At 70.3% G+C, this 55,277-nt stretch carries 52 protein-coding genes and 3 pseudogenes (1 of these 55 only partly in view); 31 read left to right on the top strand and 24 right to left on the bottom strand.

All coding sequences use genetic code 11. The annotated features are described in order from the left end of the window. Positions 1-874 carry the 3' portion of an MFS transporter gene (locus ACFVQ0_RS11125; protein WP_390086693.1) on the top strand. 644 nt of this gene lie to the left of the window's left edge, so the window shows 874 of its 1,518 coding nt (coding positions 645-1,518); the start codon falls outside the window, past its left edge; its stop codon occupies positions 872-874. 11 nt (positions 875-885) lie between these two features. Beyond that, positions 886-1,515, top strand: coding sequence for a TetR/AcrR family transcriptional regulator (locus tag ACFVQ0_RS11120; RefSeq protein ID WP_390086691.1), 630 nt, complete (start codon positions 886-888; stop codon positions 1,513-1,515). Between the two features lie 48 nt (positions 1,516-1,563). Here the strand turns inward: ACFVQ0_RS11120 and ACFVQ0_RS11115 are convergent, their stop codons facing one another. Then, on the bottom strand, positions 1,564-3,579 hold the full coding sequence (locus ACFVQ0_RS11115) for a thioredoxin domain-containing protein (protein ID WP_390086689.1): 2,016 nt from the start codon (positions 3,577-3,579) through the stop codon (positions 1,564-1,566). Positions 3,580-3,657: 78 nt separating this feature from the next. Between ACFVQ0_RS11115 and ACFVQ0_RS11110 the strand changes: the two are divergent. From ACFVQ0_RS11110 to ACFVQ0_RS11060, 11 genes and pseudogenes are all read left to right on the top strand, one after another. Continuing rightward, positions 3,658-4,210: pseudogene (locus ACFVQ0_RS11110) on the top strand (Uma2 family endonuclease). Between the two features lie 678 nt (positions 4,211-4,888). Further along, the gene (locus ACFVQ0_RS11105; protein ID WP_390086688.1) at positions 4,889-6,721 is read left to right on the top strand and encodes a DUF262 domain-containing protein; all 1,833 of its coding nucleotides are present in this window, start codon (positions 4,889-4,891) and stop codon (positions 6,719-6,721) included. A gap of 317 nt (positions 6,722-7,038) precedes the next feature. Then, a pseudogene (locus ACFVQ0_RS11100) lies at positions 7,039-7,125 on the top strand (Uma2 family endonuclease); the annotation flags it as partial. Between the two features lie 503 nt (positions 7,126-7,628). Next, positions 7,629-8,353, top strand: a pseudogene (locus ACFVQ0_RS11095) (IS110 family transposase); the annotation flags it as partial. A gap of 28 nt (positions 8,354-8,381) precedes the next feature. Then, positions 8,382-8,633, top strand: coding sequence for a hypothetical protein (locus tag ACFVQ0_RS11090; protein ID WP_390087832.1), 252 nt, complete (start codon positions 8,382-8,384; stop codon positions 8,631-8,633). Positions 8,634-8,885: 252 nt separating this feature from the next. Continuing rightward, positions 8,886-9,629, top strand: coding sequence for an NUDIX domain-containing protein (locus tag ACFVQ0_RS11085; protein ID WP_390086686.1), 744 nt, complete (start codon positions 8,886-8,888; stop codon positions 9,627-9,629). Continuing rightward, positions 9,630-10,811, top strand: a complete 1,182-nt coding sequence (locus ACFVQ0_RS11080) for a purine phosphorylase (protein WP_390086685.1) — start codon at positions 9,630-9,632, stop codon at positions 10,809-10,811. Then, positions 10,808-12,793 (top strand): hypothetical protein, encoded by a 1,986-nt coding sequence (locus ACFVQ0_RS11075; protein ID WP_390086683.1) that lies wholly within the window; start codon positions 10,808-10,810, stop codon positions 12,791-12,793. The genes ACFVQ0_RS11080 and ACFVQ0_RS11075 overlap by 4 nt, the downstream gene beginning before the upstream one ends. Positions 12,794-12,813: 20 nt before the next feature. Continuing rightward, positions 12,814-13,353, top strand: a complete 540-nt coding sequence (locus ACFVQ0_RS11070) for a hypothetical protein (RefSeq protein WP_390086681.1) — start codon at positions 12,814-12,816, stop codon at positions 13,351-13,353. A gap of 269 nt (positions 13,354-13,622) precedes the next feature. Continuing rightward, positions 13,623-14,951 (top strand): hypothetical protein, encoded by a 1,329-nt coding sequence (locus ACFVQ0_RS11065; protein WP_390086679.1) that lies wholly within the window; start codon positions 13,623-13,625, stop codon positions 14,949-14,951. 229 nt (positions 14,952-15,180) lie between these two features. After that, positions 15,181-18,420: a tetratricopeptide repeat protein gene (locus tag ACFVQ0_RS11060; protein ID WP_390086677.1), complete on the top strand. Its 3,240-nt coding sequence runs from the start codon at positions 15,181-15,183 to the stop codon at positions 18,418-18,420. A gap of 54 nt (positions 18,421-18,474) precedes the next feature. On the opposite strand, the gene ACFVQ0_RS11055 is transcribed toward ACFVQ0_RS11060, so the two are convergent. Next, positions 18,475-18,708, bottom strand: coding sequence for a hypothetical protein (locus tag ACFVQ0_RS11055; protein ID WP_311303546.1), 234 nt, complete (start codon positions 18,706-18,708; stop codon positions 18,475-18,477). Position 18,709: 1 nt separating this feature from the next. Continuing rightward, complete coding sequence (gene mca, locus ACFVQ0_RS11050; protein ID WP_311303547.1) at positions 18,710-19,591, bottom strand: mycothiol conjugate amidase Mca; 882 nt, start codon at positions 19,589-19,591, stop codon at positions 18,710-18,712. A 150-nt stretch (positions 19,592-19,741) separates the two neighbouring features. Between mca and ACFVQ0_RS11045 the strand changes: the two genes are divergently transcribed. Together ACFVQ0_RS11045 and greA are read left to right on the top strand one after the other, a co-directional pair. After that, complete coding sequence (locus ACFVQ0_RS11045) at positions 19,742-20,158, top strand: DUF4307 domain-containing protein (protein ID WP_390086674.1); 417 nt, start codon at positions 19,742-19,744, stop codon at positions 20,156-20,158. Positions 20,159-20,341: 183 nt separating this feature from the next. After that, positions 20,342-20,839: a transcription elongation factor GreA gene (greA, locus tag ACFVQ0_RS11040; protein ID WP_024488974.1), complete on the top strand. Its 498-nt coding sequence runs from the start codon at positions 20,342-20,344 to the stop codon at positions 20,837-20,839. Between the two features lie 95 nt (positions 20,840-20,934). On the opposite strand, the gene ACFVQ0_RS11035 is transcribed toward greA, so the two are convergent. The 3 genes from ACFVQ0_RS11035 to ilvA form a co-directional block, all read right to left on the bottom strand. Next, a complete protein-coding gene (locus ACFVQ0_RS11035; protein ID WP_390086672.1) occupies positions 20,935-21,804 on the bottom strand; it encodes an ABC transporter permease in 870 nt (289 codons plus the stop codon). After that, positions 21,801-22,817 (bottom strand): ATP-binding cassette domain-containing protein, encoded by a 1,017-nt coding sequence (locus tag ACFVQ0_RS11030; RefSeq protein WP_390086670.1) that lies wholly within the window; start codon positions 22,815-22,817, stop codon positions 21,801-21,803. Before ACFVQ0_RS11030 ends, ACFVQ0_RS11035 begins: the two co-directional genes overlap by 4 nt. Positions 22,818-22,999: 182 nt before the next feature. Beyond that, positions 23,000-24,229: a threonine ammonia-lyase gene (ilvA, locus tag ACFVQ0_RS11025; RefSeq protein ID WP_390086668.1), complete on the bottom strand. Its 1,230-nt coding sequence runs from the start codon at positions 24,227-24,229 to the stop codon at positions 23,000-23,002. A 156-nt stretch (positions 24,230-24,385) separates the two neighbouring features. On the opposite strand from ilvA, the gene ACFVQ0_RS11020 reads away from it, so the two are divergent. The 4 genes from ACFVQ0_RS11020 to ACFVQ0_RS11005 all read left to right on the top strand — a co-directional run bounded on the left by ACFVQ0_RS11020 (position 24,386) and on the right by ACFVQ0_RS11005 (position 26,076). After that, positions 24,386-24,916: a MarR family winged helix-turn-helix transcriptional regulator gene (locus ACFVQ0_RS11020; RefSeq protein WP_390086666.1), complete on the top strand. Its 531-nt coding sequence runs from the start codon at positions 24,386-24,388 to the stop codon at positions 24,914-24,916. A gap of 81 nt (positions 24,917-24,997) precedes the next feature. Beyond that, positions 24,998-25,474 carry a sigma factor-like helix-turn-helix DNA-binding protein gene (locus ACFVQ0_RS11015; RefSeq protein ID WP_390086664.1) on the top strand — a complete coding sequence of 159 codons (477 nt, stop codon included), beginning with the start codon at positions 24,998-25,000 and terminating at the stop codon, positions 25,472-25,474. Next, the gene (locus ACFVQ0_RS11010) at positions 25,471-25,722 is read left to right on the top strand and encodes a hypothetical protein (protein WP_390086662.1); all 252 of its coding nucleotides are present in this window, start codon (positions 25,471-25,473) and stop codon (positions 25,720-25,722) included. Before ACFVQ0_RS11015 ends, ACFVQ0_RS11010 begins: the two co-directional genes overlap by 4 nt. Before the next feature lie 162 nt (positions 25,723-25,884). Continuing rightward, positions 25,885-26,076: a DUF1059 domain-containing protein gene (locus tag ACFVQ0_RS11005; RefSeq protein WP_327338728.1), complete on the top strand. Its 192-nt coding sequence runs from the start codon at positions 25,885-25,887 to the stop codon at positions 26,074-26,076. A gap of 108 nt (positions 26,077-26,184) precedes the next feature. Here ACFVQ0_RS11005 and ACFVQ0_RS11000 read toward each other — a convergent pair whose 3' ends face one another. Further along, positions 26,185-27,330, bottom strand: a complete 1,146-nt coding sequence (locus ACFVQ0_RS11000) for a cystathionine gamma-synthase (protein WP_390086660.1) — start codon at positions 27,328-27,330, stop codon at positions 26,185-26,187. 68 nt (positions 27,331-27,398) lie between these two features. Here ACFVQ0_RS11000 and ACFVQ0_RS10995 point away from each other — a divergent pair, with 68 nt between their 5' ends. The 3 genes from ACFVQ0_RS10995 (at position 27,399) to msrA (ending at position 29,473) form a co-directional block, all read left to right on the top strand. Then, positions 27,399-28,502, top strand: a complete 1,104-nt coding sequence (locus ACFVQ0_RS10995) for a hypothetical protein (RefSeq protein ID WP_390086658.1) — start codon at positions 27,399-27,401, stop codon at positions 28,500-28,502. Between the two features lie 87 nt (positions 28,503-28,589). Beyond that, entirely contained in the window at positions 28,590-28,712 is a 123-nt protein-coding gene (locus ACFVQ0_RS10990; protein WP_274535152.1) for a hypothetical protein, read from the top strand. A gap of 95 nt (positions 28,713-28,807) precedes the next feature. Continuing rightward, positions 28,808-29,473 (top strand): peptide-methionine (S)-S-oxide reductase MsrA, encoded by a 666-nt coding sequence (msrA, locus tag ACFVQ0_RS10985; protein ID WP_390086656.1) that lies wholly within the window; start codon positions 28,808-28,810, stop codon positions 29,471-29,473. A gap of 257 nt (positions 29,474-29,730) precedes the next feature. Here the strand turns inward: msrA and ACFVQ0_RS10980 are convergent, their stop codons facing one another. Both ACFVQ0_RS10980 and ACFVQ0_RS10975 read right to left on the bottom strand, forming a co-directional pair. Beyond that, the gene (locus ACFVQ0_RS10980; protein ID WP_390086654.1) at positions 29,731-30,300 is read right to left on the bottom strand and encodes a GNAT family N-acetyltransferase; all 570 of its coding nucleotides are present in this window, start codon (positions 30,298-30,300) and stop codon (positions 29,731-29,733) included. Between the two features lie 254 nt (positions 30,301-30,554). Continuing rightward, positions 30,555-31,133 (bottom strand): GNAT family N-acetyltransferase, encoded by a 579-nt coding sequence (locus ACFVQ0_RS10975; RefSeq protein WP_390086652.1) that lies wholly within the window; start codon positions 31,131-31,133, stop codon positions 30,555-30,557. A 193-nt stretch (positions 31,134-31,326) separates the two neighbouring features. Here ACFVQ0_RS10975 and ACFVQ0_RS10970 point away from each other — a divergent pair, with 193 nt between their 5' ends. Further along, positions 31,327-31,689: a YrdB family protein gene (locus tag ACFVQ0_RS10970; protein ID WP_390086650.1), complete on the top strand. Its 363-nt coding sequence runs from the start codon at positions 31,327-31,329 to the stop codon at positions 31,687-31,689. A gap of 164 nt (positions 31,690-31,853) precedes the next feature. Here ACFVQ0_RS10970 and ACFVQ0_RS10965 read toward each other — a convergent pair whose 3' ends face one another. From ACFVQ0_RS10965 to ACFVQ0_RS10955, 3 genes are all read right to left on the bottom strand, one after another. Then, positions 31,854-31,994 (bottom strand): hypothetical protein, encoded by a 141-nt coding sequence (locus tag ACFVQ0_RS10965; RefSeq protein ID WP_390086648.1) that lies wholly within the window; start codon positions 31,992-31,994, stop codon positions 31,854-31,856. 548 nt (positions 31,995-32,542) lie between these two features. Next, positions 32,543-33,922 (bottom strand): NADP-specific glutamate dehydrogenase, encoded by a 1,380-nt coding sequence (gdhA, locus tag ACFVQ0_RS10960; RefSeq protein WP_390086646.1) that lies wholly within the window; start codon positions 33,920-33,922, stop codon positions 32,543-32,545. A gap of 356 nt (positions 33,923-34,278) precedes the next feature. After that, entirely contained in the window at positions 34,279-34,626 is a 348-nt protein-coding gene (locus tag ACFVQ0_RS10955) for a DUF1330 domain-containing protein (protein WP_390086644.1), read from the bottom strand. A gap of 139 nt (positions 34,627-34,765) precedes the next feature. Here ACFVQ0_RS10955 and ACFVQ0_RS10950 point away from each other — a divergent pair, with 139 nt between their 5' ends. Beyond that, positions 34,766-35,353 carry an RDD family protein gene (locus tag ACFVQ0_RS10950; RefSeq protein ID WP_390086643.1) on the top strand — a complete coding sequence of 196 codons (588 nt, stop codon included), beginning with the start codon at positions 34,766-34,768 and terminating at the stop codon, positions 35,351-35,353. Between the two features lie 73 nt (positions 35,354-35,426). On the opposite strand, the gene ACFVQ0_RS10945 is transcribed toward ACFVQ0_RS10950, so the two are convergent. The 4 genes from ACFVQ0_RS10945 to ACFVQ0_RS10930 all read right to left on the bottom strand — a co-directional run bounded on the left by ACFVQ0_RS10945 (position 35,427) and on the right by ACFVQ0_RS10930 (position 39,763). Next, entirely contained in the window at positions 35,427-36,110 is a 684-nt protein-coding gene (locus ACFVQ0_RS10945) for an ABC transporter ATP-binding protein (protein WP_390086641.1), read from the bottom strand. Positions 36,111-36,143: 33 nt separating this feature from the next. Beyond that, positions 36,144-37,607 carry an ABC transporter permease gene (locus tag ACFVQ0_RS10940; RefSeq protein ID WP_390086640.1) on the bottom strand — a complete coding sequence of 488 codons (1,464 nt, stop codon included), beginning with the start codon at positions 37,605-37,607 and terminating at the stop codon, positions 36,144-36,146. A gap of 158 nt (positions 37,608-37,765) precedes the next feature. Further along, a complete protein-coding gene (locus ACFVQ0_RS10935; protein ID WP_390086638.1) occupies positions 37,766-39,031 on the bottom strand; it encodes an Ig-like domain-containing protein in 1,266 nt (421 codons plus the stop codon). Positions 39,032-39,328: 297 nt separating this feature from the next. Continuing rightward, on the bottom strand, positions 39,329-39,763 hold the full coding sequence (locus ACFVQ0_RS10930) for a hypothetical protein (protein WP_390086636.1): 435 nt from the start codon (positions 39,761-39,763) through the stop codon (positions 39,329-39,331). Positions 39,764-39,882: 119 nt separating this feature from the next. Between ACFVQ0_RS10930 and ACFVQ0_RS10925 the strand changes: the two genes are divergently transcribed. Next, entirely contained in the window at positions 39,883-40,182 is a 300-nt protein-coding gene (locus ACFVQ0_RS10925) for an LPXTG cell wall anchor domain-containing protein (RefSeq protein ID WP_390086635.1), read from the top strand. A 36-nt stretch (positions 40,183-40,218) separates the two neighbouring features. Here the strand turns inward: ACFVQ0_RS10925 and hutH are convergent, their stop codons facing one another. The 5 genes from hutH to ACFVQ0_RS10900 form a co-directional block, all read right to left on the bottom strand. Beyond that, positions 40,219-41,769: a histidine ammonia-lyase gene (gene hutH / locus ACFVQ0_RS10920; RefSeq protein ID WP_390086633.1), complete on the bottom strand. Its 1,551-nt coding sequence runs from the start codon at positions 41,767-41,769 to the stop codon at positions 40,219-40,221. A 58-nt stretch (positions 41,770-41,827) separates the two neighbouring features. After that, on the bottom strand, positions 41,828-42,985 hold the full coding sequence (locus tag ACFVQ0_RS10915) for a diguanylate cyclase domain-containing protein (RefSeq protein WP_390087762.1): 1,158 nt from the start codon (positions 42,983-42,985) through the stop codon (positions 41,828-41,830). 129 nt (positions 42,986-43,114) lie between these two features. Next, the gene (locus ACFVQ0_RS10910) at positions 43,115-43,927 is read right to left on the bottom strand and encodes an enoyl-CoA hydratase/isomerase family protein (RefSeq protein ID WP_390086631.1); all 813 of its coding nucleotides are present in this window, start codon (positions 43,925-43,927) and stop codon (positions 43,115-43,117) included. A gap of 67 nt (positions 43,928-43,994) precedes the next feature. After that, on the bottom strand, positions 43,995-45,179 hold the full coding sequence (locus tag ACFVQ0_RS10905; protein ID WP_390086629.1) for an adenylate/guanylate cyclase domain-containing protein: 1,185 nt from the start codon (positions 45,177-45,179) through the stop codon (positions 43,995-43,997). Between the two features lie 132 nt (positions 45,180-45,311). Continuing rightward, complete coding sequence (locus ACFVQ0_RS10900; RefSeq protein WP_390086627.1) at positions 45,312-46,175, bottom strand: biotin--[acetyl-CoA-carboxylase] ligase; 864 nt, start codon at positions 46,173-46,175, stop codon at positions 45,312-45,314. Positions 46,176-46,308: 133 nt separating this feature from the next. On the opposite strand from ACFVQ0_RS10900, the gene ACFVQ0_RS10895 reads away from it, so the two are divergent. From ACFVQ0_RS10895 to ACFVQ0_RS10880, 4 genes are all read left to right on the top strand, one after another. Next, positions 46,309-47,892, top strand: a complete 1,584-nt coding sequence (locus ACFVQ0_RS10895; protein ID WP_390086625.1) for an acyl-CoA carboxylase subunit beta — start codon at positions 46,309-46,311, stop codon at positions 47,890-47,892. A 14-nt stretch (positions 47,893-47,906) separates the two neighbouring features. Further along, the gene (locus ACFVQ0_RS10890) at positions 47,907-48,113 is read left to right on the top strand and encodes an acyl-CoA carboxylase epsilon subunit (protein ID WP_123461254.1); all 207 of its coding nucleotides are present in this window, start codon (positions 47,907-47,909) and stop codon (positions 48,111-48,113) included. 74 nt (positions 48,114-48,187) lie between these two features. Beyond that, positions 48,188-48,316, top strand: coding sequence for a morphogenic membrane protein MmpB (mmpB, locus tag ACFVQ0_RS10885; RefSeq protein WP_260255621.1), 129 nt, complete (start codon positions 48,188-48,190; stop codon positions 48,314-48,316). 50 nt (positions 48,317-48,366) lie between these two features. Then, a complete protein-coding gene (locus tag ACFVQ0_RS10880) occupies positions 48,367-48,984 on the top strand; it encodes a Maf family protein (protein ID WP_390086623.1) in 618 nt (205 codons plus the stop codon). A 47-nt stretch (positions 48,985-49,031) separates the two neighbouring features. Here the strand turns inward: ACFVQ0_RS10880 and ACFVQ0_RS10875 are convergent, their stop codons facing one another. Beyond that, entirely contained in the window at positions 49,032-49,466 is a 435-nt protein-coding gene (locus tag ACFVQ0_RS10875) for a hypothetical protein (protein WP_390086621.1), read from the bottom strand. 413 nt (positions 49,467-49,879) lie between these two features. On the opposite strand from ACFVQ0_RS10875, the gene ACFVQ0_RS10870 reads away from it, so the two are divergent. Next, entirely contained in the window at positions 49,880-51,634 is a 1,755-nt protein-coding gene (locus ACFVQ0_RS10870; protein WP_390086620.1) for an acetyl/propionyl/methylcrotonyl-CoA carboxylase subunit alpha, read from the top strand. 157 nt (positions 51,635-51,791) lie between these two features. Next, complete coding sequence (locus ACFVQ0_RS10865; protein ID WP_390086618.1) at positions 51,792-52,391, top strand: TetR/AcrR family transcriptional regulator; 600 nt, start codon at positions 51,792-51,794, stop codon at positions 52,389-52,391. 91 nt (positions 52,392-52,482) lie between these two features. On the opposite strand, the gene ACFVQ0_RS10860 is transcribed toward ACFVQ0_RS10865, so the two are convergent. Both ACFVQ0_RS10860 and ACFVQ0_RS10855 read right to left on the bottom strand, forming a co-directional pair. After that, a complete protein-coding gene (locus ACFVQ0_RS10860; protein WP_390086616.1) occupies positions 52,483-53,448 on the bottom strand; it encodes a DeoR/GlpR family DNA-binding transcription regulator in 966 nt (321 codons plus the stop codon). A gap of 197 nt (positions 53,449-53,645) precedes the next feature. Continuing rightward, the gene (locus ACFVQ0_RS10855; RefSeq protein ID WP_390086614.1) at positions 53,646-55,085 is read right to left on the bottom strand and encodes an NAD(P)H-quinone dehydrogenase; all 1,440 of its coding nucleotides are present in this window, start codon (positions 55,083-55,085) and stop codon (positions 53,646-53,648) included. Positions 55,086-55,277: the final 192 nt, after the last annotated feature.

The raw sequence follows: 55,277 nt of genomic DNA, 5'->3' as shown, positions 1-55,277 counted from the left end.
GCCGGGCCGCGGCTGGGGCGACCCGCTGGTCCTGGCGGTGCTGGGCGCGGGCGTGCTCCTGATCGCCGCGCTCGTCCTGCGTGAGCGCAAGGTCAGCCGCCCGATGCTCGACATGACCCTGCTGCGGCAGCGGACGTTCCTGCTCAGCACGCTCGCCGCGACACTCGTCATGTTCGTACTGGCCGGGCTGATGTTCATCCTGCCCGGCTACCTCCAGGCCGTACTGGGCAACGACGCCTTCGGCACGGGCGTACGGATGCTGCCGATGATGGGCGGGCTGATCGTCGCCACGCGGGCGGGGGGCCCGGTCAACGCACGCTTCGGGGCCCGCGCCACCATGTCGGCCGGACTCGTCGTGCTCGCCTTCGCCGCGTTCCTCGGCAGCCGTACGACGGTCGACAGCGGCTACGGATTCACCGCGCTCTGGCTGTCCGTCGCAGGCGTCGGCTTCGGCTTCGCCGTCGTGCCCGCCATGGACGCCGCGATGGGCGCCCTGCCCCCGGACCGGGCGGGCAGCGGCTCCGGACTGCTGATGACCGTGCGCCAGACGGGCAGCGCGCTCGGGATCGCCCTGCTGGGCAGCCTGCTCGCCGGCGCCTACAGCGGGCGGCTCGACACCGCGGGGCTGCCGGCCGCCGCGGCGGACACGGCCGGGGACTCGGTCGTCGCCGCCCACGCCGTCGCGGCGAAGCTCGGGGTGCGGCGGCTCGCGGACTCCGCCGACGCCGCCTATCTGCACGGCATGAGCCTGGTGATGCTCGTCATCGGCGCCACCGCACTGGTCAGCGCGCTGCTGGTCGGCGCCTTCCTGACCTCACAGAAGCCGAGGCAGGAGGAGCCGGCCGACGTGGCCGCCACCCCCGTCGATGCCTGACAATGGCGACCATGGCCGCCACCTCTCACACCCCTGACACCTCATCCGGCGCGCAGCCCCCGCTGGGGCTGCGCGAGCGCAAGAAGCTCAGGACCCGGGTCGCCATCCGGAAGGCGACCTACCGGCTGATCGCCGAGCAGGGGTACGACGCGACGACCATCGAGCAGATCGCGGAGGCGGCGGAGGTGTCGCCGAGCACGGTCTTCCGGTACTTCGCGACCAAGGAGGACATCGTCCTCACCGACGAGTACGACCCGATCATGGAAGCGACGCTGCGGAACCGTCCGGCCGACGAACCACCCCTGGTCTCCGTGCGGTTGATGATGGTCGAGACGCTGACGTCGTTCATCGCCACGGAGAACGAGGAACTGCACCAGCGCACCCGGCTGATGGTGGAGGTCCCCGCCATCCGGGCGCGGATGACGGAGACCATGTCGGACACGGCGAAGGTCCTGGCCCAGGCGCTCGCCGACCGCACCGGCCGGAGCGCCGACGACCTGAAGATCCGGATCTTCGTCGCGGCGGTGCTGGGCGCCCTGCGCGAGGTGACGCTGTACTGGGGCGAACACGGACAGCAGGGCGACCTGATCGCCCTGATCAACGAGGCGCTGGACACCCTGGAGGGCGGCCTGCTGCTGTGACCGCCGGCAGGGCGCGGCACCGCAGCTGACGCCGCGCGCCCGCCAGGGTTACGGAGCAGCGTTCAGGGCGCGGGCCAGCGCCTCCGGATCCGTGGTCGGCGCCTCGCACACGAAGTGCCTGCACACGTACGCGGTCGGCGCGCCGTCCACCATCGGCCGGTCCGCCAGCAACGGGAACTCCGATCCGGACGTCTCCCCCGCCGCGACCACCGCGCCGGGCGCCCGGCCCAGCAGCGCCCTACGGTGCAGCTCACCGCCGACCGGCCCGGCGACGGCCACCTCGCGCGGCCCGTCGAGCAGCGCCTCCGCCACCGCGAGCCCCCAGCCGACGAACCTCGGCGCTTTCGGCCCCAGCGCCTTCACCACGCCCAACGCCTCCTCCGCGGCGGCGCGGTGGGGTTCGGAGCCGGTGTGGGCGGCGTACGAGAGCAGCGCACCGGCCGCCGCCGTCCAGCCGGCCGGGGTGGCGCTGTCGGTGGGGTCCTGCGGGCGGCGGATCAGCCGCTCGGCGTCGTCGGCGGTGTCGTACAGCTGACCGCCCTCGCCGGTGAAGTGCTCCAGCACGATGTCCAGCAGGAAGCCCGCGAACTCCAGCCAGACGCCCTCACCGGTGACGGCCGCCAGCGCGAGGAAGCCCTCCGCGACATCGCCGTAGTCCTCCAGCACGCCCGCGTGCTCCCCGGCGCGCCCGTCCTTGGACGTCCGGACCAGCCGGGCGACCGGCCCCATGTGCAGCCGCACCAGCAGGTCCGCCGCCTCGGTGGCGCGCTCGACGAGATCGGGGCGGTCGAAGTACGCGCCCGCCTCCGCGAGCGCCGCGACGGCCAGCCCGTTCCACGCGGCGACCACCTTGTCGTCCCGTCCCGGCCGGGCGCGCCGCTCACGTGCGGCGAGCAGCCTGGCCCGTACGCCGGCGGCCCGTGCCTCGTCCACCGGGCCGGTGAGGGGCAGCTGGAGCACGGAGGCCCCCTCCTCGAAGGTGCCTTCCTCCGTCACCCCGAAGTACTCCGCGGCGAAGGCGGCATCGTCCTCCCCGAGCACCTCCCTCAACTGCGCCGGCGTCCAGACGTAGTACGCGCCCTCGACGTGCTTCCCGTCCGCGTCCTCGCTGTCCGCGTCGAGCGCGGAGGCGAAGCCCCCCTCGGCGGTACGCAGCTCGCGCACCATGAAGTCGGCGGTCTCCAGCGCCACCCGGCGGGCCGACTCGGAGCCGGTCGAGCGCCACAGATGGGCGTACACCCGGCAGAGCAGCGCGTTGTCGTAGAGCATCTTCTCGAAGTGCGGGACGACCCACTCCCGGTCCACCGAATACCGGGCGAAGCCGCCGCCGAGCTGGTCGTACATCCCGCCCCTGGCCATCGCCCCGCAGGTGTCGGACGCCATCTGGAGCGCACCGTCCGCACCGGTACGGGCGTGGTGGCGCAGCAGGAACTCGATCACCATCGAGGGCGGGAACTTGGGCGCGCCGCCGAAGCCGCGGTTCTTCTCGTCGTAGTCCCGGGTCAGCCCGAGCAGCGCCTGCGCCAGCTCCGCCTCGGCCGGAAGGCCCTCCCCGCCGTGGGCGAGCGTGCGCTGCGACAGATCACGGACGATGCGCCCGGCCACCTCCCCGACCTCGTCACGCCGGTCCGTCCAGGCCGCGACGACACCTTCGAGCACCTGCCGGAAGGACGGCAGCCCGTGCCGGGACTCGGGCGGGAAGTATGTCCCGAAGTAGAAGGGCTCCGCGTCGGCCGTGAGAAACACGGTCATCGGCCAGCCACCCTGCCCGGTCGCCGCCTGCACGGCCTCCATATAGACGGCATCCACATCCGGACGCTCCTCGCGGTCGACCTTGACCGGCACGAAGTGCTCGTTCAGGTACGCCGCGACCGCTTCGTCCTCGAACGACTCATGCGCCATCACATGGCACCAGTGGCACGCGGAGTACCCGACCGACAGCAGGACGGGCACATCCCGCCGCCGGGCCTCCTCGAACGCCTCCGGCCCCCAGGGCCACCAGTCGACCGGGTTGTCAGCATGCTGCAGCAGATAAGGCGAGGTCACACCAGCCAGCCGGTTCATGCGATTCAGCCTCTCACAATGCCCAACCCCGTTGGCGAGGCCCGCCGCCCGCATCCGAATCGGGTACCCCGGCGTCACATCACGCGCCCGTCGGCTGGGTCCAGCAGTGCCGGGGCCGCTGAAGCTCCTGGAAACAGGGCGGAGCCGTACGACTCCTGGTCCGAGGAGCAGTGCGTCGGCATCGAGGTCGTGGACGGGATAGTCGTCGTGAGTCCGAGCGCCTCCAAGCGGCACACCCGGCCGGCCCTGATCCTGGCCAATGCTCTGAACGCAGTCGCGGGGCTAACTGGAACGCCGACACGGGCTTCGACGTCCGCCTGCAGGACGTTCCGCTCACGAACCGCCGCCCGGACGTCACCGTCTACCGGGCGGAGACCATCAACCTCACGCCTACCCGCCCCGAACGCGTGCTTCTGGTCGTCCAGGTCGTCTCGCCCGGTCCGGAGACCACCGACCGAATCGTGAAGGCGGACCAGTACGCCAAGGCCGGCATCCCTTCTACTGGCGCGTCGAACAGGCCGCCACCGGCGCCCCGATCTCCTACACCTGCGTTCTCGATCCTGTCGCTTGGCCCTACAGGGAGGACGAGGTGTTCACCGGCACAGTGAGAGCCACCGCGCCTTCACTGTGATGGTTGGCCTTAGGTCCTGCAAAGCAGAAGTAGTGGGGCTCGTCTGCCAACGATGCTTCGCCACACGACTGAGGCACTGGGCGCAGTCGGCGAGCCTATGCCGGATAAATGGCCAAATTGAAACCGGACCCTCGATTCCAGGATCGCCTCATGTGCACCACTTCTCCATGAGTCAACAAGTCGAGGTGACGAGGCGCTTTTAACACCCAGGCGTCGACTGTCGAGTCAGTAAGTCGTCAACCTGTATCGGAACCCCGCACAGAGTCCCACGTAGTCGACAATCATGGGTCCAGCCAGTGCACCAGCGCTAACAGGCCAAGAGGTCCACAAGGTTGGATGCGTACTGACGAGATATCGCGACTAGGTGTCGTGCCGGTCAGCCGGTTCGCACCGACGTCGTTCCTTGTAGGCGTCTTCCGTGTCGAGCGACCACGGAAGTCCCGACATGAAGCCAGCCAACGTGTGATTGATCTGCTGCTCTCCAGGCGGGCGCTTCGGACGGAGGCCAGGCTCCATCACGTGCCGAATCGTTGAGGAGTTGCACGTGAGTGACGACGCCGAGCGGGCCCCATCCATCGAGTTCGGAAAATGTGGCGGCAGCGCGTTCGCTCGCCTTGTAGGGTCCGTTCCACCCAGGATCACCTGGACACCTGAGGCACACGCACAGGAGAAACTGCGATGTCGATCCCCCTGTCAGACCTGTCCGTTCGCAGCGAGAGCGTCCAGAAGCTCTACACGGACTACCTGGCGGACCGGTTCTCCGTGAACCGACGCTACCAACGGAAACTCGTCTGGACCGTCGAGGAGAAGTGCGACCTCGTGGACTCGATACTGAGCGACCTCCCGATCCCACTCATCCTGGTCGCAGAGATATCGGGAGAGGGCGGCACGAGCTACGAGCTGATCGACGGGATGCAGCGCCTGAATGCCATTTTCTCGTTCATCGAGAACGAATTCGACATCAATGGACAGTTCTTTGACCTGCAGGCGCTGGCCGACACCAAGAGTCAGCTCGACGATGGCAAGGTTGTACAACAGAAGCCAATCCTTCCTCGCGACCAGTCCCGCAAGATAGCCAATTACCTCCTGCCGATGTCGGTCTTCAAGGCATCGGACCCTGAGCAGGTGGACAAAGTTTTCCGCCGCATCAACTCAGGCGGCCGTCGACTCTCTGGACAGGAACTCCGCCAGGTCGGTTCCACGGCAAAAATCGCGCAGCTGGTACGTGTCATCGCAAGCGAGATCAGAGGAGATTCGAGCAGCAGCGATATTGTCCCACTGCGTACCATGCCGAAGCTCAGCATCAACAATCGACACTTGTCGTACGGTGTGGACGTCGACAACATCTTCTGGGTGCAGCAGGCGGTTCTGCGGCGCATCGACGTCCGCGGTTCACTCGATGAACAACTGATTCTGGACATTCTCGTTGACTGCCTTATCGATCCTCTCGTCTCTTCGGGCACCTACACACGGGACGCTGTCTATGGCTCGGCCGATGCCAACGACAGCGCCCCTGCCATTTTGGAGAGGCGGCTGTCCGAACGTATCGACATCTACGGAGAGTCCATTGTCCGGGACGACTTCTCCCTGGTGTACGAGGAGCTCCGCGCAGTCTTGGACGTTGCCGACGAAAAGTTCGTGAAACACGTCGTGGGCAGGAGAACCGGAAATCGTTACCCGCGTTACTTCCAAGCAGTATTCCTGGCATTCTGGGAACTGATCATCAGGGATGGCCTGCGCGTCGCTGCACGCGCGGATGCTGCACTCAGGCTCCGTGATATCGGAACCCCTCGCGGTTCGCTGAACATTCCGGGAGGAGGCGGCGACTGGACGGCGGAAGACAAGCGGAGGAACATCGATGTGGTGAAGGGGGCGGTTCGGGATGCCTTCGAGCCCGACCCAGGCTCCCGCCAGGACGCCGCACAGTTCGGCCTCGCGTCGCACTTGGAGAGAATTCTTCAGAACTCGGTCACGGAGCAGTCGCTCTTCGAATTGAAGCAAGGACTGCTGACTCTGGACCAGGAGCGGAAATTCGATGAGGGATCGTGGGAAAAGATCCTCCGTAGCATCACCGCAATCGCCAACACTGGCCCCGACAACACCGGTTATCTCGTCATAGGAGTGGCCGACAGCGAGAAGGACGTGCGTCGAATTCACCAACTGGATGGTATCGAACCGGTGAAGTCACGCAGCAGCCGGTTCGATGTCGTAGGTATAGGACGAGAAGCCGCGGTGCGAGGCGAGAGCCTCAAGAAATATTTCGACTGGGTGTCCGACAAGCTGGCAGGCTCCGGTCTAGCACCTGACTTGCGGAAGAGAGTCGCCGCTGGGATCAGCCTCGTCGATTACCACGACCGGGCCGTGATCCTCATCAAAATCACCCCCTCACCCGAGCCCTCCTTCTACAAGAAGGTCATGTATGAGCGGACGGGATCCGGGGTGCAAGAGGTAGAGCAGTCCGATTACATGCGGCTCTTCCAGCGATTTACCCATGCCCCGCGCATTAGATAGCCCGATGCGGGGGATACCGAGGCACGAAAGTCCCGGATCCGACAACGCCCGCTACACCTCCGAACAACATGCCCCAGGTCAAGCTGTGTTTGACCTGGGGCACCCCGCTCTCAAACTTGCGAGTTGGCGGCCGGAGCCTACATGTGGTGGAGTCAGTCTCCCTCCAGATGCAGAAACTCGTGAATGAAACACACCGAGGCATGCGCGGTCTTCGATCACAGCGACGGATTCACCTGGCACCACGTGGCGGGGTTGAAAACACGTCTGATCCGTCGATCCGGGACACCGCAGCGCCGGGATCATTGAAGCTGACGGCGCATCGGCTGGCCCGGATTCCGGCCGACGCCCTGGACATCGCCGCGGGCCCGGACTGGAAGGCCGGCACGGACTTCGACGTCCGCCTGCCTGCCACAACGCCCGTTACTGCCGTTACTGACCGGCAGTAACGGCAGTAACCGTTTCCACTCGGCACCTGTCAGATCGCCCCGCTCCACGTCCACATCAACGGCCCGGACGCGGAACTCACATGATCGGCCGGACAAGTCCTAGCCGTGTCCAGTCAGGAACTGATCAAGTTCGCATCGACAGAAGATCGCACCAACCGGGGCAGCTACCGACGAAGCTGACCTAGATCTCAAGATCCGGTCGCAGTTCATCGACGCGAGCCCCCCGTTACCTTTTTCGTGGCTCCGCAATGGGGCTACCGGCCTTCGGGTCCGGTATGACTTCCCCCCTTGTTGTTGATGATCCGGGGGGTGGTGTCACCGGGCCCGGAGGCATCGACGGACCGCTGATGAGGGGCTTGAGCACCGGCTTCACCCGAGCCGGAAGAGCTCTCCGTAACGTGGATGTGGCAGCTCGGTGCCCAGGCAAGGCCGGACGAGAACGTGAGCGGAGGGGCCTGCACGTGATCGATACCAGCAGCATCGACGTCTTCCTCGGCCTGGACGTCGGCAAGGGCGAACACCACGCCACCGCCGTCACCCCGGCCGGGAAGAAGGCGTTCGACAAGCGGCTGCCCAACACCGAGCCCAAGCTCCGCGGGCTGTTCGCGAAACTCCAGGCCAAGCATGGAACGGTGCTGGTCGTGGTCGACCAGCCAGCCTCGATCGGTGCCCTGCCGCTGACGGTCGCGCGGGACATGGGCTGCTCGGTCGTCTACCTTCCCGGCCTGACGATGCGGCGGATCGCCGACCTCTATCCTGGCGAGGCCAAGACAGACGCGAGGGAGGCGTTCATCATCGCCGACGCCGCCCGCGCGATGCCACACACCTTGCGCTCGGTCGACCTCGAAGACGAGACGATCGCCGAGCTGGAGATGATCGTCGGCTTCGACGACGACCTGGCCGGCGAAGCCACCAGGGTCGCCAACCGGCTCCACGGCCTGCTGACCCAGATCCATCCGTCGCTGGAACGGGTACTGGGCCGCGGCTGCAGCACCCGGCCGTCCTCACGCTGCTGGAACGGTTCGGATCACCCGCCCAGATACACAAAGCCGGACGCCGACGGCTGATCACGCTGCTGCGGCCGAAGGCACCCAGGATGGCCGAGCGCCTGGTCGAGGAGATCCTCGCAGCCCTGAACGAGCAGACCGTCATCGTTCCGGGGACCGAGGCGGCAGCGCTGATCGTCATTCCGAGCACTTGGCACTCATCCGTCGATGGCTCCGGGCGAAACCGTCAACAATACCGTCGGCATCAAGGTCGTCAGGGGCCCCTTCCAGGGACGGACCAAGATCGTCGATCTTGACCAGGCAGGACTGCCACCTGCCGGCTTCCGAGCTCGGCCCGGCCGAACGCCAGGCCCCTGGAACCCCGCCGCCAAGGACGTCTACATCGCGGTTCGAACCCCCGACGCCTCTGCGGGCTGGATCTACGAGTACGCAGGGATCGAGACAGCGGCGGACGGCTGACGCACGCTCCGCGACCACCAGGGGCACCCCAACAGCTTGACCAAAGAGATAGGGCACCCCCCGCTTCGCCATAGACGCCACTAGCGCACCAGTCGCGGGCTGGATTCCCGGTACGGCGGGCAGGTACGAGCCGACATGTTCGACCCCACCAGCTGAACATCCATGCGCACCACGACCACGGGATCGAGCAGTGCATCGATCCCAGCCCCTACTTCTTGTGCGAGTGACAGTAACTGAAGTACCTTACAGAACATGTCCCATGACGCATGGTCACCGCCATTTGTCCTGCTGACGGTCGATCTCGTGATCCTCACGCTGCGGGAGAGCCGCCTGCACGTCCTCCTGGTGGAGCGGGGAGAAGACCCTTTCCGGGGCATGCCCGCCCTGCCCGGAGGATTCCTGAACCACGACGGCGAGGAGATTCTGGATGCCGCTCACCGCGAACTGAGCGAGGAGACGGCACTGGCATCCAGCTGGGTACACCTTGAACAGCTGGGCGTTTACGGAGACTCGGGCCGCGATCCCCGGGGCCGAGTCGTCTCGGTCGCGCACCTGGCTATCGCACCAGGGCTGCCCGACCCGGTCGCGGGAACGGATGCCACCGATGCCGCATGGGTTCCCGCAGAAGCCGTGCTGTCCGGGGAGACAGAACTCGCCTTCGATCACCGTCGCATCGCAACGGACGGCATCGAACATGCCCGTACCAAGCTTGAGTTCTCGTCGCTGGCCACGGCGTTCTGCGGGGAGGCATTCACCATCGCAGAGCTACAACAGGTGTACGAGGCCGTCTGGGGCACCGAACTCGACACTCGCAACTTCTACCGGAAGGTCCAAGCCGCGAAGGGATTCATCATCCCCGTCGGCGCAGACCGCAGGAGTACAGGCGGACGGCCCGCGCGGCTGTACCGGGCCGGTCCGAAGACCGTGCTGTTCCCGCCGCTGATCCGGCCGGTGCCGTCCACTTCGGAAAAGAACACGAGAGGGGAAGAGGAATAGATGTCGAAAGGCCCAGTGGTGATTCTCACCGCCCTCAATCTTGAGTATCAGGCCGTGCGCCAGAAGCTGGCGAGTCCGCAGATGCACCGCCATGAGCGTGGCACACGGTTCGAAGTGGGAACCGTTCAGGGGACTACGCACCGTGTGGCGCTCGGTCTGACAAGCAAGGGGAACCATTCCGCCGCAGTGATCGCCGAACGCGCGATTCAGGAGTTCTCGCCGGTGGCCGTGCTGTTCGTCGGGGTCGCCGGCGCCTTATGGGACGCCACCGGACTGGGTGACGTGGTAGTGGCGTCACACGTGTACGCCTACCACGGTGGGACCAGCGAGGACGAGGGACTCAAAGCCCGCCCACGGGTGTGGGAAGCGCCGCACGGCATCAGCCAGCTCGCCGCGCACCTGGCCCGCTTGAACGACTGGTCGGACTCTGCCTCCGGCCACGGGGACGCGCCACAGGTGCGCTTCGGGGCGATCGCCGCCGGCGAGGTCGTCCAGAACTCAAGGATCTCGGCGGAGGCGAAGTGGATCCGCCAGCACTACAACGACGCCCTCGCCATCGAGATGGAGGCGGCCGGCGTGGCACAAGCCGGCCATCTCAACGGGGCACCTGTGGCCATCATCCGGGGAATCAGCGACCGGGCGGACGGCACGAAGAACAGCGCGGACGACCGCAGCCGGCAGCCTCAGGCCGCCGCCAACGCGGCGGCGTTCGCCATCCGGCTGGCGGTGGAGCTGGCAGCGGAACAGGAGGAGACCGCCGTGCACGAGGTAAGCGCCATGCCCCAGGACGACAGGCTCCGTTCGTCCGACACGGTCGGCCGACCTGTCAGCAACACCGCCCACAACAGCACTGTCGGCATCATGGCCGGATCGGTCACGGGCAGCAGCGTTCACCTGAACACGGCTCCGCAGGAGTCCGGCCCGGTGAACCTGATCGCGGCGCTCAAGGGCTTCCGTGAGAATTTAGGGCGACACCACGCTGAAGGCGCCCTCGACAAGGAGACATACCGCGAGGCCCTGGCCGACCTGGACTCCGCCCTCCGGTCAGCCGAGGGAAACACCCGTGATACGTCGATGCGGGCAGCCATGACGCTCAGGAGGCTGCGCGGACTGGTCACGGAATGCCCTGCGCTGCTGGCCGAGCTGGTCCCCTTGATTGCCGCAGCCGGTGACCGAGCATGAGCGACGGCAACGGTGCCACGTACAGCTCGGCCGCATACGACTCCAACGTCGGGATCCAGGCGGGTACCGTACACAACTCCAACGTCTATTTCGTCCACCCGGATGCTTCGCCGCAGGAGAAGTACAGGGTGGGGGTGCGGCTTCTGGAAGACGGAATTCCCAGCCGCGCCCGCGAAATGCTCACCGATGCGATCGCTCACGGCTACCACAACGCGGAGGTTCGGTTCCACTGGGTGCTCGCCATGCTCAGCGCACGCACCTACCACGACCTCAGCGCCGAAGAGGTACAGCGGCTGCACCACGCCTCCGGGCTCGTGCGGGCGTACGCCGAGGACAAGTGGAAGGAAGCCCTGCGCGTCACTTTCGACCTGCTGGCGGCGCTCGGCGCCGCGAGCGGAGGCACCGGACCTGTACTGAAACAGCTGCACGACCTGCCGTCCCGCCAGCATGATGCGATCCTCCGCCACCTCGACCTCATGCTCACCGGCGGGCTGAAGGACGACCTGTGGGCGGAGACCCTCGACCGGGCCGCAGCGGGGCGCTTCGGCAACGACCGGGCCGGACGGGTCTGGGCCTACTTCGAACCCTCCCCCATCGGGGCGCGGGCCGTGCTCCCCCGCCTGAGCACTGATGCCGCTGCCGCAGCCCGGGAGGCTCTCCCGCTCCGGGTGGTCTTGTTCGTAGTCAGCAGTGCGGTCCTCGGAGCCCTGGCATGGATCGCGAATCCAGCCCAGGCAGTCTTCGAGTCACTTGTGGCACTCGGCGCGGGCCGTACCGCGGCCCGCTACGGCGTCCAGTGGTGGGGCCGGGAATCCCGACCGGACCACACCGCCGGGGCCGACACCCCACAGCCGCACAGTTCCGCACCCTCCGAGGACGGGTTCACCAAGCGCGTCCACCATAGGTTCGATCATTACTTCAGCGTCCGCACACCCCATGGGTTCACCCCGGACGTCTGGCTCGCACACACCGCTGAGTTCCGCAGCGGCCTCGCCGCCGAGATCTCCGACCTCTACCGGGAGAGCCGGGTCAGTGTGGATCAAGTCAACTGGTTGATCCGGCACCTCGCCGAAGAGGCCCGAAACCGCTACAACAACGGCACCCTGTTCGATCGGCACCAGGAGCGGACACCGGCCAGGACGAAGATCCTGACCGTGGCAGCCCTCACCGCCCTCGGCGCCGCGGCTCTGTCAGGGTTCGGCACGGCGGTCTCGGGCGGCGCCCAGCCTCGGCCGCTGTGGGCGTTCCTGGCCTTGCTCGGTGCGATCTGGTCGGGGCACGCGGCCGCTCGGCTGTGGCTGGAGTTCCGGCGTGAGCGACACCGAGTGGCCCAGGAGGCTCGCGAGTACCAGAGAGAGCTTGCCGTACGGCAAAAGGCTCACCAGCGCTGGAAGACACTCCTGGACGAGACCCGCCCCAGCGAGCTGGAAATGGAGACCTGGCTCACCTGCGACAAGACTTATTTCGTGGACGAGGCACTGCGGCACCACCGGCTCACCTGGAGAGACTTGATCACGCACACCATCCTGGTCACCCCGGCGCGCCCCTACAAGCGCGCCCGAGTCCGGGGCGGTACCTGGCGGTACTCGCAGTACGCCATCCGACTGTTCCTGTTCACCCGGGACGGCATCCGCGAGATCAGCTACGAGCTCAAGTTCGCCGACTCGACGCGCAAGAACGAAGAGCGGAGCAATTACCGGTTCGACGCACTGTCCTCGGTGCAGGTGACGGAGAACGCCGACGTCGGCTACGACTTGGAGCTCGTCCTCACCAACGGACCAGCCCGGAAGATCCGTGTCAAGGATGCCGATGCCCACCAACTCGCACCGGACGAGGACGCCCGGGAGATTTCCGAGATCAGTCTCAGCGCGACTGGGCTCACCCATACCTTCCGCCTCCTCGAAGGGATCGCGGCGGACGGGAAGGACTGGATCGAACGGCACAACCCCGACAACCTGACGCCCTTCCAGGTCGCCGGCTGATCCTGAAATCGAGCAGAGGGATGGCTGTGACTTCCATGGACGATGTCACCGAGAGCAAAGTCCTGCTGGCCGAGTACGACCGCCTCAAGGAGGAACAGAAGACCCGCATAGGGTTCCGCGACAACCTGCTCTACTTCACGCTTGCCGCAGTCACCGCGGTCGTGGCGGTCACCGTCCACAGCGGACAGTCCCGAATGCTGCTCTCCGCCCCCGCCATCTGCCTGATCCTGGGCTGGACCTACCTGGTCAATGACGAGAAGATCTCCGCGATCGGCTGCTATGTACGCGAACGGCTGGGACCGCGCCTGGGGGAACTCACCTCCGCCCACGGCGCAGTGTTCGGCTGGGAGATCTACCACCGCAACGTTGCGGGCCGCACCGTGCGCAAGCGGTTTCAGACCGCAGTAGACATGTTCACGTACCTGGTGCTGCCTATGGTCTGCACGACCGCGTTCTGGTGCTCTCCCGTCGTTCAGCCTCTGCTCGTGCTCGCTTCTCTCGCGCAGACACTCGCCTTGGCCGTCCTGGGCTGGCAATTCCTGCGCCGTACGGAGCGTTAGCACCGGGCCCCTCGCCACGCACCCGCACGACACCTCCGGCCGCGGGGTGCGGGCTGGGCTCCGCGGCGCGGTCACAGCGTCCGGCCCCCGGCAATTCGCCCGGGTCAGGGGTCCAGGTCCACCCGCCCGCCAGTTCGTCTTCCGGGGGTGCGATCCGAATGCGGCCTCGCCCCCGTACAACCCCCCGGCCATGCCGAAGGTCTCCTGAGCGAACACGCGTTCCCGCGTTGTTGCGGTTTCCGCATCTGTCACTTCACTCAGAGGTTTCCATGGCCCATGCTTCTCCCCGCCGTCGCGCTCTCTTCCAGACCGCCGGTGCTGTCGGCACCGTCGCCCTGCTGGCGCTGGGTGCCGCGCCCGCGGGTGCCGCGGGCTCGGACGCCCCCGGTCTCTCGCTGGGCAGGATCGGCCCGATCGACGGGGTGAGGCCGGGCAGCGAGCTCAGCCTGCCGGGTTCCTTCACCAATACGGGCAGCGCGGCGCTCGACAAGGTCTGGATGGCCTGGTCCGTGACCCATGGCCTCGGCTTTTCCCGGACGCCCTCCAACTGCTCGACCCAGAACCTCGGTGGCGCCGACGAAATGCCTCAGTCCTTCGTCATGGTCTGCGAGTTCGACGGGCCGGTGAACCCGGGTGTCGTCTACGCGCCCGAGGGGCTGAAGCTGAAAGTGCAGGACAGCGCCCTCAACGACGAGCTGGCCGTGAGAGTCAGCGACAGCCGCATCGAGACCGGTACGGGTGAGGAGGGCCCGCCGGATCAGGGCACCGGGCCCGCGGTGAAGCTGGTGGAACGGCCCGACGAGACCCCGGCCGCCCCGGGCTCCACCGGGCCCGCCTGGAGCAAGACTGACGTGACCGCCAAGAGCACGGCCGACTTCCAGGTGACGGGGGCCCGGCTGAAGGGCAAGGTCGGCGACACGGTGCCGTTGACCGTGAAGTTCACCAACGCCGGGCCCGGTTGGGTGGCAGGGGAGCCCTACTCCTCCGTGACCCACGTCCTCATCAAGATGCCCGCCGGCACGACGGTCACCCAGGCCTCCTGCAAGAGCCTGGGGCAGGGGACGTACGACTGCGGCACCTACAACTCGTGGGTCTACGCGGACAGCGAGACCACCTACAAATTCAAGCTGAAGATCGACAAGGCGGTGGCAGGGGCCAAGGGCTCGGTGGCGCTCGAAAAGAAGTCCCGGCCCTTCGATCCGGTCAAGTCGAACGACACGGCGGACATCCTGCTCGATGTCGACGGCGCCGACGCGACCGGCGGCGGCAGCTCGACGTCCGGCTCGGGCGGTTCGGACGGCTCGGGGACAGCCGGAGCCGGTGGTTCCGGTTCGACGTCCGGCTCGGGTGATGCGGGCGGCACGGGTGGTTCGGGTGGTTCGGGGACCGACGCGTCCGGCAGTTCCGGGTCGGCGTCCGGATCCGGGGCCTCCGCCACGGCTGGCGGCTCCGATTCGGGCTCGTCCTCCACGGGCGGTGGCCTGGCGGCGACCGGCTCCGGGTCCACCCTGCCGCTCGCGGCCGCGGCCGCCGGTGCCGTGGTCCTCGGGGCGGGCGGCGTCCTGGTGGCACGGCGTCGCGCCGGCCGGCAGCGGTAACGACGGCCGATCCGGCGGGGCGGGCGCGAGCCCGTCCCGCCGCACACCGCACGGTCCCGCACGGTCCCGCCCGGGCCTCGTTCGGGCCGCAGGGCCCACCGGCCGGCGGAACAGAAACAGCGCCGCAGTCTCGCGGACGCCCTGTCGCGCACCGGCCCCAAGCAGGAGACTGGTCCTCCACGCGGCCGGATTCGGGTCCGGCCGAGGGCAGGAACCGAGGGGGACACACATGCGGGACAGCCATCGCGCGGAAGCCGAACGGCTGTTGGTACGGGCCGTGGAGGAGGAGGTGCGGCGCACCGGCGGGCGGGCGGATTCCGGCGTGCTGATGACGCGGGCACGGAGCGCCCTGGACTCCATGGCGTCGGGTGCGGCGGAGGAGTACGCCGCGTACGTCCAGGCCCTCGACGCCGCGGCGGCCGGAAAGCAGAAGTTCGACAAGGCGTCGCTCGGAACGCCGTTGCTGGTCACGGGAGTTGCCGCGACGGCCGCGTTCGGAGCGGATCTGGTGCTCGGTACGGCGTCGGGGCTGGCGCTGGGCGCGGGGGCCGTCGTCGCGGTCGCGGGCGCCACCGCGACCGTCGCCAAGGTCACCGCCTCGCACTGGCCGGCCGCCTCCCGCCGGGCCGGGGCGCTCGGACAGCCGGGCGGCACCGAGCAGTTGAGGTTGCAGTGGCTGACGGCGCTGGAGGTACGCGGCATCCGGCCGTTCCTCGACCAGCAGCGGATGCTGACCGCCTCGTCCCGGACCCCGGCGAAGAAGGCCGCCACCGCGCAGGCCCGCACCGCGCCGACCCTGCGCGGCGGGGACCGCAGCGCGGCGGCCCGCATGCGCGCGATCCTCGACCAGTCGTTCAGCCATCTCCCCTCCACCGAGCGCCAGTTCGCCGGGCGGCGGGCCGAACTCTCCCGGATCGGCCAGTGGGTGCACGCGGCCCGCGCGTCCACCGAGACGAAGCCCACCGTGGTCGTCCTGCACGGTCCGCCGGGCGCCGGGCGCACCACGCTCGCCGTGCGGGCGGCCCACGATCTGAAGGACCAGTTCCGGGGCGCGTGCGTGGTGGACCTGCGCGGCGGCGCGGACGGCGAGCCGCCGCTGCCGACCCGTGACGCGCTGCTCCACCTGCTGAACCGGCTGGGCGCGCCGCGCGAGCAGCTGCTGTTCCGGGACGGGGGTTCGGCCGGCCGCTCCGCCGGGTCCTCCGCCGAGCAGCAGGTGCGCCGGCTCAGCGAGTTGTACCACCAGCATCTGACCGGGACGCCGGTGACGATCGTCCTGGACGACGCGAGTGACGTGGAGCAGGTCCGCACGCTGATCCCGGAGCGTTCCGACAGCCTGGTCCTGGTCACCGCCCGCGAGCCGCTCGAACTGCCCGGGTCCCTCCAGGCGTGGGTGCACCAGCTGGAGGTCGGGGCGCTGGACCCGGCGGGCGCGGAGGAGCTGCTGCGCGAGGCGTCCCAGGAGGAGGACCAGGGGCTCTACGACTACCCGTCGAGCGAGGCGATCACCGAACTGTGCGGCGGGCTGCCGCTGGCGCTGCGGATCGCGGGCTCCTCGCTCGGGGAACGCACTCCGAGCGCCCTGGCCGCGGATCTCGGCGCGTACGGCCCGGTGACCCCGGTCGAGCGGGCGCTGTGGCTGCGGTACACCGACCAGTCGGAGCAGGCGCGGCGGCTGCTGCGGCGGCTCGCGCTGGCCGGGAGGGCCAGCCTGGGCGCCGCGGCGGCCGCCGCGCTGCTGTCGGCGGAGGAGCGGGAGGCCGAGCGGCTGCTGACCGCCCTGGCCCGGGCCGGCCTGCTGGACCACGTACGCGGTTCGCGCTACCGGCTGCACGACCTCGTACGGGGCTTCGCCCTGGCCCGGCTGCTCGACGAGGAGGAGCCGGCCGAGCGCACCGCCGCGCAGGAACGGCTGATCGTGAACTACGCGGAGCTGGCCGGTGCGGTGATCCGGATGGTGGACGGCAAGATGTCCACCAGGGCCGGGCAGTTCGGCTCGCACGGCTTCACCTCGCTGGACGCGGCGCTGCGCTGGCTGGACGAGGAGTCGAGCTTCATCACCTCCGCGCTGCGGCACGCGGAGGGTGTCGACCAGGCGGCGGTGCTCGATCTGCTGGGCGCGTTGTGCGACTACTGCCTGCTGCGCGGCGACCTCTACCGCCTCGGCGAGATCAGCGAGCTGACGCAGGCCGTCGACCAGGGGTTGCTGGAGCGCTCCGTGCAGTGGCGTACCGGTATCGCGGCCCGTCAGCTGGGCGAGCTGGACAAGGCGCGCACCACGCTGTCCTCCGTCGTCGGCCTGTACCGCGAGGCGCAGAACGACTCGGGTACGGCGCTGGCGCTCTGTTCGCTCGGCATCACCCTGCACCACCAGGGCAATCTGACCGAGGCGTCGGCCCGGCTGCGGGAGGCGCTGGAGCTCCAGACCTCCGAGGACCAGGCCGCCGACCGGGCCTGGTCGATGCACGCGCTGGCCGCGGTGGAGCGGGACCGGGCGCACCCGGCCGAGGCGCTGGCGCTCCTGGACACGGCGCTGGTCCTGCACCGCGAGGGCGAGTCGCTGCACGGGGAGGCGTGGACGCAGTTCCAGCTGGGTCAGGTGCGGCTGCGGATGGGCGATGTGGAGCGGGCCGAGCTCGCGCTGCGTACGGCCCTGGATCTGTACGGGCGCACCCGCGACGAGCGCGGCGAGGCCTGGGCGCTGACCCAGCTGGCCCGCGCCCGGCTGCTGGACGGCGATCCGGTCCCCGCGGTCGAGCAGCTGAACGCCGCGCTGTCCCGGCACCGCGACAACGAGGACGCCCGGGGCGAGGCGTGGACGCTCTACTACCTGGGCCAGGCCCTGGAGGAGACCGGCGAGACCGATCAGGCGGTACGGCAGCTGGAGCGGTCGCGCACGATGTTCTCCCGGATGCGGGACGTGTACGGGCTGGCGTGCGCCCGGCACCACTCGGGCCGGGTCACCCGCGACCAGCGGGCCGCGCAGACGGGCAACCTGCGCAACTCCGGGTTCGCCCGGCAGCTCCTGGTGGACGCGCGGGCCGACTTCCGGCGGATCGGGGTCGCCCACGGGGAGGCGTGGACGTGTCTGGAGCTGGCCCTGATCGACGCGGGCAACCAGCGCGCGCCGCAGGCGCTGGACCTGTGCGGCGAGGCGGCCGAGCTGTTCGACTCGTACGGCGACGCGCGCGGCGCCGACTGGGCCCGCTTCCTGCGCTGCACGCTGCTGCCGTACGCCTCACCGGGCGGCATCGAGGTGGGCACGGTGGTGGCCCAGCAGGAGCTGTCCGACCTGATCGCGGCCGGTCACCCGACCAGGGACGGCAAGCTGGAGGACTGCGCGGAGGCGTTCCGGGTGGTCCTGAACCGCGGGGTGGACCTGGAGGACGGCTGGCAGGCCTGGCGCCTGGGCCTGACTCCGACCCGGCACGCCCGAGAGATCATGGGTGTGCCGGCCCCGACGCCCTGAGTCCTTTGGGGCGGAGCGGTCACCGGCCTCCGGTACCGCCCCGCCCCCGCCCCACTACTTCCGCTTCGCGGAACCGGCCGCAGCAGACGCCTTCGGCGTCGCCGGCACCTCCGGAGCCTCCTCGAAGTCGACCTTCCCCATGTGCCGGTTCATGGACTTCATCAACGCCCACACTCCCACCGCGAGCGCGGCGAAGACGATGAAGCCGAGGACCCCGGGGGTCACCTTGTTCTTGTCCAGTTCCTCGGCGAGCGGGACGAGGTGCGGCAGTGCCTGAGTCGCGTACATATCAGGCATTGTCGCGGATGCCCGCGAAGAGGTCGCTCTCGGGGAGGGAGGTATCGACGAGAGACTTCGCCAGCTCGTACTCCTCGGTCGGCCAGACCTCCTGCTGGATGTCCATCGGGACCCGGAACCAGCCGCCGTCCGGATCGATCTGCGTCGCGTGCGCGATCAGCGCCTTGTCGCGGATCTCGAAGAAGTCCGCGCACGGAACATGCGTGGTCAGCGTGCGTTCGGCGCGCTCGAACTCCTTCCAGCGCTTCAGCCAGTCCGCGTACGGGGACTCCAGGCCGCGGGCCAGCAGCGCCTCGTGCAGGGCCACCGTGCGCGGCTTGTTGAAGCCCTGGTTGTAGTAGAGCTTCTGCGGCGCCCAGACCGGTCCGAACTCCGCCTCGGGGAACTTCTCTGCGTCCGCCGCGCCCTCGAAGGCGATCATCGAGACCGTGTGGGTCATGATGTGGTCGGGGTGCGGGTAGCCCCCGTTCTCGTCGTACGTGGTGATGACCTGCGGCCGGAACGCGCGGATCTTGGCGACGAGGCGTCCGGCTGCGACGGTCTCGTCCTCCAGCGCGAAGCAGCCCTCGGGCAGCGGCGGCAGCGGGTCGCCCTCGGGCAGTCCGGAGTCGACGAAGCCGAGCCACTCCTGCTTGACGCCCAGGATCTCGCGCGCTTCGTCCATCTCCTTCCTGCGCACCTCGTGGATGTTCTCCTCGATGTACGCGTCGCCCTGGAGTTTCGGGTTGAGGATGGAGCCGCGCTCACCGCCCGTGCAGGTCACTACCAGCACGTCCACCCCCTCGGACACGTACTTGGCCATGGTGGCCGCGCCCTTGCTCGACTCGTCGTCGGGGTGGGCGTGCACGGCCATCAGTCGAAGCTGCTCAGTCAAGACTCGTTCCTCAGTGATCGGTCGCCATCAGGTTGCCGTCCCGCAGGGACGTCGGTGTGGGGTGGCGGTCGGGTGGCGGGTGGAGGCTTCTATAGTGACCGAACCGGGGGGCGGAAAATTCCTTCGATCCCCGGCACGGGAGGAACGATCATGACTGCGGTGCGCGAGGCGCCCCCCGAGAACCGCTACGGCCGCTCCGCGGACCAGCGTGCGGACCGCAAACTCAAGATCATCGGCTCGGTGCTGGGCGTCGCCCTGCTCGGTGTGGTCGGCTGGATCGGCTACGACTACGTCGCGGGCCAGGGGATCAGCGCCGAGGTGATCAAGTTCAAGGTCGTCTCCGACGACCGGGTCGAGGTGCATCTGGAGGTCCGCAAGGACCGGGATGCCAAGGGCTACTGCACGATCCGCTCGCAGCGCGAGGACGGCACCGACGTGGCCCGCAAGGACTTCCGTTTCGACGAGAGGACCGACCGGATCGACCGGGTCCTCTCGCTGCGTACGACGTCCAGGGCGACCAGCGCCGAGCTGCTGGGCTGCACGGACGACAACGGGGCGTCGCGTTGACCGGCGCACGCACGTCCTGACCCGCTCTTGACGCCGCTGACCTGCGGTTCGACAGGATCGGTCGGTAACCTTCTCCCCCTTTTCCCGGTGAATTGTTAGGCTCGTGGTTTCGCCCACCCGTGGAAGCGCATGCTTCGGGGTAGGGCGATGCTTTGTATTCCCAGTACCGACGAGGAGCACCCTGTGACCCAGACCAGCGAAAACGTCACCTGGCTCACGCAGGAGGCGTACAACCAGCTCAAGGCCGAGCTGGAGTACCTGTCTGGTCCCGCGCGCACGGAGATCGCCGTAAAGATCGCGGCGGCCCGTGAGGAGGGGGACCTGCGTGAGAACGGCGGGTACCACGCGGCCAAGGAGGAGCAGGGCAAGATGGAGCTCCGGGTGCGCCAGCTGACCCAGCTCCTGGAACACGCGAAGGTCGGCGAGGCGCCGGCCGACGACGGTGTGGTCGAGCCCGGCATGGTCGTGACGATCGCTTTCGACGGCGATGACGACGACACGACGACCTTCCTCCTGGCCTCCCGTGAGTACGCGAGCGCGGACATCGAGACGTACTCCCCGCAGTCCCCGCTCGGGGTGGGCGTGAACGGCAAGAAGATGGGCGAGACCGCGGACTACGAGCTGCCGAACGGCAAGACCGCGACGGTGAAGATCCTTTCGGCGAAGCCGTACTCCGGCTGATCCGCACAGCTCGGCAGAGCAAGCGGGAAAGCAGCGAGCAGTAAGCAGAGAGCCCCGGCCGGAAGCGGCCGGGGCTCTCTGCTCGTCCTGGGCGGTCAGACGGCGACCGAGCGGTACTTGCGCACGGCCAGCGTCCGGAAGACCAGGATGATCAGCACGGACCAGATGAGCGATGCCCAGATGGGGTGTTCCATCGGCCAGGCGCCCGTGACGGACTTCGGCACGCCCTCGATCGTGTTGCCGAACAGCTCGCGGGCCGCGGCCACCGTGGCACTGAACGGGTTCCACTCCGCGACGTACTGCAGGAACCTCGGCATGCCGTTGACCGGCACGAACGCGTTCGAGATGAAGGTCAGCGGGAACAGCCAGATCAGCCCGCCGGAGGTGGCCGCCTCCGGGGTGCGGACGGAGAGGCCGATCAGCGCGCCGATCCAGGTGAACGCGTAGCCGAGCAGCAGGAGCAGACCGAAGCCCGCGAGCACCTCGGCGATGTTCTCGTGGGTGCGCCAGCCGACGAGCAGGGCGACGGCCGCGAGTACCGCGAGCGTGATGGCCGTCTGCACCAGGTCGGCCAGTGTGCGCCCGGTCAGCACCGCGCCCCGCGCCATGGGCAGCGACCTGAACCGGTCGATGAGCCCCTTGTGCATATCGTCCGCGATGCCCGCGCCGGCGCCCGCGGTGGCGAAGGTGACGGTCTGCGCGAAGATGCCGGCCATCAGGAATTCCTTGTAGGCGCTCGCGCTGACGCCCGCGCCCGGAATGGCGATGGAGCCGCCGAAGACGTACGTGAAGAGCACCACGAACATGACCGGCTGGATGATCCCGAAAAGGATCATCTCCGGGATCCGGGTCATGCGGATGAGGTTCCGCTGGGCGATGACCAGGGAGTCCCGTACGGACTGGCCGATGCCACCGCTGGACCGGGGTGCGCGGGCGGTGCCCGCCGTGTCGCTGAGCGCGCTCACTTGGCTGCCTCCGATCCGGCGGCCGCGGGCTGTCCGTCCGCCCCGTCCGCGCCGTCGCCCTCGCTCTTCTGCTGTTCGGCCGCGTGGCCGGTGAGGGAGATGAACACGTCGTCCAGGGTGGGACGGCGCAGACCGATGTCGTCGATCTCCACGCCCCGGCTGTCGAGGTCGCGGATGATCTCGGCGAGGAGCTTGGCCCCGCCGTCGACCGGGACGGTCAGCTTGCGCATGTGCGGGACGACGGCGACCTCGCCCTTGCCCAGGGAGCCCAGGACGGACCGGGCAGGCTCGATCTGGTCCGGCTGGTGCACGACGACCTCGACGCGCTCGCCGCCGGTGCGGGCCTTGAGCTGGTCGGAGGTGCCGCGGGCGATGACGAGGCCGTGGTCGATCACGCAGATGTCGTGGGCGAGGCGGTCGGCCTCCTCCAGGTACTGGGTGGTCAGCAGCAGCGTCGTACCGCCCGCCACCAGCTCCTCGATGACCTCCCAGAGCTGCTGCCGGTTGCGCGGGTCGAGGCCGGTGGTCGGCTCGTCCATGAACATGACCGGCGGGGAGACGACGAGCGCCGCCGCCAGGTCGAGCCGGCGGCGCATACCGCCGGAGTACGTCTTGGCGGGCCGGTCCGCCGCGTCGGCCAGGTGGAACCGCTCCAGCAGCTCCCCCGCCCGGACCTTCGCGTCGCGCCGGCTCATCTGGTAGAGCTGGCCGACCATCTGGAGGTTCTCGCGGCCGGTCAGGTATTCGTCGACGGCGGCGAACTGGCCGGAGAGCCCGATCGAGCGCCGTACCTCGTTGGGCCTCTTCAGGACGTCGATGCCCGCGACGAAAGCAGTGCCGCTGTCGGGCCTGAGCAGCGTCGTCAGGACGCGCACGGCGGTCGTCTTACCGGCGCCGTTGGGGCCGAGCAGCCCGAGGACGGTGCCTTCGGGCACGTCGAGATCGACACCGCCGAGTGCGGTGACGTCACCGAAGGTCTTGACCAGACCTTCGGCGTATATCGCGCCTGGCATATGGAGTTCCCCCAGTGGGTTTGGGTGGCTTCCTCACAGATCCTAGATTTGCCCGTCTCCCCCCGCCCGGCGAACAGCGAAGACGAACGCATGTACGCCGACGGGGTGGGCGATGGCACAGTAACGCGATACATCGCGACACACAAGATTCCGTTCACGGAGCAACGGAGTGCCGGAGCGGCTCAGTTGAGGACCAGGTACCCCGCCTCGCGCAGCGCCGCCGCGACCTCCACGCAGTGCTCCGGACCCTTCGTCTCCAGATGGAGTTCCACCTCGGCCTCGGTGAGGCCGAGCCGGGGGTCGGTACGTACGTGGCTCACGTCCAGCACGTTGGCATCGGCCACCGAGAGCACCGCGAGCATCGTCGCCAGCGCGCCGGGCCGGTCCGTCAGCCGCAGCCGCAGGCTCAGATAGCGGCCGGCCGCCGACATGCCGTGGGTCAGGATGCGCTGCATCAGCAGCGGGTCCACGTTGCCGCCGGACAGCAGCGCCACCACCGGTCCGCGGAACGACTTCGGGTCGCTCAGCAGGGCGGCCACCGGGCTCGCCCCGGCCGGCTCCACGACCAGCTTGGCCCGCTCCAGGCAGAGCAGCAGCGCACTGGACAGCTCGTCCTCCGAGACCGTACGGATCTCGTCGACCAGGTCCCTGATCAGCGGGAACGGGACATCGCCCGGCCGGCCCACCTTCATGCCGTCCGCCATCGTCTGGAGCGAGCCGACCGACACCGGGTGACCGGCGGCCAGCGAGGGCGGGTAGGCGGCGGCGCCCGCCGCCTGCACCCCGACGATCCGCACGTCGGGCCGGACCGCCTTCACCGCCACCGCGATCCCGGCCGCGAGCCCGCCGCCGCCGATCCCGACGACGATCGTGCGCACCTCCGGGCACTGCTCCAGGATCTCCAGGCCGACCGTGCCCTGACCGGCGATGATGTCCGGGTGGTCGAAGGGGTGGATGAAGACCGCCCCGGTCTCCTGCGCGTACTCCTGCGCCGCGGCCAGCGTCTCGTCGACGACATGGCCGTGCAGCCGCACCCGGGCCCCGTACTCGCGGGTCGCGGCGACCTTCGGCAGGGGCGCCCCGACCGGCATGAAGACCGTCGAGCGCACGCCGAGCAGCGCGGACGCGAGCGCGACACCCTGCGCGTGGTTCCCGGCGCTCGCGGCCACCACACCCGCCGCCCGCTCCACCGGGGAGAGTCCGGCGATCCGTACGTACGCACCCCGCAGTTTGAAGGAGCCGGTCCGCTGGAGGTTCTCGCACTTGAACTGGACGGGAGCGCCCACCAGCTCGGTCAGATGGCGGCTGCCCTCCATGGCGGTGACCCTGGATACACCGGAGAGCATCTTCTGCGCCCCCTTGATGTCATCGAGGATCAGCGGGGGAAACCGATGGGTCGGCGGGAAGTTCATACCGCAAGTCTTGCAGCTGGAAGGGGTGGCGACCGCCGCGAGGGATGCCGTCCTGCGACGATGTCCGCAGGTTTGTGCAGCGCTGGTACGCGTTGCCCCGGGGCCGCGTACTCTGTCCCCCACCCATCCGACACCGCACGAAGAGAGCCCCCGGCCATGCCCCCTCAGGACATGACGACTGCCGCGTCTCCTTCCGGGGGCGCAGCCCCGGAGAACCAGGGTCCCGACCACCTTCTCGACGCCCTCCAGCACCAGGTCGCGGTCTTCGCCCGCCGTGCGGAGCAGACCCGCCTCGGCGGTGTCGGCCAGGTGCGCAATTCCATGGACCGGGCCGCGTATCTGCTGCTCAACCGGCTGGACCGGGAAGGCCCGATGGGCGTGAAGGCGCTGGCCGCGGGGATGGGGATCGACTCCTCGACCGTGACCCGGCAGGTCGCGCCGCTCGTGGACACCGGCCTGGTCAAGCGGACCTCGCACCCGGAGGACGGCCGGGCCGTCGTGCTCCAGCTCTCCCCGCGCGGCCAGGCCCGCCTCGACGAGGTACGGGCCTCGCGGCGCGAGCTGATGTCCCAGGTGACGGACGACTGGGACGCGGAGGAGCGGGACACGTTCTGCGCGCTGCTCACCCGTTTCAACGCGGCGCTGGCCGCCCGGCAGAGCGCGAACCAGCCGCCCGCCGCGGACTGAGGACCGTACTCGGGCCCCCGGACCCAGGACCTCGGGCCCTCAGGCCTTGACCGGGGGCCCTCGGCGCGCTCGGATGACAGGGTGCGAGAGCGCCAGGCGGGCCGACAGCGGCGCCGCGCCCAGGAGTTCGAGGCCTTCGTGGCGGGCGCGGCCGGCCGGCTGCTGCACGCCGCCACCCTGCTCACCGCGGAACCCGCCCGGCCGCCGGGTGCCAACGAGCGCGCGCGGCGGCTGCTGACGGCCGCGCTGGCCCGTACGTACGCGGACTGGGACCGGCTGCACGGCGAGGACCCGTACAACCGCACCCGGGAGGATCTGGCCGCCCGGTTCGCGCGGGAGGCCTGGCGCCATCACCGGCCGCGCGGCGGGCTGTTGGCCGGGCTGACCCCGCAGGAACGGCTCGTGCTGGTGCTGCGGCTGTACGAAGGGGTCCCAGAGGAACAGACCGCGGCGCTGCTCGGGCTGCCCGTTGACCGGATCCGCGCGATCTGCAACCGCTCGGTGGCCACGATGCGCGGCACCCGCGGCCCCTCCGTCCGGCGGGAGGCCGCGTCATGAGCGGTACCGGCCGCAAGGAGGACGAGGTCCGGCGGATGCTGGAGGGGCCGCATCCGCAGGTCCCCGCCGATCTGGCGGAACGCGCGGCGGAGCTCGGCGGCCGGGTGCTGCGCAGGCGGCGGTCCCTGCGTCTGCTGGGGCTGCTGGCGCTGATCGCCGCGGTGGCGGTGTTCGCGGTGTGGGCGGTGACGGTCCAGCCCTGGCAGCCGCCGCCGGCCGAGACGACACCACCGCTGGTCGGGTGGTGACGGCCGCACCCCGCCGTCCGTTACGCGACAGCCGTCGTGCGACAGCCGTCCTGCGACAGCCGTCGGGGGTGAGGCCGCGAGCACAGGCCGTACCGGGCCGGGCGGATCTATCCTGGAGGCAAGCGTCACGCACCGGTCCGGTAACCGGCCGAGGAGGCTGTCATGACGAGGAAGGTCGCTGACTGCCGCAAGTATCCGAGCGAGTCGAACTGCTCGCTGACGATCTCCGGCGAGGAAGACGAAGTCGTGCGGGCCGCAGCCGAGCACGCGGCCTCCGTCCATCAGCACACCGACAGCCCGGAGCTTCGGGAACAGCTCCGGGGCATGCTGGAGGACGAGAAGACCGCCGTCTGAGATGTCCGGCCCTGCGGGACGGAACCGGTGGCCCGGTTCCGTCCCGCTGTCACGCGCCCGGCACGCCGCCGGGGTGCGCGCGCCCCCCGGGGTCCGGCCGGAAGGGCTCTAACCGAGGGCCTGCGTCAGGTCGGCCAGCAGGTCGTCGCCGTTCTCGATGCCGACGGAGAGCCTGACCAGGTCGGCGGGGACCTCCAGCGGCGATCCGGCCGCGGAGGCGTGCGTCATCCGGCCCGGGTGCTCAAGGAGCGACTCGACGCCGCCGAGGGACTCACCGAGTGTGAAGAGCTTCGCCCGGTTGCAGACCTCGACGGCCGCCTGCTCGCCGCCCGCGACGCGGAAGGACACCATGCCGCCGAACGCCTTCATCTGCTTGGCGGCGATCTCGTGCCCCTGGTGCTCGGGCAGTCCCGGATACAGGACGTGGCTGACCTTGGGGTGCCGGGTCAGCAGCTCCGCGACCTTGGTGGCGTTCTCGGTGTGCCGGTCCATCCGGACGGCGAGGGTCTTGATGCCGCGCAGCACCAGCCAGGCGTCGAACGGCCCGGCCACCGCGCCCATCGCGTTCTGGTGGTACGCCAACTCCTCCGACAGCTCGGGGTCGTTGACGATCAGCGCGCCGCCGACCACGTCCGAGTGGCCGCCCATGTACTTGGTGGTGGAGTGCACCACCACGTCGGCGCCCAGGGCGAGCGGCTGCTGGAGGTAGGGGCTGGCGAAGGTGTTGTCGACGACCAGCCGCACACCCGCGGAGCGGGCGATACCGGCGACGGCCGCGATGTCGGTGATGCCGAGCAGCGGGTTGGAGGGCGTCTCCACCCAGATCGCCTTGGTGCGCGGCTGGATCGCGGCCCGTACCGCCGCCACGTCGGAGGTGTCCGCGACCGAGAACTCCACGCCCCAGCGCGAGGCGACCTTCGCGAACAGCCGGAACGTGCCGCCGTAGGCGTCGTTCGGGATGACCACGTGGTCGCCGGGCGTCAGCAGCGTACGGAGCAGGCAGTCCTCGGCGGCGAGACCGGACGCGAAGGCGAGCCCTCGGCGGCCGCCCTCCAGGGCCGCGAGGTTCTCCTCCAGTGCGGTGCGCGTCGGGTTGGCGCTGCGGCTGTACTCGTAGCCGCCGCGCAGCCCGCCCACGCCGTCCTGCTTGTACGTGGACACCTGGTAAATGGGCGGAACAACAGCGCCGGTGAGGGGATCGGCGGTGTTCCCCGCGTGGATCGCGAGAGTTTCGAAGCTGTGCTGGTCGCTCATGGGGCCCGAGCGTAGTTCGTCCCGAGGGCGCTCACGGAGCACCTGGGCCGTCCGGGGACAATGGGTGTATGGAGATTCTCTGGTTCCTGCTCGCGCTGTGCCTGCTCGCCGCCGTCGCCGGACCGTACGTGCTGCGGCGCCGCGGCGGTATCCGGCAGGTGGCGCCCGGTTCGCCGGACGCCGCCGACCCGGACACCTACGGCTTCGCGCGTCAGGAGGAGCTGGACATCCGGATGCCGGGACCCGACCAGGACCTCCTGGACGTCCTCGACGTCGTCCAGGGCACCCAGGAGTGGCGGGCCGCCTCGCAGCTGCTGTCCGGGACGCCGAAGGAGGGCGAGGTGCGGTGGCAGCGGGTGCAGGCGTTCGCCGGTGCAGCCTCGCTGGAGCTGGCGCAGCGGCCGGGGGTCGGCGGGGCGTGGCTGCGCAAGTGGCGGGCCGAGTCCCCGAAGGACGCGGGCGGCGCGGCGGTGCACGCGGAGTTCCTGGTCCAGCAGGCCTGGCGTTCGTCCACCGTGGGTACGGACGACTTCCGGATCATCCTGGAGGAGGCCCGTACGGTCGTCGGCGAGGCGGCCCTGCTGGCTCCTGGCGACCCGGTGCCGTACCTGGTGGAGCTGGCGGCGGCGCGTGGGCTCGGCTACTCCCACGAGGAGTTCGACCAGCTCTGGGCGAAGATCATCGACCGGGCGCCCGCGCACATGGGCGCGCACATCGCGGCGCTGCACTTCTGGTGCGAGAAGTGGCACGGCTCCCGCGAGGAGGCCGACCGCTTCGCCACCGCGGCGGCCGCCCGCGCCCCGCAGGGTTCGCTGCTGGCCGCGCTCCCGCTCTTCGCGCTGTACGAGCACCTGCCCGAGGTCAACATGGTGCGGAGCTTCTATCAGAGCCAGTCGGTGACCAAGGCGGTCGAGGGCGCCCTGTTCGCGGTGCACGCGGCCCGCCCGGACGACCCGATGCTGGCCCACGTCCGCCACCTCCTGGTGCTGTTCCTGGTCCGGATGGAGCGCTGGTCGGAGGCGATGAACCAGTTCGTCCACATCGACGGGCACGTGGGCGCGCTGCCGTGGTCGGAGAGCTCGGACCCGGCCGCCGAGTACACCGTGTACCGGGCGCTGGCGGTGGCCGGCTACGAGGCGAACGGCGGCAGCCCGGCGACGCTGCCGAGGTAGAGCGCCCGGCACTGGCGGTGTGCGACGGTAGGCACCGACACGGCGACCGACCGACTGACCGACTGACTGATGGGACCGGTACACCTCATGGCCCGACTGATACCCCTGATCCTGATCGGCCTCGGCCTCTACTTCTGGTTCAAGGCCCGCAAGCGGACCGCCGCGTACGTCGAGGACACCGAGTCCGACAACGGCACGCCCCGCCGCTGACCGGGCGGCGGAACCTTCCTCGGAACCGGCGGCGGAATCCACGGCGGTCCCGGTGCGTTGTACCGACAGCACGCCGACCCATGAGGAGCCCCCGCATGTTCCTGCACCGCCGTACCCCGCAGCTCCCCACTCCCCAGGAGGCGCTGCGCGGCCGCCCCACCCCCGAATTCACCGTCCCGTCCCGCCACACGGTCCTGGGCAACCCCCTGCTGGGGCCGTACCCGGACGGCCTGGAGGTCGCGGACTTCGCGATGGGCTGTTTCTGGGGCGCCGAGCGCAAGTTCTGGCAGACGGACGGCGTCTGGACGACGCTCGTCGGCTACCAGGGCGGCTACACGGAGAACCCCGCGTACGAGGAGGTCTGCTCCGGCCTGACCGGCCACACGGAGGCCGTCCGCGTCGTGTACGACCCGCGCGTCGTCACGTACGAGCAGCTCCTGAAGGTCTTCTGGGAGTCCCACGACCCCACCCAGGGCTTCCGCCAGGGCAACGACGTGGGCACCCAGTACCGCTCCGCCGTCTACACCCACTCCCCCGCCCAGGCAGCGACCGTGGCGGCGTCCCGCGAGGCGTACCAGAAGGTCCTCACCGGCTCCGGCCACGGCGAGATCACCACGGAGATCCTGCCCGCGGAGGGCCGCCCCTTCTGGCCTGCGGAGGCCGCGCACCAGCAGTACCTGGACAAGAACCCGGCGGGCTACTGCGGAATCGGCGGGACGGGCGTCTCGTGCCCGATCGGGGTGGCCCCGGCCGGGGAGTGACGCGCCTCCCGGAACCGGGTGCGTGAACCGAGCCCCGGCCGAGACGGGCCGGGGCTCGTCGCTCTCATCCGTGCCGGTATCACCGAGGAAGGCACCTTCCTCGGTGATACCGGTCAAAAACGCGTGCCAGGCGTGGTCACCAAGCACGATCACAGGGCCGAGGACGTTCTTGCGGTCCCGCACGGGAACAGTTCCGCCCCCACGTTGCCCGACAGAGCGGCACGGGAACCGGTTCAAGCGCAGACGCGCGGTCAGCCTTACCGGCGGAAGTCCAGCATGTAGAGAACCTTGTCGTATCGGTGTTCGCCGACGGCGACGAAGCCGGGCAGACGGCCGTATTCGGTGAACCCCAGCGACCGGTAGAGGCGCAGGGCACGGGTGTTGTCCCCACGGGCATCCAGGGTGAGGACCTCGATACCCGTCTCCCGGGCGTCAGCGATCAAGGCAGCGGTCAGGGCCCGGCCGACACCGCGACCGTGGGCAGCGGCATCCACCGCGATCTTCTCCAGATCGGCGTGTGGCCGATGGGTCGGCCGGGCGTAGCGGAGCCAGTACCCCAACCCGACAAGCCGACGGTCGAGGTAAGCGACGCGCAGGGCCGCATCTCCGGTCTGCACCGCGGAGACGACTTGGCCGAGGAGTTCCGCCACCTCATCCAGCGAGGGTGGTTCGACCCAGCCCAGCGCAGCACCTCCACCGACCAGGTCCGACAGGATCTGGTGGGCCGACTCCGTAAACCCGGCCTCCAGCTCCGGATCGGAAGCCAGCCCCATGGCGTCAAGGATGGCGGGCTCAGGAGTCACACCGCTGGTCGTGGCCGGTTTCATGACCGGCAGCCTACGGCCCGGCCGAGACCCCTCTCGCTCCAGCCTCGGCTAGGGCCAAGCCGTTACCCACGCTCCTGGGCTCGGTAGAACGAAGACCGCTCGGCCGCCGTGTGGTTCCGGATCGTCTGGTGCCATGGCACGTTGAAGACTCGCCATCCCGCGCCAGCAGTCATCCGCAGTTCGTCCGCTGAGACGCTGGCGGGTTCCTGGGTGGGGTGTGTCGCTTCACGCGGGTGGATGGAACACGTCCCTGGTCAGCGGGTCGGACCCGGCTCGGGCGGCGGCTGCCAGTCGCGCCTGATCAGCCCGTAGACCCACGAGTCGGAGACCTCACCGTTGACGACGCAGTCCTCCCGCAACGTCCCTTCCCGTACGAAGCCGAGCTTCTCCAGCACACGGGCGGAAGCCACGTTGCGGGTATCGGCCTCGGCCTGGACGCGATTGAGGTCCAGGGTGTCGAATGCCCACCGCAGCAGGGCGTGGGCGGCCTCGGTCGCGTAGCCGTGGCCCCACGCCGCGTCGTCGAAGCAGTAGCCGAGCGACGCGCTGCGGTACTCGGGGTTCCAGTTGTTCAGGCTGCACCAGCCGATGAACGACCCGTCGGCGACACGGTCCACGGCCAGGCGCGCTCCGGTGCCTTCCCGTGCCATCTGCCGGCAAGCCGTGATGAACTTCTCGGCTCGCGCGCGTTCGCTCCATGGCGGCGCGTCCCAGTAGCGCAGCACGTAGGCGTTGCTCTGGAGCGCGAAGAGGCCGGGCGCGTCCGCGTCCTCGAAGGGGCGCAGCCGAAGGCGGGCGGTGTGCAGCGAGGGAGCGGGCAGCGGCGGGCTCATGGTTCCTCCCCTGGTCGGTGGCCGGTCCATCAGACTTCCGATGCGGGTCGCTCGCAACGGGGTTTCCCAACGGGCCACTTGCACCGTCGGCGGGGCTCCGGCCGGGACCGGTACCCTCGCTGCGACTTGAACGGCGAGTGCGACGGGGGAAACGATGAGCGGGGACCGGACGGACCAACCGGCGATACCTTCCTTGAGCGGACGGCCCTGGTGGGCCGCGAACGAGGTCCTGGCGTTCTTGCTGGAGCTGTTCGCGGTGGTCTGCCTGTGCTGGTGGGGTTTCACCGCCGGGGACGGCCTGGCCGTGCACCTGCTGCTGGGGATCGGGCTGCCGGCGGCCGGTATCGCCCTGTGGGGCACGTTCGCCGCGCCTCGCGCCCGGATCCGGCTGCCGCTGGCGGGTGTGCTCGTGGTGAAGGCCGTGGTGCTCGGGGGCGGTGCCTTCGGGCTGTACCGGGTGGGGCATCCGGACGCCGCGGTGGTCCTGGCCGTCGTGATGGTGGCGAACACGGGGCTCGCGGAGACGTTCCGGCGGCGGCCCGCACCGGTCGAGTAGGCCGGCTGCGAGGGGCGCGGTTGCGGAGGTCGTGGTCTCAGCCGCCGGGGCGGGTGGGGCCGGACCAGTTCAGACAGAAGCGACAACCGGCGCGACCTCCACCAGCCGTCCCGCCCCGCCCCGAACCTGACCCGGAAACGGACACCACCTCACGGACCGACCCCTCAGGCTGCTCGGTCGTAGGCGACGTTGGTGTCGGGCAGGGGTGTCCCGGGGTCGTCGTCGAGGGTCTGGGCGGGCCGCTGGAGGTGACTCTTCTGCCTGATGCGCAGGGCGGCCCAGGCGATGAGCGATATCCCGGTCACGACCCAGAGGGCGGGCCACGCATAGGGCCACCACGCGGCTGTGGGGTGGAAAAACGCTTCGGCAGCGGTGCCTGCCATCGCGGCGGCGTGGGCCCAGCACAGGGACCGCCCGGCCCATCGGGTGGCCCGGTCGATCCTACGGAATCCCGGTCTCGCCCCCGGTGCGTGTCCGCTCATCTCTCCCCCAGCGATGCGCCGATCATTTGCCTGATCTTGAGCGCGCGCCGGTTGGTTGGCGAGTCCTGGATGGTTCAGCAGGCGTTTTCCGGCCACATCCATTTAGACGATCAAACAGTTGCCGCATGGAAAATGATGGCCTGCTGCGCTCATTTTCGGGCATACCGACTGGCAAGAACGGCCAGTTATGGTCGTTCCGCGTCTGCCGTACGGAGAAGTCGCCTACATGAAGTGAAGATCCCGTGACGACGTGCCGGGTTCGGCCGCCGGTGAAGGCCGGCTCCGACAGCTTCGGGCAGGCCGTCGCGGCGTACGAGAGCACGGGTGGGGGGCCGCCGGATCGAGCGCGACCCCCCACCGCACAGGAACGGTCAGATCAGGCCCTGCGCCAGCATCGCGTCCGCGACCAGTTCGAAGCCGGCGATGTTGGCGCCGACCACGTAGTTGCCGGGGCAGCCGTAGCGCTCCGCCGTGGTGTAGCAGGAGTCGTGGATGTGACGCATGATCTCCGCGAGGCGCTCCTCCGTGTGGGCGAAGGTCCAGGAGTCGCGCGAGGCGTTCTGCTGCATCTCCAGGGCGCTGGTGGCGACGCCGCCCGCGTTGGCCGCCTTGCCGGGGGCGAAGGCCACGCCCGCCTCCTGGAGGACGCGGACGGCCTCGGGGGTGGTGGGCATGTTGGCGCCCTCCGCGACGGCCTTCACGCCGTTGCGTACGAGGGTCAGCGCGTCGGCCTCGTGGAGTTCGTTCTGCGTGGCGCAGGGCAGGGCAACGTCGCAGGGGACGTTCCAGACACCGGTGCCCTCGACGTACTTCACGTGCGCGCCGCGCCGCTCGGCGTACTCGGAGATGCGGCCCCGGCCCTGCTCCTTGATCTCCTTGAGCAGGTCGAGGTCGATGCCCTTGTCGTCCACGACGTAGCCGCCGGAGTCCGAGCAGGTGACCACGGTCGCGCCGAGCTGCTGGGCCTTCTCGATCGCGTAGATCGCGACGTTGCCCGAGCCGGAGACGGCGATGCGCTGGCCGTCGAGGGACTCGCCCCGGCTGCGGAGCATCTCGGCGGTGAACATGACGCAGCCGTAGCCGGTCGCCTCCGTACGCACCAGGGCGCCGCCCCAGCCGAGGCCCTTTCCGGTGAGGACACCGGACTCGAAGCGGTTGGTGATCCGCTTGTACTGGCCGAAGAGGTAGCCGATCTCGCGGCCGCCCACGCCGATGTCCCCGGCCGGTACGTCGGTGTACTCACCCAGGTGGCGGTGGAGTTCGGTCATGAACGACTGGCAGAACCGCATGATCTCGGCGTCCGAGCGGCCCTTGGGGTCGAAGTCGGAACCGCCCTTGCCGCCGCCGATGGGCATGCCGGTGAGGGCGTTCTTGAAGATCTGCTCGAAGCCGAGGAACTTCACGATGCCGAGGTTGACCGAGGGGTGGAAGCGCAGTCCGCCCTTGTACGGGCCGAGCGAGCTGGAGAACTCGACCCGGAAGCCTCGGTTGACGTGGATGTCGCCCGAGTCGTCCGACCACGGCACCCGGAAGATGAGCTGGCGTTCCGGCTCCGTTATGCGCTCGATGATCCGGGCGTCCACGAACTCCGGCCGCTGGGCCAGCACCGGGCCGAGCGTTTCGAGCACCTCCCGCACCGCCTGGTGGAACTCCTTCTCGCCCTGGTTTCGGCGGAGGATCTCCGCGTACAGCGGCTCAATGACGCGGTTCTCGGCGGCGTGCGGGATTGCGGAGTCAGGGGTGGCCGTCATCTGATCAAGACCTTCCATGGGTCGGCTCATCGCGAAGGCGCCCCCGTCCCGGAGGGCACCTGGTCCCCCCTCCCCATTGAGGGCGTCGCCCGGATAGCGCGTCTACCACGCGCTCACGACTGCGACGTACAGGACCGTTGTGGCCTACCGAGTCTCCCAGTGGGACCGCCGAATCCTCCATGCCATCCACATGGTGAATCCCGCCCGGCCCGGTACGGGGCGGGCGCGGAAGCCTTGCCACGGACCGGTTCCGGACGGAACGACCGGGTTGGGGGGTATGCCCGGACACCCCCCGAAGTGGTGAACCTCACAGTGCGCCGACTGCTGCCGTGAGGTCTTGATGGACCGAGGGAGCCCTACACCACGGAACCGGCGCGCAGGGCGGCGGCGGTCGCCCTGGGGTCGTAGTCCGGCGCCACCCCGTCCACGAGCACCAGGTCGCCGGGGATGTTCCTGGTCCGCAGCGGCGCCAGCTCCTGATAGGCGGGTGAGGCGTACCAGGTGCGGGCGGCCTCGATCGTGGGGAACTCCAGGACGACGACGGCGCCCGGCCAGTCGCCCTCCAGGACCTCGACCGGCGTGACGTGCACCAGGAAACGGCCCCCGTACGGATCCATCGTGGACTGGATTCCGTCGATGTAGTCGATCACCTCCGCGTTGGGCAGGCTGTCGGGCTGCAGGTGAGCGATCGCGTACGCGGTCATGGTCTCGTCCTCCGGTCTTCGTCCGCTGGTGCACACCATGCTGCCGGGGGCGGCGGGAAGCGTCGATTACCACCGGGGTAAGGGGAGCGCACCGCGCGGACCCGGCCCATGGTGACGGAGGATCAGCCATGATTCCGTCATGAAGACATCACGGGGGAACCACCGGGCGCGGGCTCCCCACCAGCCTTACCAGTCAAGGCCGTTGGCCGGACAGCCGCTGTCCGGGTACCGCACACCGCCACGGGCCGGCGAGACGCGCCGCTATCTCGCGGTGGGCCTCGACTGCTACCTCTGCCTGGTCACAGCCGGGTTACTCGCCCGGCCGCACGTGGACACGGTGCCCCTCCAGGGGGACCTCGCGCTGCTGCTCGGGCCGGTGCTCGCCCTCTCCTTCCTCAACCAGGTCGTGCTCACCGCGCTGGTCGGAGCCGGGGCCGGAAAGCTGATCATGGGCATCCGGGTCGTGAGCCTGCCGGACGGCGGCCGACCGGGTCCGGCACAGCTCACCCGACGCTGGCTGCACGGCCTGTGCTGGCTGCCGCTCCAGCCCTGGTACGTGCTCCGCGCCCGTCTCGCCCGCACGGACGACGGACACGGGCCCGATCCGCGCGGCTGCGAGGAGGGCGATCCGTACGCGGAGCCGTACGCGGACCCGGCCGGGGTGCGCCAGGTCCGCCGCAGCGACCTCGCCGCACACCGCCGGGCCGCCGCCGGACGGGCCGCCTGAGGCCGGGCCGCCGCCGGACGGGCCGCCTGAGGCCGGGCCGCCCGCCGACAACGGCCCGACGCGTGCGGGGCCTTCACGCCGCCGCGTTCTCCGTGATGGTGACCTTGCCCTTGCGGATCGTCGCGAGCCGGGGGGCCCGGCGGGCGATCGCGCTGTCGTGGGTGACCATGATGAAGGTGAGCCCGTGCTCCTTCCACATGGTCTCCAGCACCTCCATGACCTCGTCGCGCATGGACTCGTCGAGGTTGCCGGTGGGCTCGTCCGCGAGCAGCACCTTCGGCTGCTTGACCAGGGCTCTGGCTATCGCCACCCGCTGCTGCTGGCCGCCGGACATCTCACCGGGCAGGTGGCCGAGGCGCTCGCCCAGGCCCACCGAGTCAAGCGCCTCCGCGGCTCTTCTGCGCCGCTCCGACGCCTTGCCGCCCAGCGGTACGAGGGCGGTCTCGACGTTCTCCTGGGCGGTGAGCGTCGGGATGAGGTTGAAGCTCTGGAAGACGAAGCCGATGTTCTGCGCGCGCACCTCGGTGAGTCTGGCCTCGCTGAGCTTCGCGAGGTCGACGCCGTCGAGTTCGACGGTGCCGGCCGTGGGGCGGTCCAGGCCGCCGAGCATCTGAAGCAGCGTGGACTTGCCGCCGCCGGTGGGGCCCTGGATGACCAGGCGGCCGCCGTCCTCGATGGTCAGGTCGACGCCGGCGAGCGCGTGGACGGTGGACTTGCCGCGCGTGTAGCGCTTGGTGACGCCTTGGAGGGTGTACATGGGTCAACTCCTGCTGGACGGTGGGCGGGCGGACTATTCGACGCGGCGCAGGGCGTCGGCCGGGCGCAGCCTGGAGGCGCGCCAGCCGCCGAAGGCGCCCGCGATCAGCCCGCCCGCCACGGCCAGGGCGACGGCGATCAGGATGACGGAGAGGGAGACGGGCGCGGTCAGCGCGATGTCGAGGGACTTGGCGGCGCTCTGCCGGCCCGGTCCGCCGCCACCCATCATTCCGCCGCGGAAGCCGCCGCCCCCGGAGCCGCCCGAGGCGCCGAGCTGGGCGGTGAGGGTGGGGCTGACGGCGGTGACGGCGTACGCGCCGGCCAGGCCGACCGCGATGCCGAGGACGCCGCCCATCAGCCCGTTGACGAGGGCCTCGCCGACGACCTGGCGGGTGACCCGGCCGCTCTTCCAGCCGAGGGCCTTGAGCGTGCCGAACTCCCGTACCCGGCGGCTGACCGCGGAGGAGGTGAGCAGCCCGGCCACCAGGAAGGCGGCGATCAGTACGGCGATGGAGAGCCACTTGCCGACGCTGGAGGCCAGGTCGGAGGCGGTGGACAGGGAGCCGGAGACGGTGTCGGCGAGATCGGCGGAGGTGGTGACGGTGGTGCCCGTGATGTTCTTCTGGATGGCGGTCTTGACGCCGTCGATCCGCTGCGAGTCCGCGGCCTTCACGTAGACCGTGGTGACCTTGTCCTTGGCGTCCGCCAGGGTCTGGGCCCGCTGGAGCGGGATGTAGAGGTTGGCGGCCGCGTCGCCGCTGTCGGCCGCCGAGACTCCGACGATCGTGAACTTCGTGCCGTGGACGGTCACCGTCTTGCCGACGGTGAGCTTCTTCTCCTTGGCGTACGCGGCGTCGACGACGGCCACCTTGCCGTTGGTCTCGGTGGACTTGAAGGTACGTCCCGCGGTGATCTTCGAGGAGGTGAGCGGGCCCAGGTCCTGCTTGGTGACGTCGGTGCCGTAGACCGTGTAGGAGTTGACGTCGAACGAGGCGCCGCCGCCCTTGACCTCGCCCTGCGGCTGGCCGCCGCCCCCGAAGCCGCCCCGGCCGCCCTGGGACGTACCGCCGTCCTGCTTGAACTCACCGCGTTTGAACTGCCCGTCCACCTTCATGACGGTCATGCTCAGTCCGCCGACGGCGTCGGCGACGCCGTCCTGCTTGCCCACCTTGTCCACCGTGGTGGCGGCCAGCGTCTGGAAGCCCTGGACCATCACCCGGTCCGTGCTCTGCGTCGAGTCGTCGCCGTTCTCCTTGGCGTCGAACTCGAACCTGGGCCGCTCCGTGCCGGAACCGGGCGCCGCGGCCGCCTTGGTGACGGTCATGTCGGTGCCGAGGCCGTACAGCGATTCCAGGACCTTGTCCTGGGCCTTGCTCATGCCGGAGGAGACCGAGCTGACGATGATGACCAGCGCAATGCCGAGGCCGAGCCCCGAGGCGACGACGAGCGCCGCCTTTCTGCGGCGGCGCAGCTCGCGCCGGAGGTAGGTGAAGAACATGGCGCGAGGTTATGGAGCGGTTGTGATGGTGGGTTAAGGCCACGATGAGAGACGGATGAGAACGCTCCGCATACGCCGCAGGCGGCGGCACCCGTGATCCGTGGGGATCGGGGTGCCGCCGCCTGCGGTGAGGGGATCGGCGCGGACAGCGCGTCCGGTCAGGCCGCGGAGCCCGCCGTCCACTGGGCCCAGCTCATGTTCCAGCCGTTGAGGCCGTTGTCGGGCTGGATGGTCTTGTCCGGGGAGTTCTTGATGACGACCACGTCACCGATCATGGAGTTGTTGTAGAACCAGGCGGCGGGCTGGCCGGCGTCGCCCGCGCCCTTGACGTCGGCGAGCCCGACACAGCCGTGGCTGGTGTTGGCGGTGCCGAAGATGCCCTTGCCCCAGTAGTTGCCGTGGATGAAGGTGCCGGACGTGGACAGCCGCATGGCGTGCGGCACGTCCTTGATGTCGTACTCACCCTTGCCGTCGTCGTCCGTGAAGCCGACCGTGGAGCCGTCCATCCGGGTCTCCTTGTACTTCTCGGAGATCACCATCTGTCCGTTGTACGTGGGGTTTTCGGGCGATCCGGCGGAGATCGGGATGGTCTTGACCGTCTTCCCGTTCTGGGTGACGGTCATCATGTGCGTCTTGGCGTCCACGGTCGAGACCTGGTTGCGGCCGACCTTGAAGGTGACCGTCTTCTGCTGCACGCCGTAGACGCCGTCCGCGCCCTCGACGCCGTCCAGCGCCAGCTTCAGGGTGACGGTGGAGCCGCCCTGCCAGTAGTCCTCGGGGCGCAGGTCCAGACGCTGGGAGTTGAACCAGTGGCCGACGACCTGCTGGCCGCTGCTGGACGTCACGGTGATGCCGTCCAGGACGGCCTTCTTGTCCGTGATCGCCTTGTTGAAGTTGATCGAGACGGGCATGCCGACGCCGACGGTGGAGCCGTCCTCGGGGGTGAAGTTCCCGATGAAGCTGTTGGCGGGCGACACGGTGGTGAAGGAGGAGTTCTCGTGCGCCTCGCGGCCCTTCGAGTCCTTCGCCGTGGCGTTGATCTTGTACGTGGTCGAGCGCTCCAGCTGGGCGTCCGGCTTCCAGGTGGTGCCGTCGGCGGAGAGGGTGCCCTTGACGCTCGCACCGGCCGCCGTGGTCATCGTGACGACCGTCAGCTTGCCCTTGGCGACGGTGACCTTCGCGTCGTTGTTGATGCTCGCGTTGGTCGCGCCGTTCTTCGGAGAGATCGCTATCTGCGCCTCCGAGGTCTCCTCGGCCGCCGCCTTGTCGACCTCGGCCGCCTGTGACTTCTTCGAGCTGTCGGGGCTCGCGCCCTTGTCGCCGTCGTCGCTGCAGGCAGTGAGCACCAGCACGCCGCCGAGCAGTGCGGACGCGGCCATGAGGCCCTTGCGCCGCTTGCTGTCCGTCATCACACGCTTCTCCATCGTTGCCGAAATCCCCAAAAACCCCGAGCCAGGCCGTTGACCGGCGATACCCGTCAATATTCCAAGAACCCCCTGAAAGGGTTACCCGTTCCACATCCGCGGGGGATGTGGGGAACACCACTCATCGGCGTATCGGTATCCGCGGTGGTTCCCGTGCGGTGGTTCTGTGCTCCACCACGTGGGTGCCGCCGGTGTCCGGCCCTGTTGTGCGGCGGCTTCGCGATCCGGTGGGCCGGCTGTCACACGCACCGGCCCCGGGCCGCCGGAGACGGGCCGGGGCCGGTGGCTCTCCACCCGTTACGCCCGCCGCTCCGCACTGCCGTCGTCGTCGTTCTCCTCCCCATTGTGCGGGACGCGGGAGGCGTCTTCGCCGTCCTCGTCCCCGTACTCCTCGTCACCGTCGTCGTCATCGTCTTCGTCGAGGTCCCATCCCTCCGGGTCCCGCGGGTCGTAGGCGATGCTCTCGCTGCTCCAGGAGGCCTGGGTCAGCTCGACCCCGGGCACCTCGCTGACCAGGTCGAACGGGTCGATCAGCGAGGCGAGGGCCTCCGCACCGTCTTCCCGTACCGCGGTCTCGGCATGCGTGCGTTCCTCGGCGGAATCTCCGCCGGGCTCGCCGTACTCGGCCGCGAGGCTCTCCAGAGCGGTTCCGCTCAGGGCATCGGCGTCCGTGATCTCCAACACCATTTCGACCCGAAGGCGAACATAACGTGACGTCTCAGATGTGCTCATACGCCGGAGCGTAAGCTCCCGGCCGCCCCGGCTTTCCCACGACCCGCTGCTTTCACTAGCATCGCCCGCAGCACCGGCCGCAGCCCTAACTCGCGGCTGTCACAAGGGGGATCGATTCCGTGGCCAGCACCCGCCGCCCGCTCCTGACCGCCACTGCCGCGGGAACGCTGCTGTGCGCCCTCTGGTTCGTTCCGACGGCCACCGCGACGGGCGAGACCGCCGGGGCCCAGGACGCACCGGACCGGACGGCCGCCATCGAGGCGATGGGCGCCACCGACGCGCAGAGCGAGAAGCTCGCGGACACCGGGACGGGGATCGATACGACCCCGTACCTGATCGGGGGCATGGCGTTCCTGGGCATCGGCGCGGGCTTCGTCACCTACTCCACCCGCCGCACGGGCCCGCTGCCTGCGCACTGACCCTCACGCGGCAGCGGGCGTTCCTCCGGGCAGGCCTCAGGCGAGCTTCCCCGTCACCGGCTCCACCGCCGCGACGAGCCCGCCCGCGCGCACGAAGGCGTCCGCCGCGGCCAGGTCCGGCGACAGGAAGCGGTCGGGCCCGGGGCCCTCCGCACCGGCCGCGCGCAGCGCCTCGACGGCCGCCAGCGAGGCGGGCGCCGGGGTCAGCCCCTGCGCGGCGCGCAGCTCGACCGCGCGGGTGGCCGCGTACAGCTCGACGGCGACGATCCGGGCGAGGTTGTCCACGGCGGTACGGAGCTTGCGCGCCGCCGACCAGCCCATCGAGACGTGGTCCTCCTGCATGGCGGAGGACGGGATCGAGTCGGCGGAGGCCGGTACGGCGAGCCGCTTCATCTCGCTGACCAGGGCCGCCTGGGTGTACTGGGCGATCATCAGGCCCGAGTCGACGCCCGCGTCGTCCGCGAGGAACGGCGGCAGCCCGTGCGAGCGGTTCTTGTCCAGCAGCCGGTCGGTGCGGCGCTCGGTGATGGAGCCGAGGTCGGCGGCGACGATCGCGAGGAAGTCCAGGACGTACGCGACCGGCGCGCCGTGGAAGTTGCCGTTGGACTCGACGCGCCCGTCCGGAAGCACCACCGGGTTGTCCACGGCTGCGGCCAGCTCGCGGTCCGCGACGAGGGCGGCGTGGGCGAGGGTGTCCCGGCCGGCGCCGTTGACCTGCGGGGCGCAGCGCACCGAGTAGGCGTCCTGGACACGCGGGGCATCGTCCTGGTGGTGACCGGTGAGGCCCGAACCGGCCAGCACCCGGAGCATGTTGTCGGCGCTGGCGCCCTGGCCGGGGTGCGGGCGGATGGCGTGCAGCTCAGGGGCGAGGACCTTGTCCGTGCCGAGCAGCGCCTCCAGGGAGAGGGCCGCGGTGATGTCCGCCGAGGTGTAGAGGTTCTGGAGGTCGGCGATGGCCATGACGAGCATGCCGAGCATCCCGTCGGTGCCGTTGAGGAGGGCGAGGCCCTCCTTCTCGCGCAGCTCGACCGGGGTGATGCCGTGGGCGGCGAGGAGCTCGCCCGCGGGGCGCACGGTGCCGTCGGGGCCCTCCGCCTCGCCCTCGCCCATCAGGGTCAGCGCGCAGTGCGAGAGCGGTGCCAGATCGCCGGAGCAGCCGAGCGAACCGTACTCGTGAACGACGGGTGTGATCCCGGCGTTCAGGACGTCGGCCATGGTCTGCGCGATCTCGGGCCGTACGCCGGTGTGACCGGAGGCGACCGTCTTCAGCCGGAGGAACATCAGCGCCCTGACGACCTCGCGCTCGACCCTCGGGCCCATGCCTGCGGCGTGCGAGCGGACGATGTTGCGCTGGAGCCGGGCGCGGAGCTCCGGGCTGATGTGGCGGCTGGCCAGCGCCCCGAATCCGGTGGAGACGCCGTAGACCGGCTCGGGCTTCGCGGCGAGCGCGTCGATGACCTCGCGGGCGGCGGCGAGCGCGGCCACCGCGGCGGCGGAGAGCTCGACACGGGCGTTGCCGCGGGCCACGGCGATGACGTCCTGGGCGGTGGTACCGGACGTCCCCACCACGACTGTATGCATATCCATATTCAGAAGCGTACGGATTGAATCTCTTCATGTCACTAGTGGTCGCCGGGTTGACCCCTTACCGATCGGGCGGCTCGGCCGAGGGGCGGTTGCCGCGCAGCCGGCGGCGGTCGTGGGCGGCCTCGGGCGGGGAGTCGGCCAGCCGGATCACCTCTCCGTCGCGCCCCGCCACCACGGGCCGCAGCGAGCGGGCCGCCTTCGCCCGGTACTGCGCCGCGTCCGCGAGCCGGAACAGCCTGCGCGCGGAGACCACCGGGCCGATCGGGTCGCCGGTGGAGGCGATACCGCAGGCGACCCCGTTGCCGAACTCCAGCCCGGCCGCCCGCTCGCACAGCTCGGTGGCCACCGCGACCACCTCGTCCGCGCCGGGCCCCACCGCCAGCAGACAGAACTCGTCCCCGCCGAGCCGGGCGGACAGCGCCCCGGGCAGCATCGCGCCGCACCGGGACAGCACCGAGCCGAAACGTTCCAGCAGACGGTCTCCGACCGCGTGGCCGTGGGTGTCGTTGACCTTCTTCAGCCCGTTGAGATCGCAGACGGCCAGGCTGACCACGGAGCCGTCCGCCCGGTGCCGCTCCACCGCCTCGTCGAGGCGCATGTCGACGGCCCGCCGGTTCGCGAGACCGGTCAGCGGGTCGGTGAAGGCCAGCTTGCGCACCTCCTCCAGGCGCTCCGTCTGGGAGATCCCGGCGGCCACCACGGCGGCCAGCACGGTGGCGAAGTCCGCGTCCGCCCGCCCGAACACCGGCTCCCCCACCGGCCGCGCCACATACAGCTCGCCCCAGGCCCGGCCGTGCAGCACGATCGGCGCCACCACGCAGCAGCCCCGCCCGCGCCGGCGCAGGGCCGCCACCCGCTGGTGGCAGTAGCCCTGCCGGTAACCGTGCGCACCCGCCGCCCCGGCCTCCCGGCCACCGTCCGCGGGCCCCGGTTCCACCGGCCCGTCGGCCGTCTCCACCCAGGCGTCCGGCTCGCCGCCCCCGGCCCACCGCTCGTGGAGGAACTCCGTGATCTCCGGGAACTGGTGCACCGGGTACGTCTCCTCGTCGGGGAACTCCTCCTCCCCCTCGGCCCGGTCGCCCGCGTTCACCAGGACCCGCAGCCGCCCGCGTCCGCGCTCCCAGACCGACAGCGCGGCGAAGCTGCCGCCCAGCGCCTCGCACGCCCCCAGCGCGGCCGCCCGCCAGCACCCCCGCGGGGTGTGCGCCGCCGCCATCGCCTGTGCAAGCGAAACCACGGCCCGGAGCCGCGCATCATCACCCATTGCCCCAGTTTAAGTTGATACGCGTTATATGCGTCACGAGGAAACTCCGGAGAGTCACCAATCACGGCCCGTAGTGAGCGGTCACTCCCCGGGCCAGTTCGGCTTCCGCTTCTCGTTGAACGCGGCGACCCCCTCCGCACGGTCGCCGGAGAAGGCCACGGAGCGCCACGCGGAGTCCTCCACCTCCAGGCCTGCCCGCAGATCGAGCCCGTGCCCGAGCCGCAGCGCCCGCTTGGCCGCCCGCAGGCCCACCGGGGAGTTCCCCGCGATCCGCCCGGCCAGCGCCAGCGCCTCCGAGCGGTCCTCGCCCGCCGCCACCAGCTCGTCGACCAGCCCCAGCTCGCGGGCCTCCGCCGCTTCCACCCGGCGGGCGGTGAAGATCAGCTCGGCCGCCCGCGCCGCGCCGATCCGGCGCGGCAGCAGCTGGGTGCCGCCGCCGCCCGGGATGACCCCGACGGAGACCTCGGGCAGGCCCACCAGCGCGGTGGCGTCGGCCACGATCAGATCGCAGGACAGCGCCAGCTCGAAACCGCCGCCGAGCGCGAACCCGTGCACCGCGGCGATCGTCGGCATCGGCAGTTCGAGGACACCGGTGTAGGCGGCGCGGGCGGTGGGCCGCTGCCGCACCAGGTCCGCGTCGGTGAAGGAGTTCCGCTCCTTGAGGTCCGCCCCCACACAGAAGGCCCGTTCGTGGCTGGAGGTGAGGACGGTGACCCGTACGTCCGGGTCCGCGGCGAGCGCGGCGCAGGCGGCGGCGATCGAGCGCGCCATGTCCGTGGACACCGCGTTCATGGCCCTGGGCCGGTCGAGGACCAGCTCGGCGACGTGGTCCAGGCCCTCGTGACCCCGTACGACGACGAACTCCCCGAACCGCTGCTCGGACGTGACGGTCATGGCTGCACCCCTGTTCGGTTAACGAGCGTTACCGGAGGGATCCTAGGGCGTGTCGTCGGGGCGAGGTTCAGGAGCCGCCGCGACGGGCCAGCAGCCACGGTTCCACGACGCCGAGGCCGCGCACCGGGCGCTGCCACATCGGCTGGAGCCCGTAGCGGTACTTGGGCACGGGCCTCGGCTCCTCGCCGTCCGCGCCCTCCCGGCCGGCGCGCTCGGCGGCGGCCGCGGCCTCCTCCGCGGCCCGCGCCTCGGAGGCGGGGGCGTCGCCGGTACGGGTCAGCTCCTGTGCGAACGCCCCGTCCACCAGGACGGCGTCCTTCGGCGCTATCGAGGTGAGCCGGCTGGCGAGGTTCACGGTGGTGCCGAACACATCGCCCATCCGGGTGGTGACCGTGCCGAACGCGATGCCGACGCGCAGCGCGGGCATCTGCTCGTCCAGTGTCATCGCCTCGATCAGGCGCAGCGCGATCTCGGCCGCGGTGCCCGCGTCGTCGGCGGCGAAGAGGACCTCGTCACCGAGGGTCTTGATGAGCCGGCCGCCGTGGGCGGCGACCAGGTCGGCGCAGGTGGTCTCGAAGGCCTCGACGAGTTCGCCGAGCTCCTCCTCCTCCAGGCGGCGGGTGAGCCGGGTGAAGCCGACGAGGTCCGCGAAGCCGACGGCCAGCCGCCGGTCGACCATCTCGTCGTCGTCCGCCGCCTGGACGACCCGGCCGGTGGCGGCGGCGAGCTGGCGCCGCCACACGTAGACGAGGAACTCCTCCAGCTCCGGCAGGAGCAGCTCGACCAGCGGATAGGTGACCTCGGTACGGGTCATGCCGGGCTCGGGCGGCTCGGTCAGGCCCTCCAGGAAGGAGTCGATCTGCCACTCCGCCAGCCGGGCGGTGGTCTGCCCGGTGGACCGGGCCACCTGGATCGCCATCGGCTCGCTGAGCAGCCCGGCCTCGACCAGACCGGAGAGCCGGCGCAGCGCCAGCACGTCCGCCTCGGTCAGCGCCTTGGCCTGGCCGATGTCCGCGAAGCCCATGGCCCGCCAGAAGCGTGACGCCAGGTCCATCGAGACGCCCGCGGTGCGGGCGGCCTGGAACGGGGTGTAGCGCCGGTCGGCGCCCAGGATCAGCGCTTCCAGCCTGATCGCGAGGGGGTCGTCGGTCGGCTCTGCCGTGTGGTCGACTTCGTGATGGGGTGTCGCGTGGACCGATGGGTCCGACGAGGGCTCCGAGCCATCGCCGGACGTCGTGTCGTCGACGGTCACCAGCCGCCTCCTGCCCGTTCCCTGCGCACTGCCCTGCCGATCTGTCGGTGGATCGCCTCAACGATACGGCAGGTGTGCCCTACCTCACGTCCTCAGTCCGCCCCGACCCGGGCGCGCCGCTCGGCGGGCTTCTCAGGTCAGACCGCCTCCGACGCCCCTCAGGTGCACGATGTCGCCCGCCGAGACCGGCTCCTGGAGCCCGTCGCCGGCCGACAGGACCAGGCGCCCGTCCCCGTCGATCGCCACCGCCTCCCCGGTGACCGTGCGGTCGCCCGGCAGCTGGGCCCGCACGGTGCGCCCGAGCGTCGCGCAGCCGGCCGCGTACGCCTCCTGGAGGCCGCTCGCGGCCGCGTCCCCGTCCGCCGCGCGCCACTTCCCGTACCACTGCTCCAGCGACCGCAGCACGCCCCTGAGCAGCGTCTCGCGGTCGGTGGAGACCGCCCCGGCCAGGGCGAGCGAGGCGGCCGTGGGGGCGGGGAGCTCGTCCTCGCGCAGGGAGACGTTGAGGCCGATGCCGATGACGACGCCGTCCCCGGCGCGCTCGGCCAGGATGCCGCCGGCCTTGCGTTCCTCCGTGCCGACGGTGACCAGCAGGTCGTTGGGCCACTTCAGTGCCGTGTCGACGCCCGCGGACCTCGCCAGGCCCGTCGCCACCGCGACCCCGGTGAGCAGCGGCAGCCAGCCCCAGCGCTGGACGGGCACCGCGCCCGGCGTCAGGTAGACGGAGAAGAAGAGGCCGGACCGGGCCGGCGCCGTCCAGGTCCGGTCGAGCCGTCCGCGCCCCGCGGTCTGCTCCTCCGCGACCAGCACGGTCCCCTCGGTGAGCCCGGCGGCGCGCGCCGCGAGGTCGGAGTTGGTGGAGCCGGTGGCGTCCACGACGTCGAGGGCGCTCCACAGGCCGTCCGGCCGGAGCAGACCACGCCGCAGCGCGGGAACGTTCAGGGGCGGCCGGTCCAGGTCCGACCAACGGTTGTGAGACGCATCCGAGGGTGTCATGCAAGCCACCCTAGGTGTGTCAAACGACGCACTGCCGAACCGTATCCGCGCCGATACGCTACGGGGCAGTAGCTGTTCATCCGCTGATCAGCAGCACAGTCGTCCCCGTGACCAGGCAGGGAGCCGCAACCCGATGTCCGAGCCGGAAGAGACCGACATCCACACCACCGCGGGCAAGCTCGCGGACCTGCAGCGCCGCATCGAGGAGGCGACCCACGCCGGGTCCGCCCGCGCGGTGGAGAAGCAGCACGCGAAGGGCAAGTTGACGGCGCGCGAGCGCGTGGACCTGCTGCTGGACGAGGGCTCCTTCGTCGAGCTCGACGAGTTCGCCCGGCACCGCTCGACGAACTTCGGGATCGAGAAGAACCGGCCGTACGGGGACGGTGTCGTCACCGGCTACGGCACGGTCGACGGCCGCCCCGTCTGCGTGTACTCGCAGGACTTCACCATCTTCGGCGGCTCGCTCGGTGAGGTCTACGGTGAGAAAATCGTCAAGGTGATGGACTTCGCGCTGAAGACCGGCTGCCCGGTCATCGGCATCAACGACGGCGGCGGCGCCCGTATCCAGGAAGGCGTGGCGGCGCTGGGCCTCTTCGCGGAGATCTTCCGGCGCAACGTGCACGCCTCCGGTGTCGTCCCGCAGATCTCGCTGATCGTCGGGCCGTGCGCGGGCGGCGCGGTCTACTCCCCCGCGATCACCGACTTCACGGTCATGGTCGACCAGACCTCGCACATGTTCATCACCGGGCCCGACGTCATCAAGACGGTCACCGGCGAGGACGTCGGCTTCGAGGAGCTGGGCGGCGCCCGCACCCACAACACCACCTCCGGGGTGGCGCACCACATGGCGGGCGACGAGAAGGACGCCATCGAGTACGTCAAGTCGCTGCTCTCCTACCTCCCGTCGAACAACCTCTCCGAGGCCCCGTCCTTCCCGGAGGAGGCGGACCTCGCGGTCACCGAAGTGGACCGCGAGCTGGACACGCTGATCCCGGACTCCGCGAACCAGCCGTACGACATGCACACCGCGATCGAGCACGTGCTGGACGACGGTGAATTCCTGGAGACCCAGGCCCTGTTCGCGCCGAACATCCTCACCGGATTCGGCCGGGTCGAGGGCTATCCGGTCGGCATCGTCGCCAACCAGCCGATGCAGTTCGCCGGCTGTCTGGACATCAACGCGAGCGAGAAGGCCGCACGCTTCGTCCGCACCTGCGACGCGTTCAACGTGCCGGTGCTGACGTTCGTGGACGTGCCGGGCTTCCTGCCGGGCGTCGACCAGGAGTACGGCGGCATCATCCGGCGCGGCGCCAAGCTGATCTACGCGTACGCGGAGGCGACCGTCCCGCTGATCACGGTGATCACCCGCAAGGCGTTCGGCGGCGCGTACGACGTCATGGGCTCCAAGCACCTGGGCGCCGACATCAACGTCGCCTGGCCGACCGCCCAGATCGCCGTCATGGGCGCCCAGGGCGCCGTCAACATCCTGCACCGCCGCACGATCGCCGCCGCGGAGGATCAGGACGCCACCCGCGCCGAGCTGATGGCGGACTACGAGGACGCGCTGCTCAACCCGTACGTGGCGGCCGAACGCGGCTACGTGGACGCGGTGATCATGCCCTCCGACACCCGGGCGCACGTGGTCAAGGGACTGCGTCAGCTGCGCACCAAGCGGGAGTCGCTGCCCCCGAAGAAGCACGGCAACATCCCTCTCTAGAAAGGGCTCTGGCCATGATCAAGGTCGTACGGGGCAACCCGACCCCGGAAGAACTGGCAGCCGCGCTCGCGGTCGTCCAGGCGCGTGCCGCCGCGGTGGCCGCCGTCTCGTCCGGAGCCCCGGAGCTGCCCGGACAGTGGTCCGACCCCGGCCGGGTCGCCCGGCGCGGCCGCCATCTGCCGGGACCGCGCGCCTGGGCGCGTACGTACTGGCCCGGTTAGCGGGTACGGGCCGGGCGGTTGTTGAGTACGCGTACTCAGGCGCGGGCTCGGCCCCCCGCAGCAGGATCGGAGGCATGCTGTGGTCCGATCCCGAGAACAAGCCGCCGAAGGAACTGCGCGACGCCCAGGACATGATGCGGCGCGTGGGTCTGGTGCTCGCGCTGGCCATGGTGGTCGCGATGTTCGTGAGCGGCACCCGGTGACGATGCGGCCCCCCCGGCGGCGGGGCCGCCCGCACCGGCTGATTTGTACGATGGCGCGCATGACTGATCCCGCGCCCCGCCGCCTCGTGCTCGCCTCCGCCTCCCCCGCCCGCCTCGGCCTGCTCCGGCAGGCGGGCTTCGCGCCCGAGGTGATCGTCAGCGGGGTGGACGAGGACGCGCTGAGCGCCGCCACCCCCGCCGAGCTGGCGCTGGTCCTCGCGGAGGCCAAGGCCGCCGTCGTCGCCGCGCTGCCGGAGGTCGCGGGGGCCCTGGTCATCGGCTGCGACTCGGTGCTCGAACTCGACGGCGAGGCGCTCGGCAAACCGGCCGACGCGGAGGACGCCACGGCCCGCTGGAAGTCGATGCGGGGCCGGTCCGGGGTGCTGCGGACGGGTCACAGCCTGACCGACACCGCGAGTGGCCGGACGGTCTCGGAGACCGCGTCCACGACGGTCCGCTTCGGTGAGCCGACGGACGCCGAGATCGCCGCCTACGTGGCCTCCGGCGAGCCGCTGCACGTGGCGGGCGCCTTCACCCTGGACGGGCGCTCGGCGCCGTTCGTGGACTCCATCGACGGCGACCCGGGCAACGTCATCGGGCTCTCGCTGCCGCTGCTGCGGCGGCTCCTGGGCGAGCTGGGGATCAGCGTCACCGAGCTGTGGGCCTGAGCCGCGCCTGACCGGTCGGCCCGAGCCGCGGCGGCCCGTCCGTCCGGTCAGGCGGCGGCCGGGGCCACCGGCTTCTCGGCGTCCGTCCCGGTGACCGGCTCCTCGCGGCCGTCCCCGTACGCCACCAGCGTCAGCACGATCAGGCCGAGCACCACCATCATGGAGACGAACGCGGTCCAGCCGATCAGCCCCACCGCGAGCGCGCCCAGCACCCCGTGGACGACGGCGCAGCCGATGAGGACGACCCTGGCGATCCGGCCGGGGGCCCGGTCGCGGATGCCGGTCAGCAGGAGCAGCACACCGCACAGCAGCAGGAACAGTCCGGAGATCCCGCCCAGCACCCAGGCACCGTTGGCCATGACGTGGGGATCCGTACCCGCCAGGGACATGTCCTGGTTCTTCACGAACGTCGCCATGACGCCGTTGACGATCACGACGCCCACGGCTTCCGCGACCAGCACGATCGCGGATATGTATGCCACCGGCCTGCGCACCACGGCGCTCACCCCCTGTTACCTGCAGTACGTGCGATAGCGCGGACCCTACTAACGGGTAATGCCCGGGACAAGGGTTTCGACCGCTTCGGGGCCCCGCGGGCGGCAATGCGGGCGCCCGGAGTACCGGCGGCCGGGCGCCAGGCAAAGAAATGCGCGGCCGTTAGTAGGAATCAGACAAAGAAACACCGGGCGTCGCTGCCCGTACCGACAGAGACCTGGACCACACCTCGTGGCTACTGTGCGGTTATGGTTCCCGGCGTACCGTGGTTCCACAAGGGATTTCGCGACTTGAGCAAGCCTCGAATCACACTCCGTGTGGGCAAGCTCACCATTGGGGACGGGTCGTAGGGCCGTGTCGGTAGTCCCTAAACTCAGCTTGTTTCAAGGAGGGAGCCATCGTGCGCAAGGTGCTCATCGCCAACCGTGGCGAAATTGCTGTCCGTGTTGCCCGTGCTTGCCGGGACGCGGGGATCGGGAGCGTGGCCGTCTACGCGGACCCGGACCGCGACGCGTTGCACGTGCGTGCGGCCGATGAGGCATTCGCGCTGGGCGGTGACACTCCGGCCGCCAGTTACCTGGACATGGCCAAGGTGCTCCAGGCCGCGAAGGACTCCGGGGCGGACGCGATCCACCCGGGTTACGGGTTCCTCTCGGAGAACGCCGAGTTCGCGCAGGCCGTGCTGGACGCCGGACTGACGTGGATCGGGCCGCCGCCGCACGCGATCCGGGACCTGGGTGACAAGGTCGCCGCCCGGCACATCGCGCAGCGTGCCGGTGCCCCGCTCGTCGCGGGCACCCCCGACCCGGTCTCCGGTTCCGCCGAGGTCGTCGCGTTCGCCGAGGAGAACGGGCTGCCGATCGCGATCAAGGCGGCGTTCGGCGGTGGCGGGCGCGGGCTGAAGGTCGCCCGCACGCTGGAGGAGATCCCGGAGCTGTACGACTCCGCGGTCCGCGAGGCGGTTGCCGCGTTCGGGCGCGGGGAGTGCTTCGTGGAGCGCTACCTGGACAAGCCCCGGCACGTGGAGACGCAGTGCCTGGCCGACACCCACGGCAACGTCGTGGTCGTGTCCACCCGTGACTGCTCGCTCCAGCGCCGCCACCAGAAGCTCGTGGAGGAGGCCCCGGCCCCCTTCCTGTCCGAGGCGCAGAACGCGCAGCTGTACACGGCGTCCAAGGCGATCCTGAAGGAGGCCGGCTACGTCGGCGCCGGCACGGTCGAGTTCCTGGTCGGCGCGGACGGCACGATCTCCTTCCTGGAGGTCAACACCCGCCTCCAGGTCGAGCACCCGGTCACCGAGGAGGTCACCGGCCTCGACCTCGTACGCGAGATGTTCCGCATCGCCGACGGCGAGGAGCTCGGCTACGACGACCCCGAGATGCGCGGGCACTCCTTCGAGTTCCGGATCAACGGCGAGGACCCGGGCCGCGGCTTCCTGCCGGCCCCCGGCACCGTCACCCTGTTCGCCCCGCCGTCCGGTCCGGGTGTCCGTCTCGACGCGGGCGTCGAGTCCGGCAGTGTGATCGGCCCCGCCTGGGACTCGCTCCTCGCCAAGCTGATCGTGACGGGCGCCACCCGCGAGCAGGCGCTCCAGCGGGCGGCCCGCGCGCTGGGCGAGTTCACCGTGGAGGGCATGGCCACCGCCATCCCCTTCCACCGCGCCGTCGTCACGGACCCCGCGTTCACCGCGGACCCGTTCACCATCCACACCCGCTGGATCGAGACGGAGTTCGTCAACGAGATCCCGGCCTTCGCCGCCCCCGCCGACGCGGACACCGACGAGGAGTCCGGCCGTGAGACGGTCGTCGTCGAGGTCGGCGGCAAGCGTCTCGAAGTCTCGCTGCCCTCCTCGCTCGGCATGAGCCTGGCCCGCACCGGTCTCGCGGCCGGCGCCAAGCCCAAGCGCCGCGCGGCCAAGAAGTCCGGCTCCGCGGCCTCCGGTGACACCCTCGCCTCCCCGATGCAGGGCACGATCGTGAAGATCGCCGTGGCGGAGGGCCAGGAGGTCAAGGAGGGCGACCTGATCGTCGTCCTGGAGGCCATGAAGATGGAGCAGCCGCTCAACGCGCACCGCTCCGGCACGGTCAAGGGCCTGACCGCGGAGGTCGGCACCTCCCTCTCGTCCGGCGCCGTGATCTGCGAGATCAAGGACTGATCCCCGCTCCTCGCGTTCCGCCGGCGCCCCCGTCATGTCGTACGACGTGACGGGGGCGCCGCCCGTTGGCGACCGGAGCCGCCGGGCTCCCGGGCCACTGGGCCGTACGGGCGATGGCATCCTGGACCCCCGCGGCGGAATCAGGGAGGACTGCGCGATGGCGACCAGCACAGCAGGGACACCGGCCCGGCCCATGCGCGCCGACGCGCGCCGCAACTACGACCGGCTGCTGGCCGAGGCCCGTACCGCCTTCGCGGAGCACGGCACGACGGCGTCCCTGGAGGATGTCGCACGGTCCGCGGGGCTGGGGATCGGCACGCTGTACCGGCACTTCCCGACCCGGCACGCGCTGATGAGCGCGGTCTTCCAGGAGGCGGTGGCCGACCTGATCGCCCGCTCCCGCGAGCTGGCCGGGGCGGAGCGGCCGTGCGAGGCGCTAGTGGAGTGGCTGGGCACGATCATCACTCATGCGGGTGAGTATCGCGGGCTGGCCCAGGCCCTCATGTCGACGTGCCGGGACGAGACCTCGGCGCTGTCCCGCTGCAATGTGCCGATGCGCGAGGCGGGTTCGGTACTGCTGGCCCGCGCGCAGGCGGACGGGGCGGTGCGCGCGGAGGTGTCCATCGACGACCTGATGCAGCTCACGAACGCGATCGCGCTGGCCGCCGAGCAGTCACCGGACGATCCGGAACTGGCGGACCGGCTGCTGACGCTGACGGTCCGGGGGCTGAGTTCGTCCAGCCCGTCCGGCGTCTGAGGAGCGGGGACGCGGCGGCAGCGCCCCCGGAGCGTCGGCGGGGCAGGACCGGGCGGGATCGCTAGCGACGCCGCAGGTCCGGGCGGGATCGCTAGCGACGCCGCAGGTCCGCCACTCGCGCCCGCTCACCCTGCGCCTGCTCGGCCAGCACCGCGGACCCCCGCAACGGCTGCGGCCCGCTCCCGTGCGTGCGCCGCTGCCCCGGGAGCGGCATGTCCCGGCGGTTGCCCCGCCCGGACGCCCCCGGTTCGGACGAGGCCGGGGCCGGGGCTCCCCCCGCGCCCGCCACCGCGATCTGCACCCCCTGGTCGGCCAGGGCCTGGAGCTCCGCCGCGCCGCGGTCGTCGTGCGCGGCGGGTTCGTCCGTCACGAGCCGGGTGATGAGGTCGGTCGGCACCGTCTGGAACATGGTGTCGGAGCCGAGCTTGGTGTGGTCGGCCAGGACCACCACCTCCCCGGCCGCCTGCACCAGCGCCCGGTCCACGCTCGCGGAGAGCATGTTGGACGTGGAGAGCCCGCGCTCGGCGGTGAGGCCGCTCCCGGAGAGGAACGCCCGCGAGACCCGCAGCCCCTGGAGCGACTGCTCGGCACCGCTGCCCACCAGGGCGTAGTTGGAACCGCGCAGGGTGCCGCCGGTCATCACCACCTCCACCCGGTTGGCATGGGCGAGCGCCTGGGCGACCAGCAGCGAGTTGGTGACCACGGTCAGCCCGGGGACCCGCGCGAGCCGGCGGGCCAGCTCCTGCGTGGTCGTACCGGCGCCGACCACGATGGCCTCGCCCTCTTCGACGAGACCGGCGGCCAGGTCGGCGATGGCGGTCTTCTCGGCGGTGGCGAGATGGGATTTCTGCGGAAACCCGGACTCCCGCGTGAAACCGCCCGGCAAGACCGCACCGCCGTGGCGGCGGTCGAGGAGTCCTTCTGCCTCCAGTGCCCGCACGTCCCGCCGTACGGTCACTTCGGAGGTCTGGACGACGCGGGCGAGCTCACGGAGCGATACCGCCCCGTTGGCGCGCACCATTTCGAGGATCAATTGACGACGTTCTGCAGCGAACACGAAACTGACAGTAACGCGATCGCCGGAGAGTTCTCAGCAGTTTGCGCTGAATTGCAGAAGTTGGACATACAAAGGGCCGCCAAGTGGTATAGGCGGCCCTGTTGTTGTTCTCTACTGATCGCGGGTGGTCGCGGGACTGCCCGAGTTGACGGCAGTTGCCGGGTAATGCCGGGTCCGCGGAGGGCTCTACGAGGGCCTTACGCTTCGCCCGCCTGCTTACGGGTGTGCAACTGGCGGGCCACTTCCGCGATCGATCCCGACAGGGACGGATACACAGTGAAGGCGTTTGCGATCTGTTCCACCGTCAGATTGTTGTCGACGGCGATCGAGATGGGGTGGATCAGTTCGCTCGCCCGAGGCGCGACAACACAGCCGCCGACCACGATGCCGGTACCCGGGCGGCAGAATATTTTGACGAAGCCGTCCCTGATGCCCTGCATCTTGGCGCGCGGATTGCGCAGCAGCGGCAGCTTGACGACGCGGGCGTCGATCCTGCCCGAGTCGACGTCGGACTGGCTGTAGCCGACCGTGGCGATCTCCGGGTCGGTGAAGACGTTCGAGGAGACCGTCTTGAGGTTCAGCGGCGTGACCGCGTCCCCGAGGAAGTGGTACATCGCGATCCGGCCCTGCATCGCGGCGACGGAGGCGAGCGCGAAGATCCCGGTGACGTCACCGGCCGCGTAGACACCCGGCGCGCTGGTGCGGGAGACCTTGTCGGTCCAGATGTGGCCCGAGTCCTTGAGCCGGACCCCGGCCTCCTCCAGGCCCATGCCCGCGCTGTTCGGGATCGCGCCGACCGCCATCAGGCAGTGCGATCCGGAGATGACCCGGCCGTCGGCCAGGGTGACCTCGACCCGGTCGCCGACGCGCTTGGCGGACTGCGCGCGGGAGCGGGCCATCACGTTCATGCCCCGGCGCCGGAACACGTCCTCCAGGACGGCGGCCGCGTCCGGGTCCTCGCCCGGCAGCACCCGGTCCCGGGACGAGACGAGCGTGACGCGGGAGCCGAGGGCCTGGTAGGCACCGGCGAACTCGGCGCCCGTGACACCTGAGCCGACGACGATGAGCTCCTCGGGGAGCTCGTCGAGGTCGTAGACCTGGGTCCAGTTCAGGATCCGCTCGCCGTCGGGAAGCGCGTCCGGGATCTCCCGGGGGTGGCCGCCGGTCGCGATCAGCACGGCGTCGGCGGTGAGGGTCTCCTCGGTGCCGTCGGCCGCGGTCACGACGACGCTGCGGGAGCCGTCGGCGGCCTGGAGGCCCTCCAGCCGGCCGCGTCCGCGCATCACCCTGGCCCCCGCACGGGTGACGGAGGCGGTGATGTCGTGGGACTGGGCGAGCGCGAGGCGCTTCACCCGTCGGTTGACCTTGCCGAGGTCGACGCCGACCACGCGCGCGGCCTGTTCCATGTGCGGCGTGTCGTCCGCGACGATGATGCCGAGCTCCTCGTACGAGGAGTCGAAGGTGGTCATCACCTCTGCCGTCGCGATCAGGGTCTTCGAGGGCACGCAGTCGGTGAGCACGGACGCGCCGCCGAGGCCGTCGCAGTCGACGACGGTCACCTCCGCGCCGAGCTGGGCGCCCACCAATGCCGCCTCGTACCCGCCGGGTCCGCCGCCGATGATCACGATCCGGGTCACGAAAAGTCCGCCTCGCGTTTCGTCCCGCGGCCGTCTGCTGCCCCGGCCGGGGTCCGGGGGGTCGCCCCGGGTGAATGCAGTACGTACTTCATTGTCCCGCACGCGCCAAGGTGCTTCGCCCCGGGGCCCTCCATACGTGCACCGGCCCCCCGGGGCGGGGCCGGTGCCACGGGCGGCGGACCCCCCGAGCGG

The organism is Streptomyces sp. NPDC057900, assembly GCF_042887885.1.
Lineage (GTDB): Bacteria > Actinomycetota > Actinomycetes > Streptomycetales > Streptomycetaceae > Streptomyces.
Note: the sequence above shows the minus strand (reverse complement) of the source record. Positions and strands in the feature narration are given on the sequence as shown.

What these genes read in the sequence shown, in the direction of transcription:
- msrA (WP_390086656.1), top strand. Translation starts at nt 28,808, where the DNA reads ATGTTCCTGCACCGCCGTACCCCGCAGCTCCCCACTCCCCAGGAGGCG.
- ACFVQ0_RS11105 (WP_390086688.1), top strand. Translation starts at nt 4,889, where the DNA reads ATGTCGATCCCCCTGTCAGACCTGTCCGTTCGCAGCGAGAGCGTCCAG.
- ACFVQ0_RS10950 (WP_390086643.1), top strand. Translation starts at nt 34,766, where the DNA reads ATGAAGACATCACGGGGGAACCACCGGGCGCGGGCTCCCCACCAGCCT.
- ACFVQ0_RS11090 (WP_390087832.1), top strand. Translation starts at nt 8,382, where the DNA reads ATGGCTCCGGGCGAAACCGTCAACAATACCGTCGGCATCAAGGTCGTC.
- mmpB (WP_260255621.1), top strand. Translation starts at nt 48,188, where the DNA reads ATGCTGTGGTCCGATCCCGAGAACAAGCCGCCGAAGGAACTGCGCGAC.
- ACFVQ0_RS11080 (WP_390086685.1), top strand. Translation starts at nt 9,630, where the DNA reads ATGTCGAAAGGCCCAGTGGTGATTCTCACCGCCCTCAATCTTGAGTAT.
- ACFVQ0_RS11065 (WP_390086679.1), top strand. Translation starts at nt 13,623, where the DNA reads ATGGCCCATGCTTCTCCCCGCCGTCGCGCTCTCTTCCAGACCGCCGGT.
- ACFVQ0_RS10935 (WP_390086638.1), bottom strand. Translation starts at nt 39,031, where the DNA reads ATGGAGAAGCGTGTGATGACGGACAGCAAGCGGCGCAAGGGCCTCATG.
- ACFVQ0_RS11030 (WP_390086670.1), bottom strand. Translation starts at nt 22,817, where the DNA reads ATGCCAGGCGCGATATACGCCGAAGGTCTGGTCAAGACCTTCGGTGAC.
- ACFVQ0_RS10945 (WP_390086641.1), bottom strand. Translation starts at nt 36,110, where the DNA reads ATGTACACCCTCCAAGGCGTCACCAAGCGCTACACGCGCGGCAAGTCC.
- hutH (WP_390086633.1), bottom strand. Translation starts at nt 41,769, where the DNA reads ATGGATATGCATACAGTCGTGGTGGGGACGTCCGGTACCACCGCCCAG.
- ACFVQ0_RS10915 (WP_390087762.1), bottom strand. Translation starts at nt 42,985, where the DNA reads ATGGCGGCGGCGCACACCCCGCGGGGGTGCTGGCGGGCGGCCGCGCTG.
- ACFVQ0_RS11010 (WP_390086662.1), top strand. Translation starts at nt 25,471, where the DNA reads ATGAGCGGTACCGGCCGCAAGGAGGACGAGGTCCGGCGGATGCTGGAG.
- ACFVQ0_RS11085 (WP_390086686.1), top strand. Translation starts at nt 8,886, where the DNA reads ATGTCCCATGACGCATGGTCACCGCCATTTGTCCTGCTGACGGTCGAT.
- ACFVQ0_RS11045 (WP_390086674.1), top strand. Translation starts at nt 19,742, where the DNA reads ATGACTGCGGTGCGCGAGGCGCCCCCCGAGAACCGCTACGGCCGCTCC.
- ACFVQ0_RS11020 (WP_390086666.1), top strand. Translation starts at nt 24,386, where the DNA reads ATGCCCCCTCAGGACATGACGACTGCCGCGTCTCCTTCCGGGGGCGCA.
- ACFVQ0_RS10890 (WP_123461254.1), top strand. Translation starts at nt 47,907, where the DNA reads ATGATCAAGGTCGTACGGGGCAACCCGACCCCGGAAGAACTGGCAGCC.
- ACFVQ0_RS11055 (WP_311303546.1), bottom strand. Translation starts at nt 18,708, where the DNA reads ATGTACGCGACTCAGGCACTGCCGCACCTCGTCCCGCTCGCCGAGGAA.
- ACFVQ0_RS11120 (WP_390086691.1), top strand. Translation starts at nt 886, where the DNA reads ATGGCCGCCACCTCTCACACCCCTGACACCTCATCCGGCGCGCAGCCC.
- ACFVQ0_RS10865 (WP_390086618.1), top strand. Translation starts at nt 51,792, where the DNA reads ATGGCGACCAGCACAGCAGGGACACCGGCCCGGCCCATGCGCGCCGAC.
- ACFVQ0_RS10895 (WP_390086625.1), top strand. Translation starts at nt 46,309, where the DNA reads ATGTCCGAGCCGGAAGAGACCGACATCCACACCACCGCGGGCAAGCTC.
- ACFVQ0_RS10995 (WP_390086658.1), top strand. Translation starts at nt 27,399, where the DNA reads ATGGAGATTCTCTGGTTCCTGCTCGCGCTGTGCCTGCTCGCCGCCGTC.
- ACFVQ0_RS11070 (WP_390086681.1), top strand. Translation starts at nt 12,814, where the DNA reads ATGGCTGTGACTTCCATGGACGATGTCACCGAGAGCAAAGTCCTGCTG.
- ilvA (WP_390086668.1), bottom strand. Translation starts at nt 24,229, where the DNA reads ATGAACTTCCCGCCGACCCATCGGTTTCCCCCGCTGATCCTCGATGAC.
- ACFVQ0_RS10900 (WP_390086627.1), bottom strand. Translation starts at nt 46,175, where the DNA reads ATGACACCCTCGGATGCGTCTCACAACCGTTGGTCGGACCTGGACCGG.
- ACFVQ0_RS10990 (WP_274535152.1), top strand. Translation starts at nt 28,590, where the DNA reads ATGGCCCGACTGATACCCCTGATCCTGATCGGCCTCGGCCTCTACTTC.
- ACFVQ0_RS11005 (WP_327338728.1), top strand. Translation starts at nt 25,885, where the DNA reads ATGACGAGGAAGGTCGCTGACTGCCGCAAGTATCCGAGCGAGTCGAAC.
- gdhA (WP_390086646.1), bottom strand. Translation starts at nt 33,922, where the DNA reads ATGACGGCCACCCCTGACTCCGCAATCCCGCACGCCGCCGAGAACCGC.
- ACFVQ0_RS10975 (WP_390086652.1), bottom strand. Translation starts at nt 31,133, where the DNA reads ATGAGCCCGCCGCTGCCCGCTCCCTCGCTGCACACCGCCCGCCTTCGG.
- ACFVQ0_RS11075 (WP_390086683.1), top strand. Translation starts at nt 10,808, where the DNA reads ATGAGCGACGGCAACGGTGCCACGTACAGCTCGGCCGCATACGACTCC.
- ACFVQ0_RS11115 (WP_390086689.1), bottom strand. Translation starts at nt 3,579, where the DNA reads ATGAACCGGCTGGCTGGTGTGACCTCGCCTTATCTGCTGCAGCATGCT.
- ACFVQ0_RS11000 (WP_390086660.1), bottom strand. Translation starts at nt 27,330, where the DNA reads ATGAGCGACCAGCACAGCTTCGAAACTCTCGCGATCCACGCGGGGAAC.
- ACFVQ0_RS10980 (WP_390086654.1), bottom strand. Translation starts at nt 30,300, where the DNA reads ATGAAACCGGCCACGACCAGCGGTGTGACTCCTGAGCCCGCCATCCTT.
- ACFVQ0_RS10910 (WP_390086631.1), bottom strand. Translation starts at nt 43,927, where the DNA reads ATGACCGTCACGTCCGAGCAGCGGTTCGGGGAGTTCGTCGTCGTACGG.
- ACFVQ0_RS10955 (WP_390086644.1), bottom strand. Translation starts at nt 34,626, where the DNA reads ATGACCGCGTACGCGATCGCTCACCTGCAGCCCGACAGCCTGCCCAAC.
- ACFVQ0_RS11060 (WP_390086677.1), top strand. Translation starts at nt 15,181, where the DNA reads ATGCGGGACAGCCATCGCGCGGAAGCCGAACGGCTGTTGGTACGGGCC.
- ACFVQ0_RS10930 (WP_390086636.1), bottom strand. Translation starts at nt 39,763, where the DNA reads ATGAGCACATCTGAGACGTCACGTTATGTTCGCCTTCGGGTCGAAATG.
- ACFVQ0_RS10880 (WP_390086623.1), top strand. Translation starts at nt 48,367, where the DNA reads ATGGCGCGCATGACTGATCCCGCGCCCCGCCGCCTCGTGCTCGCCTCC.
- ACFVQ0_RS10940 (WP_390086640.1), bottom strand. Translation starts at nt 37,607, where the DNA reads ATGTTCTTCACCTACCTCCGGCGCGAGCTGCGCCGCCGCAGAAAGGCG.